We start from the raw sequence: 57,448 nt of genomic DNA, 5'->3' as shown, positions 1-57,448 counted from the left end.
AAATAACAGCTGTACAATATGCGAAAGATCATGGCTATTTTGAAGAGAAGGCAAATGTCATTTGTCATGAAATTGGAGATGGAAACTTAAATTACGTGTTCAAATTAGATGATGGAGAGAAATCCATTATAATAAAACAAGCACTGCCTTATGCTAAAGTAGTTGGTGAAAGCTGGCCATTGTCTATAAAAAGAGCAACGATTGAAAGCAAGGCACTGCAAATTTTTGCGCAGTATGTACCGGATTATGTTCCAGTAGTGTACAGTCATGATGAAGAGTTAGCGATAACGGTAGTAGAAGACTTATCAAGACTAACAATTACAAGAAAAGGATTAATAGACGGAGAAGAATATCCGCTTTTATCCCAGCATATTGGTCGTTTTCTAGCACATGTTTTATTTTACACTTCAGATTTTGGTTTACAGTCAGAAGAGAAGAGGGTACTAGAAGGTGCCTTTGTAAATCCGGACCTTTGTAAAATTACAGAGGATTTAGTGTTTACAGATCCATTTGGACATTATGATACAAATGATTATGAGCCAGATTTACAGCTCGTGGTTGATGAACTTTGGAGTGATAAAACTTTAAAACTAAAAGTAGCACAATATAAATATAAGTTCTTAACAAGAAAAGAAACTCTTATTCATGGTGATTTACATACTGGTAGTATTTTTTCGTCACCTTCTGAAACGAAAGTGATTGATCCAGAATTTGCGACATATGGCCCATTTGGATTTGACATAGGTCAATTTATTGCAAATCTATTATTAAATGCTTTATCTAGAGAAGAAGAAAAGAGAAGTGTACTATTTTTTCATATAGAAAAGACGTGGAGTTATTTTGTAGAGACTTTTACAAAGTTATGGATTGGGGAAGGTGTAGAAGCATATACGAAAGAAAAACAATGGTTACCAATTATTTTGCAAAATATCTTTACTGATGCTGTTGGATTTGCCGGATGTGAACTAATTCGTAGAACAATTGGTTTAGCTCATGTAGCAGATTTAGATGAAATAGAAAATAAAGAAACAAGAATTCAAGCTAAGAAACAAGCGCTATCCTTAGGAAAAGAACTAATAAAATATGAATCTAAAAGTGCTGATATTCAACTGTTTCGAACATTATTTCAACAGACAGTTTCAAGGGGTGTAAAAGCATGAGTACAATCGTTACTGTTCCGAGATCTGTAAGTTGGAAAGGTGATGCAATTGCGGTATTAAATCAAACGAAATTGCCACATAGCACAGAATACAAAACATTAACGACTATTGAAGAGGTTTGGAAAAGTATCATAATGTTAGAAGTACGCGGAGCGCCTGCAATTGGAATTGTAGCTGCATTTGGCTTGGCGCTTGCAGCGAAAAAATATAATACTTTACATATCGAAGAATTTCAAAAGAAGTTTAATAGAGACTGTAACTATTTACGGACATCACGCCCAACGGCAGTAAATTTATTTTGGGCAATTGATCGTATGAGAGAATCTATTCGAGAGATTACTACAATAAAAGAAGCACAAAAAATATTAGAAGAAGAAGCGCTTCGTATTCAACAGGAAGATGAAGAGGTGTGTCGAAATATTGGGGAATATGCGTTAACATGTTTTAAAGATGGCGATAATATTTTAACAATCTGTAACGCTGGAAGTATTGCAACTGCCAGATATGGAACTGCATTAGCTCCCTTTTATATTGGAAAAGAGAAAGGTGTGCGTTTACATGCATATGCGTGTGAAACGAGGCCAGTTTTACAAGGTGGTCGCTTAACGACGTGGGAATTGAAGCAAGCAAATATTGATGTGACCCTTATTACAGATAATACTGCAGCTCATGCTATTCAAACGAAAGAAATAAACGCGATTATTGTGGGAGCGGATCGAATTGTCGCAAATGGAGATACAGCCAATAAAATAGGGACAATGAATTTAGCTATTTTAGCAAAGCACTTTAATATCCCATTTTACGTTGCTGCTCCACTGTCAACATTTGATGTTACGAAAGAAACTGGAGCCGAAATTATTATTGAAGAAAGAGATGAAACAGAAGTTACAAAAATCTTTGGAAAACAAGTAGCACCAATTGGAACGGATGTTTATAATCCAGCATTTGACATAACGCCGAATGAATTAATTACAGGAATTATTACTGAGAAAGGTATTATACGCGGGGACTATAAACGAGAAATTGCATCATTATTTGAAAAACAAGCTAATACATAATAGCTTGTTTTTTTATGCCTAAATGCAGTGTTTTCTCTTACTTATATAATGAAAGGAGGGGAAGAGGATGGAAGAGTGGATCAAGATGATAGGTAATGTAGGGTTTCCGATTGTTGTAACATTATATTTACTCCACCGTATTGAAAGTAAATTAGAGGGGGTAATTGTTGCAATTGAGAAGCTCCCTCGGCAATTACTAAAGTACGAAGATCCTCGGGATAAAAAATAAAGTTTGCTCTTCTTGAGCAAACTTTATTTTTATTGAGCGGTATAACCCCCATCTATAACAACAGCTTGTCCCGTTATACCTTTAGCTTTTTCACTCGCTAAAAACATCGCATAATCAGCGATTTCTTGTACTTGTAATAAGCGCTTTTGTGGGACGAGTGGATAAATAACATCTTCTAAAACATTTTCAAGTGGTACATTTCGTGTAGTAGCTAAGTCTTGTAGTTGATTACGTACAAGAGGGGTATCGACATAACCAGGGCAAAGGGCATTAACAGTAATACCATGCGTAGCACCTTCTAAAGCAGCAACTTTTGTTAATCCAATTACGCCATGTTTTGCACTATTGTAGGCAGCTTTTCCAGCAAATCCGACAAGGCCGTTAATAGAAGCGACATTAATAATACGACCATATTTTTGTTGTTTCATAATCGGAAAGGCATGCTTAATTGCGATAAACGGAGCAATTTGCATAATTTGAATTAGTAGCTCGAACTTTTCAGTTGGAAAGTCTTCAATGGGTGAAACGTGTTGCATTCCTGCGTTGTTAATTAATATATGTAATGAACCGAAATGATCAACTGTTTGAGAAATTGCTGCTGTAATTTCCTCTTCAGATGTAACGTCACATTTTAAACCGATAGCTTGAAAACCTTCATTTTGTAATTGTTCAGCAGCTTCTTTTGCACGTTCTTCAAGCCGATCGGTAATCACAACTTTTGCACCTTCTTTTGCAAAAGCCTTTCCCATTTCATAACCAATGCCACTTGCAGCACCTGTTAAAAAGACAACTCGATTTGTAACCATGATGAAAAACATCCCTTCATAATAAAGTTTTCATAGTGCTCTATTTAGAGAAGCTATAATGAAATTCCTGCAAACATTTGGAAAAAATATCGTTAGCTATCTTGTTTTGCAAAATAGTCTTTGCTATACTATTTTGTAAAGCAAGATACTTACGCTTATCTATCTTGTAAAGCAAGATAGTAGGAGGATTTGAATTATGTCGACAAGTCAAATGCTGAAAGGGATTTTAGAAGGATGCTTACTTGCTATTATTTCTGAAGGCGAAATATACGGTTATGAAATGAGTGAAAAGCTAGCGAAGTATGGTTTTACAATGGCGAGTGAGGGGAGTATTTATCCGTTATTAATACGAATGCAAAAAGAAGGACTAATAACAAGCGTAATGAAGGAATCTCCATCTGGTCCAAAGCGAAAATATTATACATTAACAGAAAAAGGCGAGGAAGCACTTGATGAATTTATGGATCGCTGGGAAGCGATGCAAAGTAGTGTAGAGCGTCTACTGGTAGGGAAGGGGAGAAAAAAATAATGCTATCAAGAGAAGCACGAAAGTTTTTGTTAGATATGAGATTATTTTTGACGGCAAAGAGTGTAAAAGAAAGTGATATTGAAAACTTTTTAGAAGATGCAGAGTTGCATTTAATAGAAGGTGAGAGTGAGGGGAAGAGTGTAGAAGATATTTTCGGAAGCTCCCCGAAAGAATATGCGCATGAACTTGTAAAGGTAATGGAAAAGGATAGACGGGAAACGTGGAAGCAAATTGGTTTTACAGTAATGAATATCGTATCGTTTTGGATTATTGCTTCTATCTTAATAGTGAATAATGGAATGTTACAGATTTCACTTATTCAGTGTATCGGTTATAGTTTTTCATTTATTTTAGTTGTTATAGGTCCTAATTTTCTACTTCGCAAAATGACCTTCGTAACAAGCTTTACAAAAACATGGTTTTCTATGTGGTCTTTAGTTATGATTGCTCCAATGTTTTTATTAGGAGCTGTTACGATATTAGATGTGATATATCCGACAAAAATGCTCACATTCACCGAAGTGCAAAGTTATATAGTGTCTGGTGGGATTTTTATCATCACAGTAACTATAAATATATATTTTGAAGGATGGTTTAAAAATTTATATTTAATCATTCCACTTTCAATTATGTTAGTGTTTAAAACATTTACAACGGAAGATCTTATGCCAATGCTATTTCAAATTATATGTTTATACGGAAGTTTATTTATTTTAATTTTTGTTGAAATTATGATGAAGACGAATAGAAGAGAAATGGTTAAATAAGGGAGGAGTTATAATGAAGATTTCTAAAGAAGGTGAAAAGTTTTTAATTGATACGAAAGTATATTTAATAACAAAAGGGATTAAAGAAGAAGATGTGGACGCTTTTCTAGAAGATGCAGAGCTTCATTTAATAGAAGGTGAAAAAAAGGGAAAGACAGTAAGTGACATATTTGGTGACTCACCAAAAGAGTATGCGGAAGAATTAGCGAAAGAGATGGAGAAGGATAAAAGCGGGAGCATAAAAAGTATTTTAGGGATGATTATTGGTATTGGTGGATATTGGTTACTGACAAATATTTTATTTGGAAGCCCGATCAACAATTTACGTTAACAAATGTACAGTTAATTGGTTATCCTATCGTTTTAATCATTACGATTATTGGAACGATTGTTGCATTTAGAATGTCTTCTTTTAAAAGTAAATTAGTAGAATTTGGAATGATTTATGTAATAGTAATGGTTCCTATTTTATTATTGGTGTTATTGATGTTTATGAATAAATGGTATGGGACACCTGTATTGCAATTGGCGACAATGCAAACATATATATTAGCAGCAATTATCTTTTTATTACTTCTTATTGGTGAAGTATATGTTCTTGGCTGGATGGGTGTTTTTGTACTAATTGTTCCTCTTATGATTATGTTCTTATTTAAGGACTTAGAAGAAAGTAATGTATTTTGGGGAATTGCAAAGGTCTTACTTATGTATGGAAGTATATATGGATTAATGAAATGGTCTTTAAAAATTGAAGAAAGAAAAAGTATGAACTAGAAATTCAATAAAAAGCGGCTGCTCTGGATATACCAAAAATTATTTCCAAAGAAATATTATATAGGGATTTTTAGAGGGATTACATTTACATTTAGTTGTCTATTTTTATTTCTAGCAGCCGGGATTTGTTTTGTTGATTGGAATAAGTTTTTTTAAACAGTAACATGAGGGTTACTGTTTTTTTCTTTGTAATAAAGAGCTTTGTAAAGAGAGCGCTTTTTGTTCTGCTGTTAATAAGGAATGAATATGAACGTTTTCTGGACGAGGGACTATCGGATACATAAGATTTGTTGGAGAAGGGTGGTGCTCCGAGCCGGTTGGAGAATGAGGATCTGCATGAGTAAGTTTTCCGTGAACACGTCTTGTAAATAAAATATGACCGATTTCGTGAGCGAGCGTATATATATTTTTCATAGGAGCAGCCGAATTTGTTAAAACGATATAGCCAGTAAGTTGCTGTTGTTTTGCTAAAGAATAAGCGCAGGCAATTACTGCTGTTTCTTTGAAATAATCACTGCCAATATAACAAATATAAAGGTCGCATTCAGGAGCTTCATCTACACATGTTTGGAAAAAGGATGCCAGCTTTTCTTGACTTTGAATGGAATTTTTATAACTGATTTCACGGTCAAAAAAACGGAAAAGTTCATTTAATACAATTACTTCTTGAATTTGAAATGTAATGGGGTGCCAAATTGATTCTGCAACAGCTAAATCTTTTGCGATGCGGTCATCAGAAATATCGGCGCCGGGAGTAATACAAATACATATATTGACGTATGGATCCATAAGGAACACCTCAAATGAAAAAAAGTTCTTCCTATAATATATGTGGGAAAAAGATGTCATGTATGGATAAACGCCTTCTTTATTGAATATATAGATGACAAGTCGAAAAAATTTCATAGTTCTATAACATGGTGTGATCATCTTTTTGATATAGTAAAGAAAAGGGGGAGAATATATGTATACATTAAAAATCGTTTCAGACAGAGAAGCTCTTTATCAATTTGCAAGTTATGTAAGAGTTGTGCAAGGGGTTGAAGATGTATATGTAGAGGTGGGAGAACCTTTATATGAACATCCGTTGATGAAGTTTTATGTACATATTAAGCTGAAAGAAACATATGAGCAGCATAAAGCGTTACAAGAAATAGCAAGATTAGTAGAATTAGGGCGATTTACATACGTCCATTATCGTAATGATGAAATTGAAGAAGCTTTTGAAGCTGTAAAATATGAAAGTTTTAAGAAATAGAAATGGGAAAAAAGGAAGCGGAAACTTCCTTTTTTTTCTTGGAAATTACATCAACAAAAGGAGAAAAATTTTGTTATGATAAGGGAGGGTGAGGAAAGGAGAGTTTACATATTGGGGTATATTGAAGAGTTACGCAAAGTCGTTGGAACAAGGCCACTTATTCTCGTTGGGTCAGCAATTATTATATTAAATGATAATCAAGAAGTATTGCTTCAATATCGTTCAGATACATATGATTGGGGTGTACCTGGTGGGGCGATGGAACTGGGCGAAACGACAGAAGAAACTGCACGTAGAGAGTTATTTGAAGAAACGGGGTTAACTGCAAAAATAATGCAATTTCTTGGTGTTCTATCAGGAAAGGAAGTATATTTCCGTTATCCTAATGGAGATGAAATTTTTAATGTCATTCATCTGTATCAAGGGCATCATGTGAGTGGGGAATTAAAGCTCGATCATGAAGGATTGAAGCTTCAATATTTTCCGGTAGATAAGTTACCCAAATTGAATGAAACGACAGAGAAAATTTTACAAAAATTTTTATATGCATTGACAGAATAGAAGGTTAATTCCTTCTATTTTTATTATATTAAATATTTTGATTTTTTAGTATGTTTATAGTATGATAGTTATAGATATACATCTTATGGAATTTCACCTAAAAACTGACTAGGGTACATAAGAGAGGGGCAAGTGCAAAATGCATAATGTTGTTATTACAGCTGCAGTTCGTTCGCCAATTGGAACTTTTGGGGGAGCGCTAAAAAATGTAACGCCAGTAGAATTAGCTGTTCCTGTACTTCAGGAAGCTGTAAAACGAGGCGGGGTAGAACCACACGAAGTTGATGAAGTGATTTTAGGTCATTGTATTCAAAGAACTGATGAAGCAAATACGGCAAGAACAGCTGCATTAGCGGCAGGATTTCCTGACACAGTTACAGGGTATACAATCCAACGCCAATGTTCTTCAGGTATGCAAGCAATTATGTCAGCTGCAATGCAAATTCAATTAGGTGTAAGTGATGTTGTTATTGCAGGTGGAGTAGAAGCAATGAGTTCAAGCCCTTATGCATTGAAACAACACCGCTGGGGACAACGTCTACAGCACGGAGAAATTCGTGATACGGTGTGGGAAGTGTTAGAAGATCCGATTCATCATATTATGATGGGGGAAACAGCGGAAAATTTAGTTGAACAATATGAAATTACAAGAGAGGAACAAGATGAAGTTGCTCTTCGAAGTCATACATTGGCACTGAAGGCAATCGAGTCTGGATACTTTGACGATCAAATTGTTCCTATTAAAATAAAAGAACGTAGAAAAGAAGTAGTATTTTCAAAGGATGAACATCCACGTGCTGATATTACAGCAGAAAAATTAGCTGGATTAAAACCAGCTTTCCGTAAAGATGGTTCAGTAACTGCAGGTAATGCATCTGGCCTGAATGACGGAAGCGCGGTTCTAGTATTAATGAGCGAAGAAAAAGCGAAAGAAAAAGGCTTACAACCGTTAGCTAGAATTGTTGGATATTCAGTAGCTGGAGTAGATCCAAAAGTTATGGGTATTGGACCAGCACCAGCAATTCGTAAAGGTTTAGAAAAAGTAGATTGGTCATTGGAAGATGCAGATTTACTTGAAATTAATGAAGCTTTCGCGGCTCAATATTTGGCTGTAGAGAAAGAGTTAGGCTTAGACCGTGAAAAAGTGAACGTAAACGGTAGTGGCGTAGGACTTGGGCATCCAATTGGTTGTACAGGGGCTCGTATTACAGTAAGTTTAATTCACGAATTAAAAAGACGTGGGTTAGAAAAAGGAATTGCCTCTTTATGCGTCGGTGGCGGTATCGGGGTTGCCTTATTTATAGAAGCACTATAAAAAAGAAGCAGCTATTGCTGCTTCTTTTTTTACGATTCAAATAGATGATGAAATAATCGATCACGATTTTCAAAGAAAAGTTTCGTCGTTTGGTAATGCTCAGTTTCTTCTAATGTGGATTCGTGAATCCCTTCTTGTGTTAAAGAATATATAGTGGATTCAGGGTAGGCCATTAAAATAGGAGAATGCGTCGCAATAACAAATTGTGAACCTTGTTCCGCTAGCTCATGCATTCGAATGAGCATGGAAAGTTGTCTCATTGGTGATAAAGCTGCCTCAGGCTCATCTAAAATGTATAAACCTTGTCCTGAAAAACGGTTCATAAATAAGGAAAAGAATGATTCGCCGTGAGATTGTTCGTGTAGTGAAACGCCGCCGTAAGATTTTATAGCATCTATTTCATCAATATAAGAAGCAACGTTATAAAATGATTCAGCGCGAAGAAAGAAACCGTCGTTTGGTGTATTGAAACTTTTGGAAATTCGAAGGTATTCATGTAAAGATGAATGTGAATCGTTAGTGCTAAAGCGGAAATTCTTCGTTCCACCTTCTGCATTAAAGCCTAACGCAATTGCAATTCCTTCAAGTAATGTTGATTTACCTGTTCCGTTTTCTCCAATAATGAATGTTACATTTGGATGGAAAGCTAGTGATTGTAATGTTCGAATAGCGGGTAAGCAGTAAGGATATGCGGAAAAACTAGGGATATTTTCTTTTTTTAATGTGACATTTTGTAAAAAAGGTACGTCAATCAATATATAAACCTCAATTCATAAAGGATTTTGATTCTAAAAAGGCGGCAAATACAAGTGTTAATGACACCTGAATCCCTTCCTTATTTTCTGAATATTTTATGTGGATTATATCATTTAAACTATCATATTCCAATGTGAAAATAAATATTGCATGAAGATCCATTCTCTCGTTATGATATATGGTATTCTATTGAAAATGTGAGAAGGAGTTAAAGTATGCCGTTTACATTTGCACATCCAGCAGCAGTTCTTCCTTTTGCGAAAAAGCATTCTAAACATATTTCAGTAACGGCTCTTATATTAGGTAGTATGGCGCCTGACTTTGAATATTTTTTACACTTTAGACCGTATGGTGTAATTGGGCATACGTGGCTTGGATTCTTATATTTGAATTTACCACTTGTCTTCTTGTTAGCATACATATATCATTACATTTTAAAAAAGCCTTTTATAACGCATTTACCTAAACCGTTTGCTGGGTATTATACATATGTAGTAGACAAGCGGTGGGGGCTTCATACATGGAAGAATCTTTTTGTATTTTGTTATTCAGCATTATTCGGTATGTTAACGCATGTTGTTTGGGATGCATTCACTCATAAGACAGGCTATTTTGTTATGAAAATACCATTATTACAAAGAGAATGGTACGGTATCTCTGTTTATAAATATATGCAACATGGAAGTACATGTATTGGTGTTCTATTATTAGTATACGTTTTATGGAAGTATAGAAATGAAATGGGTAAAGATCTTATTTTAGCTTCGGAAAAAAGAAAGTATTGGGTTTCAGTAATTGTTGTAGCAACTATTATATTTATCATGCACGCGTTCCTAGATCCCTATTTTCATATTTTCCAAATTGGAGGTATAATAGTATCTGGACTGACAAGTTCATTTTGTGGACTTGTCATTGTTTCTATAGTTTACAAAGCCAGGGACTAATTTTATATTCATGAATGATAGCGTTAGGAGAAATGAAATGATGAAAGCATGGAAAAGTATTTTTGTTTTATGTAGTTTTCTTCTTATGTTAAGTGGTTGCTTCCATCAAGAAGAAAAGAAAGCTGAACCAAAGAAGAAAGAATCTATTCCTGAAACAAAAGAATATGGTGGGCGTGAGCTGAAAAAAGTAGGACAAAAAGTGAAAGAAACAGGATGGGGTACTTTCAAGTTAGAGCAGATGCATTCTGTGAATCAAACATTTGAAGTAGCGCCAATGAAAATTCACGTACAAGATGTGAAAGTAATTTCTTTATCACAGATGAGTGAAAAGGCAAAAAAAACATTGAAAGTATACACGGCACTAACTCCTGAAGAAGTAAAACGGAGATTAGGGGATAAAGTAAGCCAAGAAGATGCAGAATTATATGCATCGCTAAGTGGAACAGAGATTAGTAATACAATTCGTTACGTTGAGATTACATATAAAGTGGAGAATAGCGGAAATAAAAATATGCAATTTTTCTCTATGAATGATGTTATGATTAATGGTAAGCAACATTTTAAAGTAGCCACTCAAAACTTTTTATATGACGAAGATACGTTAGTTGGTACAAAAAATGTATCAAGAGAAGACTATAAGCCTGGTGAAACAAGAGATGGTATTATTGGTTTAATACTTGACGATGGAAAAGACAAGGTAAAGGATATTCAGTTTACAACTGATGATTTACTTGCAGGGGATTCAGAAACACAAGATGTTGTAAAAGAGCCACAAACGTTTAACATCTCACTAAAATAATGTAAGACAAAACAGTCAGCATTCAAATATTATGCTGACTGTTTTTTTATTTCTTTTATGTATGAATCTACATTTTGAAAAGGCACCTTAATTTTAAACGCATCTTTTTGTTCATTAAATTGCTTTTCATTGTAGGGACCGAAACGTTTATTGTGCTTTACGTCAATAATCCAATAATGTTCACTTTTTTTATTTGCAATTGCTGCGTCAGGGTTATTCGGATCTGATTTTTCCTCGGTTTGTTTTGCAATAATGTATTTATCATCCCAAGCAATGTCTGTAATTTTTGCAGGGATGTATTGTGTGGCATATACAGCATCTGGCGAGGGGAAAAGTTCAAATGCATTTCCAGAAGTACGTATGAGTTCGTATTCATCGTTAACCGTATAAGTTAAGTGACCTGTGTTTCCTGCACAACCAGTTAATAGGAAGGCGACGAATAGGATTATCCATTTTTTCAATATGGGAACCTCCTTTATAATGCTATTGTAACAAATTGTACAAGAAAAGTAAGAGAAACGCTAGTTTACAATGTTTTTTAGAAGTGGTACGATGAGACGGGTAAAGAAGGATATGAAGGAGTCGACATAAAATGAAGTTAAAGATGCATCGTCCAGCGCTTGTAATGAATCGCATAGGTGCTTCCCTAATTGACATGTTTTTAATCTCGGTTATGTATGGTGCAGTAGTAGCTGTTATGACCGGAAACTATAGTGCTATGTTTAAGCGCTTTAATATAAGCTTAGGTGATTTTAGATATGATTTCGCAGTAGTTTTTATATTAATGGCGATATATTTTATTGTGTTACCCTTTATTTGGAACGGTGTTACACTTGGAAAAAAGGTAACGAGAACAAAATTAATTTCATTGAAGAGTGAAAAGCTAACGTTGCAAACATTAATTATAAGATTTTTTGTAGTGTTATTACCGAACGTATTGCTATTAGGAATTCCATTAATATGTAATATATATATGATGTTGTTCCGCAAAGATAATTGTGGTTTTCAGGATTTAATTACAAAAACGAAAGTAATAAGTCTTGTATAATGAAAAAAAGACCTTTTTATACATAAAATAAGAAGGTCTTTTTTTGTTATACAAATACCATTTATGTAATAATATCATTTTTATTTTTAATAGATTGAAAATTTAGAAAATGTTATAATGATTAAAATAATATCTTTATATAATAAGGGGGAGATTAAAATGACTGGAGGTAGTGTAATCTTTTGGGGGATTTTAATTTTCATCGGTTTAGTTTTCGATCAGCGTAATAATAAGAAAAAAGAAGGATAAAAAGTAAACGTTTACAAATGAGATAGCAATTTTCTTGCTTGCAGATTAATCTTATAAAGGAGTATACTGAATGACGGTAAGACTTATAGAAGGGGTAATGAAAATGAAGCTTGCAGGAAAAGTTGCTATCGTAACTGGCGGTGGCATCGGTATTGGACGTAATACAGCTCTTTTGTTGGCTAAACAAGGCGCAAAAGTTATTGTGACGGACATTGATCAAGAGAGTGGACAAGCAACAGTGGAGGAAATTATGAATCTAGGCGGAGAGGCACTTTTTGTATCCTATGATATGGGAAAGCAAGGAGATTGGCAACGCGTTATTAGCATTACTTTGAATGCATTCAGTCGCATTGATATGCTTTTTCAAAATGCAGGTTTATATAAAATAGATTCTATTTTTTCTCGCCAACAAGAGAACGATTCCAATGTACTTTGTATTAATGACGTTTGGATAGAGATAAAACAATTAACGTCATCTTTTATGAAACAGCAAGAAGAAGTGGTGCTTAGTGATTTACCGATTTTCGGTATTATTAGCACGAAAGGACAATCATTTCATACAGTAGAAGCCCTAGTATAATAATGAAAACCGCCCTCAATATATGTGGACGGTTTTTTGTATGTGTATAGTAAAGATAAATTTTTTAGCGAATACGTTGTTCAGTTTGGTTATCAAAGAAATGCGCTTTATTCATATCAAATGCTAATTTAATTTGGTCACCAGGTGAAAACGTATGTCTTGCATCTACACGTGCCGCAAAATCTTGATTCCCAAGTTTCATATACAAAATGGATTCAGCACCTAATAACTCAGCGACTTCAATTTTTGTTGTGAAGGCAGTAGATTGTGAAGCTTCTAAAAATAGTAGTTCATCATGAATGTCCTCTGGACGAATACCTAAAACAATTTCCTTATTTACATAGCCATGTTCACGTAGCATCTTCATTTTTCCTTCGGATACTTTAATTTTTATAGTATTGTCTATAACGAAATCGGTTTCAGTCAATTTACCACGGAAGAAGTTCATAGCTGGTGAGCCGATAAATCCACCCACGAAAATGTTTTCTGGTGTTTCATATACTTCTTTTGGAGTTCCAATTTGTTGGATTTTTCCATCCTTCATAACGACAAGACGCGAAGCCATAGTCATTGCTTCTGTTTGATCATGTGTTACATAAATTGTTGTTGTTCCAAGGCGATGATGTAGCTTAGAAATTTCTGAGCGCATTGCAACACGGAGTTTAGCATCTAAGTTTGATAATGGTTCATCCATTAAGAAAACTTTTGCATCTCGAACGATTGCTCTACCTAAAGCAACACGTTGGCGCTGTCCACCTGATAATGCTTTCGGTTTTCTATCTAAATATTGTTCAAGTCCTAAAATTTTTGCTGCATCTTTCACACGACGATCGATTTCATCTTTTGGTATTTTTCGAAGTTTTAATCCAAATGCCATATTATCATATACACTCATATGTGGATAAAGAGCGTAGTTTTGGAATACCATAGCGATATCTCGATCTTTTGGAGGAACATCATTCATTAGTTTACCATCAATTGAAAACTCGCCTTTTGAAATATCTTCAAGTCCAGCTACCATTCGTAATGTTGTAGATTTTCCGCATCCAGAAGGACCGACAAATACAATAAATTCTTTATCTTGAATGTGTAAATTAAAATCAGTTACAGCTGTTACGTTATTATCATATATTTTATAAATGTTTTCTAATTTAAGTTCTGCCATGGTATTTCCCCCTAGAAATAATTATGCAAACGTTTTCTTTGAGTTCATTATAAACGAATAGATTCAAAAAATAAATAAAAAAATAAAACGTTTTCATTTATTGGAGATTTATTAGTGGTTTTCATATGTTTTCTTAGAAAAAGAACAATAAAAATTGTAAGCGCTATTTTAAATTGAGATAGAATCTGTTATCATTCATTAATGAAAACGTTTGCGCCTTAAAAAAGAGAAAAATGAATGATGAATGAAATGGGGTAGCATAATGGAAAAACAATGGTGGAAAGAAAGTGTAGTATATCAAATTTATCCTCGTAGCTTTATGGATAGTAATGGTGATGGTATAGGAGATCTTCAAGGGATTATTTCAAAGCTAGATTACTTAAAAGAGTTAGGGATTGATGTGATTTGGTTATCACCAGTCTATGAATCTCCAAATGATGATAATGGTTATGATATAAGCGATTATTGTAAAATTATGAACGAGTTCGGAACAATGGAAGATTGGGATGAGCTATTACATGAAATGCATGAACGTAATATGAAACTTATGATGGACTTAGTTGTTAATCATACTTCGGATGAACATAATTGGTTTATTGAATCACGTAAATCAAAAGATAATAAATATAGAGATTACTATATATGGCGCCCTGGAAAAGAAGGAAAAGAGCCGAATAACTGGGGAGCAGCGTTTAGTGGATCAGCATGGCAGTATGATGAAATGACAGATGAATATTATTTACATCTGTTTTCTAAAAAACAGCCAGATTTAAATTGGGATAATGAAAAGGTAAGACAAGATGTTTATGAAATGATGAAGTTTTGGTTAGAAAAAGGAATTGATGGCTTCCGTATGGATGTTATTAATTTTATTTCTAAAGAAGAGGGATTACCAGCTGTTGAAACAGAAGAAGAGGGGTATGTTTCAGGTCATAAGCATTTTATGAACGGTCCAAACATTCATAAATATTTACATGAAATGAATGAGGAAGTATTATCGCATTATGATATTATGACGGTTGGTGAAATGCCTGGTGTAACGACAGAAGAAGCGAAATTGTATACTGGAGAAGAACGAAAAGAGTTGCAAATGGTATTCCAATTTGAACATATGGATTTAGATTCAGGAGAAGGTGGAAAGTGGGATGTAAAACCATGCTCACTTCTTACTTTAAAAGAGAATTTAACAAAGTGGCAAAAAGCATTAGAGCATACCGGATGGAATAGCCTTTATTGGAATAATCATGATCAGCCTCGCGTTGTATCTCGTTTTGGTAATGATGGAATGTATCGCATTGAATCAGCAAAAATGTTAGCGACAGTTCTTCATATGATGAAAGGAACGCCATATATTTATCAAGGAGAGGAAATTGGAATGACGAACGTTCGATTCCAATCAATTGATGAATATCGAGATATTGAAACGTTAAATATGTATAAAGAAAAAGTGATAGACCATGGTGAAGATATAGAAAAAGTAATGGAATCTATTTATATAAAGGGTCGTGATAATGCTAGAACTCCGATGCAGTGGAATGATCAGAATCACGCTGGATTTACAAAAGGTGAACCTTGGATTACTGTAAATCCTAACTATAAAGAGATTAATGTGAAACAAGCAATCCAAGATGAAGGTTCAATTTTTTATTACTATAAGAAATTAATTGAACTACGCAAAAATAATGAAATAGTTGTGTATGGATCATATGATTTAATATTAGATAATGACCCTTCTATTTTTGCTTATGTAAGAACATATGGAGATGAAAAACTACTTGTCATTGCAAACTTTACTGCGGATGAAAGTGTATTTGAAATGCCTAAGGATATTAGTTATAGTGAATCAGAGTTATTTATACACAATTACGATGTAGAAATCGGATCAATAGATAACATTCCATTACGTCCGTATGAAGCGATAGTGTTCAAATTGAAATAAGAAAAAGCCTTATGCCATTTCAAACTTGGCATAAGGCTTTTTAGGATTACCATTTTAATATGGAGAATCCATATGGAGGAAGTGTAACTTGTAATACACTTGCTTCCGCTGAAAATTCTTCGTTTGTATAAATGTTAATTATTTTCTTACCAGTAACATGAAGAGGGAGTGAAACTGTAACTTCACTATTAGTAGGGTTTAAAACGAAAAAGATAGTTTCATCCTCATATGTTTTCGTATAAGAAATATAATTATGTTCATCATTTGCTTCGATGAATTGAAAAGTACCATGTCCTCCAAATGCTTTATGTTGTTTACGTAATAAAATCAATGTTTGTATATGGGTAAATAATGCATGATCTTGTTCCTTAGTATCCCAAATCATACATTTACGGCAATCAGGGTCCATGCCGCCATCCATACCAATTTCATCCCCGTAATAAATACAAGGAGAGCCGATGAAAGAAAGATGGAATACATAGAGCAATTTCAACTTATTTTTATCTCCGTTGCATGTTGTTAAAATTCTTGGAGTATCATGGCTGTCTAATAAATGAAATGCTGCTTCATTTACATTCATAGAGTAGGAATGTAGAGATTCTGTAATTTGCTTCATGAATTCACTTGCTTTAATGGAATCGTTAGCAAAGTAAGAAAGTAGAGCATTTGTAACAGGATAGCTCATGACAGCATCAAATTGATCGCCTTGTAGCCACGGAAGGGCATCGTGCCAAATTTCTCCCAAAATATATACTTCAGGATTTAGTGTCTTTATTTCAGTTCGGAATTCTCTCCAAAAGTTGTGATCGACTTCATTGGCGACATCAAGGCGCCAGCCATCTATATTGAATTCTCGTACCCAATAACGTCCTACTTCAAGTAAGTATTCTTTTACATCTGGATGAGCTGTATTTAATTTAGGCATATACGGTGTAAAGGCGAAAGTATCATAATTTGGAAGTGGTTCGGTTATAATCGGAAATTCATGAATGTGGAACCACTCTTTATATGCGGACTTCTCACCATTCTCTAGTACGTCTTGAAATTTCTCGAAAAAGTATCCACTATGATTAAACACAGCATCGAGCATTACTTTTATACCGTGCTTATGACATTCTTCAACGAGCTCTTTAAAAGTTTCTTTCGTCCCAAATTGTGGGTCAATTTCCATATAGTCAATTGTGTCATATTTATGGTTTGAATGAGCTTTGAAAATAGGTGTGAAATATATTCCGGAAATGCCAAGCTTAACAAGGTAATCAAGGTTTTGAATAACACCAGAAAAATCTCCGCCGAAAAAATTAGTTGGAGTTGGATTCGCACTTCCCCAAGGAAGGGTGTTTTCTGGATTCAGCGTACTATCGCCATTAGCGAATCGTTCAGGGAAAATCTGATACCAAATGGTGTCTTTAATCCAAGGTGGTGCTTTGAATACATCATCTGCATGAATAAATGGAAAACAGAAAAAGTTACCAACATCATCATTTGGAATGCTAGAAAAGAATCCTCGCTCTGCATAAATAAGAGTGTCTGTTTCAGATTTTAATTCAAACCCATAACGTAAGCGTTTAAATTTTGGTTCGATTGCAATGGACCAATAATCAAATAATGCAGTAGAACCCGTTTTTTTCATGGGTGTACTTGCTGATATCCATTTCCCGTCTTTCCATTCGTAAGGATCACCGTAAATAAGATCGGTGCTTTGAATATCATCTCTCTTAGTACGTACTCGGATGTGAATTGTTTGTTCATCATAAGCGTATGCATAATTATCTTTCGGCCTATGATAAATGGCTTCTTTAAACATATAGAAAATCCCCCTTCAATATCTCTATACATAGTATTCCCTTAAGTGTAATAATAAAGCCTGTATTGCAAACGATTGCCTTTCTCGTAGCTTTAATATTGCTTATAAGAGTAGTATTCATTTTATATAAAGTCAATGTATAAAGAGTATAATGACATAATTTTTAAATTAATATTTGCAAAATGAATAAAAGAATGTATAATGATAGACAAATAGCGCAAACGTTTTCATAGATTGAGATATTGTTTGCGCTTCAATTAAACTATTAAATGCAAACGTTTTCAGTTACTGAGGTACATAGACAATTTAGGGAGGTTTTTGGGATGAAGAAAGCATTATCATTATTAACGGTTTCAGCATTATCTATTGGTATGTTATCTGCATGTGGACCGAAAGATTCAGGGAAAAAAGAGGAAAGTAAAGCGAAAAAAGACTATGATCTTCTTGTTTGGGAAGATGATAAAAAAGGTGTTGGTTTAGAACCAGCAGTGAAAAGCTTTGAGGAAAAATATAAAGTAAAAGTAAAAGTTGTTGAAATGCAAATGACAGATCAAGTGAAGAAGTTACGCCTTGATGGGCCAGCGGGGACTGGACCAGATGTTGTAACATTGCCACACGATCAAATCGGAAATGCAGTAACAGAAGGTTTACTTTCTGAAGTGAAAGCAGATGATGCTGTAAAGAGTAAATTTACTAATTCATCAATAGAAGCACAGACATATAACGGAAAATTATATGGTTTACCAAAAGCAATTGAGACACCAGTCTTTATTTACAATAAAAAACTAATGCCAAAAGCGCCAGAAACGATGGACGAGCTGTTTAACTTCTCAAAAGAATTTACGAAAGATGGCAAGTACGGATTTTTAGCATTAGGAGATAACTTTTACTTTGCTAATGCATTCATGGCAGGTATGGGCGGTTATGTATTTGGTGAAAAAGATGGAAAGCCAAATGCAAGTGATGTTGGATTAAATAATAGCGGAGCAGTACAAGGTGCTGAATATCTTCAAAAATGGTACAAGGAAAAATTATTCCCAAAAGGTATTATCGGTGAATCAGGTGGGCCTGCTGCTGATGGACTATTCAATGAAGGAAAAGCAGCTTCTATCATGAATGGCCCATGGGCGTTCCAAGCAATGGAAAAGAACGGGATTGATTATGGCGTTGCTCCAATGCCGAAATTACCAAATGGTCAACCAATGAAAACGTTTGTTGGGGTTAAAGGATGGCATGTAACAAGTTTCTCTAAACAAAATGATTTAGCTACAAAATTCACTGAGTGGGTAACAAATGAAGAAAACGCAAAAATTCGATTTGAGAAAACAAAAGAAATTCCTCCAGTAAAATCAGTAATGGAAGATCCAATTATTAAAGATAACGAAGCTGCAAAAGCAGTTGCAACGCAATCTGAAAATGGAATTCCAATGCCAAACATTCCAGAAATGCAAGAAGTTTGGAAACCAGCTGGAGATGCGCTTCAATTAGTTGTTACAGATAAAGAGGCACCAAAAGCGGCGCTTGATAGTGCAGTGAAACAAATTAAAGGTAATATTGAGGCAAATCATAACAAGAAAAAATAAGGTGAAATTCGTGCCTCTAATATGAGAGGCACGAATTCTCTCCCTTCCATGTAGGAAGAAAAAAGGGGGAAGGAACATGCAAACATCTATGGAACCAGCAAATGGGTTAAACCATTCAAAGCATAGGAAAATGGCAACCATGTTATCAATCATTCCAGGCGTGGGCCAAATGTATAATAAACAATTTGTAAAAGGTCTTATTTTTCTAGTATTAACAGGTTCATTTATTGTAGCCTTTGCTGATTTATTAAATATGGGATTATGGGGTATTGTAACGCTTGGTACAGAAGTTCCACGTGACCATTCTGTCTTTCTATTAGTAGAAGGAATCTTGGCCCTTATCGTTATCGCTTTTGGGCTCGGCATATATGCATTTAACTTATATGATGCATACCAAAATGGAAAGAAACGTGATATTGGAACACCGTTAAATTCTGTAAAAGAGCAATACCGTAATTTGTTAGATCAAGGTTTTCCTTATTTAATGGTTTCACCAGGTTTTCTACTACTTATCTTTGTGGTCGTATTTCCAATCATCTTCGTAATTTTAATTGGATTTACAAACTATGATTTATATCATTCTCCTCCAGCTAAATTAGTAGATTGGGTGGGCTTTAAAAACTTTATTGATATTTTCACTTTACCGATGTGGAGAGAGACATTTGTAAGTGTATTCTCTTGGACTGTCATTTGGACATTCGTTGCAACAACATTACAAGTTGCACTTGGTATTTTCTTAGCGATTATCGTAAATCAGCCCGGTATTAAAGGAAAGGCGATTATTCGAACAATCTTCATTTTACCGTGGGCGGTTCCAGCATTCGTATCTATTCTTGTTTTCTCTGGTATGTTTAATGAAACATTCGGAGCGATTAACAATCAAGTATTAGCTTTATTCGGAATTGAAAAGATTGCTTGGATGACAGATCCATTTTGGGCGAAGATTGCTTTAATTATGATTCAAACGTGGCTTGGGTTCCCGTTTATCTTTGCGATGACAACAGGTATACTGCAATCGATTCCGGGAGAATTATATGAAGCGGCTACAGTAGATGGAGCGACAGCTTGGCAACAGTTTCGTAAAATTACATTGCCACTAGTGTTATACGCAACAGCGCCAATATTAATTACGCAATATACGTTTAACTTTAATAACTTTAGTATCATCTATCTATTCAACGGTGGAGGTCCTGCTGTAGCTGGACAAGACGCAGGTGGAACGGATATTTTAATTTCATGGATTTATAAGTTAACGATGACTTCAGCGCAGTACGGAAAAGCAGCAGCTCTTACAATGATATTATCGTTAATCGTTATTACAGTTGCGTTATGGCAATTTAAGAGAACAAAATCATTCCAAGAAGAGGATATGATGTAAATGAATATTAAAAGACAGAAGATGTTACGTCTCTCATTAAGTTATTTAGTTATTTTCGTAATGTGTGCCATCATTTTCTATCCGTTATTATGGATTATTGGCTCATCGTTTAATCCGGGTGATAGTTTATCTGGATCAAGTATTATTCCACAAAATGCAACGTTAGATCATTATCGTAAGTTATTAGATCTAGAGAATAGTAATTACTTACTATGGTATAAAAACACATTAAAAGTAAGTGTTTTAACGATGATTTTCTCAGTGTTAGCAATTAGTTTTACCGCTTATGCATTTTCGAGATATCGTTTTGTTGGAAGAAAAAATGGTTTATTAACATTTTTAATTCTGCAAATGATTCCAAACTTTGCAGCGTTAATTGCTCTATACGTATTAGCTCAATTAACAGGATTAATTGATACACACCTTGCATTAATTTTAATTTATGTAGGCGGGGCCATTCCGATGAATACATGGCTTATGAAAGGGTATTTTGATACGATTCCGAAAGAACTGGATGAATCAGCTCGTATGGATGGAGCAGGACATTTTCGTATTTTTTGGCAAATCATTATGCCACTTGCAAAGCCAATCGTAGCGGTTGTAGCGCTATTTACTTTCATTGGTCCATTTACAGATTTCATTTTAGCGAGTATTATTTTGCGAACACCAGAAAATTATACTTTAGCAGTTGGATTATATGAAATGGTTGCGAAGAAATTCGGTAATGAATTTACAACGTTTGCAGCGGGTTCTGTGTTAATTGCGATCCCAATTTCAATTTTATTCCTATCACTACAAAAATACTTTATTTCTGGTTTAACAGCTGGAGGTACAAAAGGATGAAAAATGGGACATTACGTCCCATTTTTCTTTTCATCTCCCTATAAATAAGTTTATAGGGAGATGAAAAGAGATTTGACATCACATGTGAAAAGAAGTGAAATAAATAGTATATTATAGTATAGGAAAAAATAGCTATATCCCTTACAATACATGAAGAGGGAGAATAGGATTAGTTTTGCAAGATATAAGAAATGAAAGTTTATGACTTGCAATGAGTGCGAGATAAAATATATGAAAAATGGCAGAGAAATGAGAGGAGGGGGATTTTTATGACAGTTACAATTAAAGATGTGGCGAAGCAAGCGAATGTTGCACCATCAACAGTTTCTCGTGTAATTGCTGATAATCCAAGTATAAGTGAAAAGACAAAGCGCCGTGTTAGGAAAGTGATGAGTGAATTAGGGTATCATCCTAATTTAAATGCGAGAAATCTTGCGAACCAAACGACGAAAACACTTGGTCTTGTTATGCCAAGTTCTGCAAGTAAAGCTTTTCAAAATCCATTTTTCCCAGAAGTTATAAGAGGGATTAGTTCATTTGCACACGTAGAAGGTTATGCGCTTTACATGTCGACAGGTGAAACGGAAGAAGAAATTTTTAATGGTGTCGTAAAGATGGTACAGGGACGCCAAATTGGTGGCATTATTCTTTTATATTCAAGGGAGAATGATCGGATTATTCAATATTTACATGAACAAAATTTCCCGTTTGTTTTAATAGGAAAACCATATGATCGAAAAGATGAAATTACATATGTAGATAATGACAATTATACAGCTGCAAGAGAAGTGGCAGAATATTTAATTTCATTAGGGCATAAGCAAATCGCGTTCATTGGTGGTGGATCAGATTTACTTGTAACGAGAGATCGTTTAGCTGGTATGAGTGATGCCTTGAAATTAGCAGACATTGTATTACCAAAAGAATATATTTTACATTTTGATTTTTCGAGGGAAAGTGGTCAACAAGCTGTTGAGGAATTAATGGGACTGCAGCAACCGCCGACGGCAATTATGGCAACGGATGACTTAATTGGACTTGGTGTGTTAAGTGCTCTTTCTAAAAAAGGATTCATTGTACCGAAAGATGTTTCTATTGTAAGCTTTAATAATGCTTTATTATCAGAAATTGCGAGCCCGCCACTTTCGACAGTTGATGTGAATATTTATCAGCTAGGATATGAGGCAGCAAAAGCTTTAGTTGATAAAGTAGAGAATGCAGAATCCACTGCAAAGTGTATCATTATTCCTCATAAATTACTAAAACGTCAAACTTGTGATCATTATGCATAAAAAAAGCTAAGAGTTTAACTCTTAGCTTTTTTTATTAGAAAGGCTTCTAATCGGTCGCAGCCTTCTTTTAAAGTTTCAATACTATATGCATAGGACAAGCGGAGGTAGCCTTCACCGTATTCAGAGAATGCTGTTCCAGGAACTACAGCTAGTCCAGCTTCTTTGACAAGATCAAGTGCAAAATCAAATGATGAAGATGTCAAATGACCAACATATGGGAATAAGTAAAATGCACCTGTTGGCTTTTCAACTGTTAATCCCATTTGAGTGAGTCTATTATATACGTAATCACGGCGTTTTTTATATTGGTGGCGCATCATTTTGGGTGCGTCTTTAGCCGCTGTTAATGCTTCAATTGCAGCGTATTGAGCGATTGAAGTAGCACACGTTACATTGTATTGATGAACTTTTAATATGTGTCCTGCTAAATAGCTTGGTGCAAATAAAAGTCCAACACGCCAGCCAGTCATAGAATGTGATTTAGATAAACCGTTAATGACAATTGTCTTTTCACGCATTTCTGGGAAATGAGCGATAGATGTATGCTTTTGTTCATACACAAGCTCGCTATAAATTTCATCTGAAAGGACGAAAATATTTTTATCTTTTAAAACATCTACAATATCTTTTAATTCTTCTGTGGATAAAGTTACACCAGTTGGGTTAGAAGGATATGGTAGTACGATACATCTTGTTTTTTCTGTAATAGCATTTTTTAGCGCGTCAGCTGTTAAACGGAATCCAGTTTCACGAACATCTACAAAAATGGGCGTTGCACCGCATAATCGAATAATAGGTTCGTAACCTGGATAAATAGGAGCAGGTAAAATTACTTCTGTTCCTGGCTCTAAAATCGTTCGGAATGCAACATCAATTGCTTCGCTAGCACCAATTGTAACGATGGTTTCGTTTTCAGGTGAGTAATGTAAATCGTAGTTATCTTTTACGAAGTTACAAGCTGCCTTACGTAATTCTAGTAAACCAGCGTTATGTGTATAGCTTGTATAGTTTTCTGTAATAGCCCGTTTTGCCGCTTCTTTTACGAGAGAAGGTGTAGGGAAATCGGGTTGTCCGATTGTTAAAGAAATCAAATTATCATAGTTTTGAATCATGTTAGAGAATTGACGGATTCCAGAAATTTGGATATCCTTCACTCTAGGGTTAATGAATTGTTCCATTGTATCTCCCTTTCTTCCGTTTGAAAATTAAGTTCATTTTATCATATTTTCTATGATTGCGCTTTGTATATGTAATTTAGAAAGAGAGAGAAAAGAGAAAAAAAGTCGCTATAAGCGACTTTTTAATATCCGTATTCCCAATCTATTTCATCTTCATTCCAGAGTACAGAGGATACCTTGCCAAGGTGAACAACTGATTCGTTCACAGCACATGTACAATCTTCATCTCCTGCTTTATGCTGTAACTCTTCATATACTGATTTTTCAACATTTTCTAGAACAACCAAATTTTCTTCTTTTAAAACAAGCGTAGTACCCGCCATATTTATCTTCCTCCTACTAAAGTAATGATCACTTATTTGTAAACATAGATAGTATGGATTATATGCTGTATTTTGCTATAGTTGTCCGTCTAAAAAAGTATTTTTATATTTTCTTTGTAATCCGTATTCATTGTATACTGCACGAGGGAAATTTGGTACAGGGTTTACAATCATTTCGAAAATCTGTAACAATTATTATGAGTTGTTAACAAAGAATTAACAAATATGTTAAGAAAAATCAAAATTTTAAAACAAATACACCTATAAAATGATATAATCATATCAAAATACATATAGGGGATGAGAGGTTATGGAGCTTATCCGTGATTTGTTGATTCAAATTGCCATCATAATTTTGCCACTATTTTTATATGAAGCGATTCGTTTAAATCGCTATCAAGAAATGCCTCCGAAGCCAAATCGTTACTTTATTATGTTTTTATCTAGCGTTACGCTCGTTCTCTCCATGACATATTCTATTTGTTTTGGCAATGTGTGCGGGTATAACTTTCACCCAATTCCAATAGTCAGTGGGTTTTTATATGGTGGGATTGTTGGTTTAATCCCAGCGGTTATTTTTGTTGCATATGAATGGTTACTAAAGGGAATGAGCTTTCTTCCGGTTGTAGAAGTAATATTTCTATTAATAGTTCCGCTATTTTTATCAAAGAAATGGTCTCTTTTTTCAAGGGATAAGAAATTAATTTTAGCATTTATGATTTCATCATTTTATGTGCTTGTTTCTTTAGTATTAGGCATGATTAATGTTCTTTTGGAAACAGGATTTACACCGTATATTTCGCAAATATATAGCGGATTTATATTTGCCTCGCTTATCATGGTCATGACAATGGTATTTCAGGTGTATTTAACTGAATATTTAAATGAAAATGCATTGCTACGTACAGAGATGCAAAAATCAGAAAAGCTTAATATTGTAAGTGAGTTAGCAGCAAGTGTGGCACATGAAGTTCGAAATCCACTAACTGTTGTTCGTGGGTTTATCCAATTACTAGAAAGTACGGAAGATGTGAAGAATAAGGATTATATGAGTCTCGTATTAGCTGAATTGGATCGGGCGGAACAAATTATTTCAGATTACTTAAATTTAGCAAGGCCGCAAATTGAGAAAAAAGAACACATTTGTTTATCAGCCCAATTAATAGAAATGACCACTCTCATGTCGTCATTTGCAGCGATGCAAGGTGTGTATTTACAAGTTGAAATTTCAGAAAGTCTTTATACGATTGGTGATAAGACAAAATTGAAGCAAGCTATTATGAATGTTGTTAAAAATGGTATTGAAGCAATTCAAGGAAATAAAGGATATTTAAAAGTAACAGCTATTCAAAAAGACGAAACAATCATAATAAGAGTTAAAGATAGTGGTGTTGGTATGACGAAAGAACAGTTAGCAAGGCTTGGGCAACCATATTATTCTTTAAAAGAAAAAGGGACAGGATTAGGGCTTATGGTAACATTTAGTATTTTACAAGCGCATAATGGTACATTGGAATATAAGAGTGAAAGTGGAAAAGGCACTGAAGCAATTATTATATTACCAGCTGTACAAAATAAGGAATAAAAGTTACCGATGGAAGGTAACTTTTTATTTTATATTGTTTATTCATTTGTTTTTTCTTGTTTTGCTCGGCTAAATAAACTTTTAAATGATTGAAAGAAGCTTTGCTCTTTTGAGGCAGCAACCATTCTTTTTGTTTCTTGAATTTCTCGAATAACTTGCATAAGCTGTGCATCACGGTTACTGTCCTTGTTATAAATTTGACTAACAAGTTTATTCATTTTTTCTTCCTGTTTGGATTCTCGTTTATACATATGATTCATTAATAAGTCCATCTTTTCTTTTTGCAGTGCATCTGTTTGAGCGGCGTGATCGACTAACTCTTGAAGCATTTTTTCTTGAGAGCCTTCTTTTACATAAACTTGTTGCATCAATTCGTCTAGTTTCTCATCCTTTAAACGATTTTGTGTAATTAGAGTAGAATTTTGATGAATAATTGCTTCATTTAATTGAGCTAGCATTTCAAGTTTTAACATGAACTCCTCAAAGTTACGCCCATCTTCTTTTTCTTTCGTTTGTATCTCTTGCTTATCTTGTATAACTGGTACAGGCGGGGCCTCTTTTTCTTTTAAAATAATCGGTATCGTTTCTGAAATATCTTCTTGTAATGTAGCAGCTCTTTCGTGTATAGATTTCAATAGTTTTAAATCATCAAGTTTATAAATACGAGCATCAGCTGTTTTGGAAATCATATAACCATGTTCCTCTAACAGCTGACTATATTTGCGAACTATATGTTTTGGGATGCCTGTTTTATTCGTGACATCTTTCGTTTTATAGGTAGCTTCCATCATATTTCCTCCCCAAAAAGTATCGTATATATCATTTCAATCTTTTATGAGGACTTCCTTTGAAAAAGAATGTCGGAAGGCTATTAGTTTTCTACAGCATTAGTGAAAAAATGAAAATTTTTGGCGGAATGGCAAGGAATAACTAAAATAATGTCTGAAAACATATACAGGAGAAGTTTGTTATAATAACGGAGGAAAAGAAACTGGTAGAAACATGGAGGTATACATGAAGCAATTAAAAGGTATTATCATTTCAATTATCGCAATTCTGTCTATTTTAGTGGCAGTTTATGAAGTACTTGTGCCAGAGGAAACAAGTGTAAAGAAAACAAATACGTATGATCAAGTGTTAGAATTTCCGAAAGAACGTTATCCAGAGACCGGAAAACATATTACGGATGCTATAAAAGAAGGGCATTCAGAAGTTTGTACAATCGATCGTGGTGGTGCTGCAGATAGAAGGAAATTGTCGTTAGCACCATATCCATCAAAAAAAGGGTATGATCGTGATGAATGGCCAATGGCGATGTGCAAGGAAGGCGGAAAAGGAGCACATATTGAATATATAAGTCCGGCGGATAACCGCGGAGCAGGCTCTTGGGTAGGGAATAAGTTAGATAAATATCCAGATGGTACGCGAGTAAAATTTGAAGTGAAGTAGTAGTTGTACATTTCATAATGAAGGAGAAGGGGAACTATGGAGTTAACGATTTCTTATTCGCAATTAATGTTGATGAACTATGACGGTGAGCAGCCTTATGTAGACTGGACTGATGAAGATTTTGAAAGAGGTTATGCTAAGGCAGATGGAACTGTTATTTTTGAAGCACTTTCAGATTATACTTGTGAAGTGAAAGTGACCCCAGGGAAACATATTGAAAAAGAAGAAGTAGTTAGAACGATTACGGTTCCTTTTACAGTTGAAAATGAAAGTATCGTTATAACGAGTATTCTTTCTAATAAATTTCAAATACCTATTCCAAATGGTGAGTATACAGTTGTCTTACAAGCAATTCCTCTTGAAGAGCCAACGGATGATGAATTATATAAAATACAATACGAATTCTTTTTTGAAAGTAAAGAATAAAAAATGGGTTATCCTGAGAAAAGGATAACCCATTTTTGTTATGCGTTTGTTTTTAAAAGGGAACGAGCATCTTTCGCTGCTTGCACCATATGTTCTAAAGCTGGAATAACTTCTTCTGTTCTTCTCGTTTTTAAACCACAATCAGGATTAATCCAGAAATATTTAGGATCACATACTTCTAAAGATTGTTCTACGATTTTATACATTTCATCTTTACTCGGTACACGTGGGCTATGAATATCATATACACCTAGGCCGATGCCTTTTTCATATGTTGTATGTTTTAAAGTATCAATAAATTCTCCGTGACTTCTTGATGTTTCGATAGAAATTACATCTGCATCTAATGCGCGAATCGCGTCAACAATATCTTCGAAGTTACTGTAACACATATGAGTATGAATTTGTGTTTCATTTGCTACAGAAGAAGTTGCTAAAAGGAAGGATTGTACTGCCCATGTAATATAAGCATCCCAATCTTTTTCTTTTAGTGGCATTCCTTCACGAAGTGCGGGCTCATCGACTTGGATTACTCTAATTCCGGAAGATTCAAGTAGTTCAATTTCGTGACGAAGAGCTAGTGCAATTTGATACGAAACTTCTTTTCTTGGAATATCATTTCGAACGAAGGACCAATTTAAAATTGTAACAGGTCCGGTTAACATTCCTTTTACAACTTTCTCTGTTAAGCTTTGTGCATAAACTGTTTCCTTAATAGTCATGCCGTTAATAAAGGCTACATCACCATAAATAACAGGTGGTTTTACGCAGCGGGAACCGTAAGATTGTACCCAACCGTTTTTAGTGAATGAGAAACCAGCAAGGCGCTCACCAAAATATTCGACCATGTCAGTTCTTTCAAATTCACCATGTACAAGTACATCAAGCCCAATTTCTTCTTGGTAACGAATCCACTTTTCTGTCTCTTTTTCAATAAATTGTTCGTATTGTTCATTTGAAATAACACCGTTACGCCATTCTTTTCGCGTTTGACGAACTTCAGTTGTTTGCGGGAAGCTACCAATGGTCGTTGTTGGTAATAGCGGTAACTCCAGGGCAACTTGTTGTAATTCGTATCGTTTTTCAAATGGAAGAGGGCGTGAAAAATCTTCTTCTTTTAGTGCTGTTCGTGCTGCTTTGACATCTTCTCGGTTACGAGCAGCAGATGACCGAATTGTATGATGTACGTTTCGATATGTTTCCAGCTCATTATTAATGCTTTCTGTACCTTGAGTGAGAGCGGAATGAATAAGAACTAGCTCTTCTAATTTTTGATTTGCAAATGCTAACGCATCAAACAGCTCAGTCGATAAGTGAGTTTCTTCTGTTTTATCGATTGGTGTATGCAATAAGCTACAAGAAGGTTGAACGATGATATCTTTCGTTTGGACTTGTTTTTGTAACGTTGTAAATAACGCAAGTACTTCATCAAGGTCAGCTCTCCAAATGTTACGGCCGTCTATACAACCGACAGCTAAAGTTTTATCAGCTGGGAATCCATATTTTGAAATAGCATTTAAATTACCTTCTTTACCATGAATGAAATCTAATCCAATACCGGATACCGGGAATGTAATAATTTCTTCATAGTTTTCTTCTACGCTATCAAAATATGTTTGTAAAAGAAGAGTCGCATTTGGAACTTCTTTACGAATAGCTTCATAAATTTCTTTTGCTTGTTGAACTTCTTCTTTCGTTAAAGAAGCGAAAATCGGTTCATCAACTTGAATGGCTTGTGCCCCAGCTGCATGTAGTTCTGAAAGCAGTTGTACGTAAGGTGCAACTAACTGTTTTAAAATGGTGGGAAATTGTTGTTGTGTATAGCCTTTAGCTAATTTTAAGAAAGTATATGGTCCTAAAATAACAGGCTTTCCATCTACTCCTAATTCTTGTTTTGCCTCTTCGTATAAGCGAAGTGGACGATTATCTTTTAAAGAGATTTGTAATCCCTCTTCATATTCAGGAACGATATAGTGATAGTTTGTGTTAAACCATTTTGTCATTTCGGAAGCTACGTGATCTTTAGAGCCACGCGCCATTGCGAAATATACATCAAGGTAAGATGTAAACTCAGAAAAGCGTGATGGAATAAATCCTAGCATATAGGCAGTATCCAAAACGTGATCATAATATGTAAAGTCGCCAATTGGAATGAGTTCAATCCCTTTTTCTTGCTGTACTTTTACGTGTTGAAGGCGAATTTCTTTCATTGTTGTTAAAAATTGTTCTTCATCGATTTTATTGGACCAAAATGCTTCCAATGTTTTTTTCCACTCTCGTTGTAGTCCGATACGTGGATAACCTAAGTTACTTGTTTGAATTGCCATTTTAAATTCCTCCCTAATTGAAAGTAAGCATTTCCGTTTACTAGGAAATACCTATAACAAAAAGTACAAAGACATAGAAAATAAGCCTTCCTTTTTGTTTTAACACCTCATCATCATCCGTGAATCTATCAGTGTTGTTAAAACAGGCAGGTCTCCTGACTTATGCTTCATATAATTTCTTTCACCTTCCCGTTTTCACAGTGGTACTAAAAAGAAATCTCAGCATTTACAGTGGCGGGACCGTGTTGGAGTTTCACCAAGCTTCCCTTTTAAACACGAAACGAAACTTTCGTGTACCTATTTTCCTTTTGAAAGGAATTTAACAAGCGATATGATATTGAAACAAATTCTAACACAATTTTTGGAATTTTGTCTACTGTTTTGAAATAAGAAAATTCTAAAGTTTTTTATTTCTTATTATTCTGAATTTTTATTCTGAAGTAATTAATAATAGTACAGTATAAAAAGAGAAATTGAGCTATGAAAGAAGTAGGGATGTCTTCTTTCATAGCTCAATTTTCATCTATAGCAACTTCTGAAAGTCGGCCTGCTATAGCATCTTTAAGGAGAGTGTTTAGCCATTGTAATTCAACTGTAATATGCTCAATTACACTTTGCAAAATATATAGTTGTGCACGTGGAACCTTTCCTTTATTACAATCATATATCGTTTGCATAGTATGTAAATATTGAAGAGTATCGTTTTTCTTTTTTTCTAAAATAGGAACTAATTCGTGATCATTGCTAAAGTGAGCGAAAGATAAGGCTGAATAAATAGGTTTATATATTTGGTTTTTGGCTTCGAATTGTTTTAATAGTAAAGTGTGGAATAGTTTTTTGCCTTCTTCTGTTATATGAAAAATCGTTTTGTCAGGTCGATTTGTGTCTCTAATTACATTTGTAATATGAATTGCGCCTTGCTTTTCTAATTGCTCGAAGGCGTAATAAAGTGATCCTTTAGCATATTTAATGTAACAATCCATTTGTCGTTCTTTCATAATATGCTGCACTTCATATGGATGTTTATCTCCTTCGAGTAGCAAGCCGAGAATGACTAATTTCATGCTCATGCTGTCTCAACTCCTGTATATAAAAACTTTATCCAGTAAGATCCCCACCCAAAAATTCAGCGGAAGCAAAGAAGTTAGGTGGGGATTAACTGCCCGTAAAAGCCCGATTGGTGAGGGCTAATAATCAGTGGGGGATGAACACCCCTCACTGATTAAAGTTTCACTTTATACATATTATAAACGGCATATCCTTTTTCATAAAGGAATATGCCGCTTCTTTTTTATATTAACTAACTTGCTTTTGTTTTTCTTTCTTTTTAGGGCCTGTAAAGAGGCGTTCATTTCCCATAAGTAAAATACAAATAATACTTAGTACAGCCGGGATGAGTGCCCAGAAGAATGTATTCGCAATAGATGTAGCGAGAGCTTCTTTAATACCCGCTAATACTTCAGCAGGAATTTTTGCGGTAGCGCCTGGTGATAATAAGAAACTTGTGTCTCCGCCTTTTGGAGCTAACTTTGCTAGTTCAGGTGGGAATACAGAGTTTAGTTTATCTGTAAAAATATGATTTTGAATTGTACCGAAAATCGTTACACCAAGAGTCATACCGAGTGATCGGAAGAATGAGTTTGTTGATGTCGCCGAACCACGGTCCCGCATTTCCAACTTGTGAATAGAGGACATACTTAATACTGAGAATGAGAAGCCAACACCAAGCCCAGCGAGAATCATAAATAGTGTTACGAGTAAACGAGGTGTGTCCATTGTTAAAGTACTTAATAAATAAATACCAAGAACGAAGAAGACACCAGATACCATCATAATGTTACGATAGCTTGTTCGAGAAGCTAATTGTCCTCCTGTTTGACTTCCAATTACAGAACCAACCATCATTGGTGTTAAAATTAATCCAGCATTAGAGGCGGAACCTCCAAGAACGCCTTGAATGAAGATTGGAATATAAACTGTACAGATAATAAAAGCGGCACCATAGAAAAAGGCAACTCCTTGGCTAGCTGCGAATAAAGGTTTTTTAAATAGATGGAACGAAATAATAGGCTCGGTTGCTTTTCGTTCTACAAAGAAGAAAATAATAAGTGTAATAAATACTGTTGTAAATAAGCCAATAATTACAGTGGAATTCCAGGCATATTCTTTACCACCAAGTTCTAATGCGAACATTAAGCAAACGATACTTATGACAAGTGTAATAGCACCAGCCCAATCAATTTTTTGTTTTCTAAATTCTAGAGACTCACTGTAGTATTTAGTAATGAAGAAAAAGGAGATAAGTCCTAATGGAATATTAATATAGAAGACCCAATGCCAACTTATGTAGTCAGTAATATAAGCACCTAATAAAGGACCGAATACACTAGATGTCCCGAAAACAGCACCAAATAGCCCTGTCATCTTCCCGCGTTTTTCTGGTGGGAAGATATCATACATAATTGTGAAGGCGATAGGCATAAGGGCACCACCACCGATACCTTGAATAGCTCTATAAATACTTAATTGCTCAATACTTGAAGCTGTTCCGCAAAGAGCAGAACCGAATAAGAAAAGAATGAGGCCCCCAATATAAAAACGTTTCCGCCCGTACATATCAGAAAGTTTCCCGAAGATAGGCATCCCTGCCATTGTTGCTACCATATAAGCTGATGTGACCCAAACAAACTTATCAAATCCTCCTAGGTCTCCAACGATTGTTGCCATTGCGGTTGCAACGATTGTATTATCCATTGCGGCCATTAATATACCAAGCAGTAAACCAGCAACAACAAATTTTGTCTTGTTGGCGTCTTTTTTTAATGGTTGAGTTTCCAAATATAACCCTCCTTTAGAAATAAGTAAACTATATTAAGTTTTGAGTGCAGTGGATAAAAAATTTTAATGTATAGTTGATTTTAATTTCTTTTCCATAAGTGCACTGATATGCCATAAAGAATATTATAGTCAAATTTGACTATAAGGCAAACTTTTTCTTCCGTCAAAATATTCTTTCGTATGAGTAGAGAACGAGTGAGCCATACTGAATATTGCTATAAAGGAAATGAAGTAAATTGTAAAAAAATTTCATAAAGAACACCTTCTGTTAATAGATGAAAAATGGTTTTTTCTTCATATTGTCGAATAGGATAAAAGGAAGAGAAATATTAAAGGTTGCTTGTAGCAAGCTTTAGTAATTTGGGGAATTCATTGTGTGTATGTTACATCTGAAATGAGGTGAATATATATTATGAAAATATGGGGACGAATTTCGGATACAGGAAAGTATTCAATACCGCTACAACCAGTATTGTGGATTGACGGATCTAAAAAGGAAAACGAATTTCCTCAAGTAGCCGTTACATTACAAATTGGTAGTATGTATACAGAACAATTTTCGTATGAATTGACCTACGATGTAAACGACATACTTATTATGCGAATTGAAGTGGAAAATAAAGGGGTAGAAATGATTTCGAGAGTCGTTGTAAGTCATATGATTCGAGATTACTTTGCTTATATTCCTAATTCTTTAAAAGTTGATAGGGGGATAAGTGAGTTTTTATTCCAGCTTGTTAGATGGCGAATTGATGAATTGTTACCGAATGAGAAGGTGGAACTACGTTGTAAAATAAAGGCTAATAAAGATAAAGCTCTTAAACAAACATTCTTTCAGGCTACATATACATTTCAAGATAAAGAGATATCATATGGCCCACTGCAAACAAATGAAGTTGTTGTGCGTCAATGATAAAAAGGAACCTGTACAAAAGGTTCCTTTTTTAGTGAAGGTTGTGTTTTTTGAGTATTTTTTTTTGCTCCATTCCTTTTTTTCCTACATAGTTATTTTTGTAGCCAAAGTATAGAATAAATAAAAATGAAACAACATTAACAATAGCGTCGATTTGATCGTTTGTAATAAAGTGTATGCCGAAAGAGGTAAATAATAATTTTAATGATAATAGAAAACCAGCTAGTAAACGCATAGCATCTGATAGATTCTCTTTTTGTAGCATATAGATTACTCCTTTCTATAAAAGTTATATATTATATATATGAAATAGAGTAGAAAAGGTATACAAGCTTAAGCAGAAATGTACATTGCATATGTACATTTTTTATTTTGTAGAAAAACATTATTGATATAGAAACATATATTGGTATAAAAGGGGGAAAAGTATGAAACATAAAGGGAAAATTAGTGGATTATTGCTTGGCAATACTGTGGCAGTTACAGAATGGATTGCACTTCAGGATGTAATTGCAAAACTGGATTCACGATCATTTTATACCGTCTTTATTATTTATATATTGCAAATGATACTAAGTTATTATTTTGGACATTGGTACGATAAAAGAGCGAATGAGCGTATGGGTATGGAAGTAGGAGGAATGGCAAGCAATGATTTTGTTGTTGATTTTTTTGGGAAAGTAGCTGCTTTATCTGAAAGAGATTCTCGTAATATTACAGTGTACATTCTTTCTGTAAAAGAATGGGAAGGATTAAAAGACACGTTGCAAGAAAAAAAGTTGGGAGTGTTAGTACAAAAATTAGAGAGTACAATTGTAAAGACAATTCGGAAGGGCGATGTTGTTACAAAGTGGGATGAAAATAAGTACGTTATTGTAGCAATTGATAATGGTCATGAAACATCAACAATAACAAAACGATTAATGAAAAATATTGAAAGTGAAATAGAAGGTGATTTACTCAGTGTCACTCTTTTATTTGGAGCAGCTAGCTATCCAGTAGAAGGAAAAACGTTTGAAGAACTGTTGAGAAAGTCGCAAAATCAATTGTACCAGTATAGAAATTTGCAAGAAAATGAGTGAAGCTTTGATTTGAAGATATATGATAGGAAGATGTTTTATTTGTAACATTTTTTTGACTTTTATTACAAAAAAACGCCACGTTTGTAATAAAAGTCTTTAAAAATATATGAAATAAGCATATAATTATGATGGTAGTGTCAATGCAATTTGCACAGTGTGTTTTATTTTAAAAGTGTAGAGGAAAGCAAGCTCTACACTTTTCCTTTTTAGGAAATGAAAAGAATATTTGTAAGTTGTTGCGAGATATCGATTGTACTGTGTAAAATGAACAAAGAGATTAATTGATAGAAAGCTGGAAAGGGAATGATAGACGTGAGAGCGGAGCGATCACCTTTTATCAGGTGAACTATTATAGTCTTATTAAGACTGAGGTGAAATTCCGTGGACATTAAAGTAATACATAGTGTGAACAGGCCTTAAAAAACACGAAGTAGTATACTTAAAGATGGATATGGAATTGCTAAATAATTCAAAAAGAATAATGTAATATCAAGTAATAATTTGTACAAACAATATTAATGATCTTCGTAAAAAAGATGCGAGTGTATAGAACAATTACATATTTTATAACTTTTTTATATTACACGATGGTCGTTTATAAGTAGGAGGAAGAGATGTTGAAATATAGTAAATTAGCAATTGTAACTGCATTATCAATGATTTTATTAGCCGGTTGTTTCGGTCCGAAACCAGAAGAAGAATTATATGTAGCGTTTGAAAACGCTGCTAAACAAGAAAAAACAATGTTTGAAGATGCAAAAAAACTTGAGACTTTAGAGAAAGAAGGACAAGAATTATATAACCAGATTGTTCAAGAAGGAAAAGATAATAATCAAACTGTTAAAGAAAAACTGAATCAAGCAGTGAAAAATACAACTGAACGAGAAAAAGTGCTTGCAAAAGAAAAAGAAGTTTTAAATAAAGCGCAAGAAGAAGTGAAGTCAGCTGATAAGTATGTGAAGAAAATTGAAGATAAGAAATTGAAAGATCAAGCTGATAAAGTGAAAAGCACGTATGAGAAACGACACGATTCATTTAATAAAATGTATGACAGCTATGACAAATCTTTAAAACAAGAAAAAGAGTTATATACAATGTTACAAGATAAAGGTACTAAATTAAAAGATATTAGTGAAAAAGTAAAAGTAGTAAATCAATCTTATAAGGATATTGAGTCAGAAAAAGATAAATTTAATGAATTCACAAAGTCTTATAATACAGAAAAAGTAGCTTTTTATAAACAAGCAAATATTAAAATTAAAGAAGAGAAAAAATAAAACAGTTTGGCCTACACTTGGCCAAACTGTTTTATTTTTTTGTATAAGTACGACTATACCATGGAACAGGTTCACTTAATTTTTTTTCTTGTTTTAATGCTTCAGGACCAATATAATCTTGAATTGTTTTTTTTGCCACTGTTAAAGATAAGGTTGTTTTCGGATTTCGATAGGAGGATTCAAGATGACCAAGATGCGGTAGAATTCGAAAATCTTCTTTCGTAGGAGGGATGTGGAAAAAATAATCGCCTAAACGTATAAGGACATCAGATTGTTGTTGGCTAAAACGTGGGTTTCTAGAAAAATGTAATCCTTCTTTAATTGCTTTTTTTTCAGCAATCAAACGTTCTAAAGCTGTCTTTTTTAACCAGTATAAATATTTAGGATTAGTAGCTGCTTTAGCATGACGATTCACAACGAAAATAGATTGAGCTAGTCGATTAATAGAATGTTGGTTTTGTAATTGAGATTGTGGTTGTGAAGGTTTCATATTGAATCTCCTTTCAATTTTTCATTATTATACCATAAATAAAATAGGTATTTATTATACGCAAAAAGTGATTGTATATATTTTCAATATTAAAGCAATATTGTTACAAAAAACAACTATTTTGTATAATAGTAATAGAATATGTTTTTGAAATTTGATAATGAAAGAGTGAGAAGTTTGAAAGAAATATTAAAACAACAGTATGCCATTATAGATATTGGATCTAATACAATGCGTTTAGTTATTTATGAAAAGCAAAATGGAGGTTTTTATAAAGAGATTGAAAATACGAAAGTTGTTGCTAGGTTAAGGAATTACTTAATTGATGGTGTGTTGAATGAAGAGGGAATAGAAGTATTATTACAGACATTATTTCAATTTCAAGAAAGTACAAGATTCCATCAGTTGCATCATGTACTTTGTGTTGCAACAGCAACAATTAGACAGTCGGAGAATCAAGAGGAAATTAAAAAGCTTGTTGAAGGACAAACGGACTTTACGCTTAGAGTATTATCAGAGTATGAGGAAGCGCGTTACGGATACTTGGCGGTTATGAATTCTACATCGTTTTCAGAAGGAATAACGGTAGATATTGGTGGGGGAAGTACGGAAGTTACATACTTTAGAAATAGAGAGATTTTAGAGTACCATAGTTTTCCTTTTGGGGCACTTTCTTTAAAGCAACAATTTATTAAAGGTGATATTCCTACTAAAGATGAGTTAGAGGGAATGCAACAGTATTTAGAGTTTCAACTTCGAACGTTACCATGGTTAATCAATAAGAAATTGCCTCTTATTGCAATTGGTGGTAGTGCTAGGAACTTAGTAAAAATCCATCAAAATTTAATATGTTATCCTATAGCAGGATTACATTTATACAAGATGAAAGAAGAAGATATTGAAAGTGTAAAAGATGAATTGGAAAGATTGTCGTTCATAGAACTTCAGAAATTGGAAGGATTGGCAAAAGATCGAGCAGATACGATTATTCCAGCGGTTGAAGTATTTCATACACTTGTTAATGTTATAGAGGCACCGGCATTTGTATTAAGTAGAAAAGGGTTAAGAGAAGGTGTTTTCTATGAAGAGTTGACAAAAGATTTGGGGATTTCATATTATCCGAACGTAGTTGAAGAAAGTCTGCATTTACTATCACATGAATACGAAATGGACATGGAATTTGTTATTCAACTTATTAAACATGGAAGACTAATTTGCAAACAACTTGAGGAAATAGGGCTTATTTCTATGTCAGTAAAAGACTGGGAAGTGTTCCATCAAGCAGCGAAAGTGTTTAATATAGGCAAATATATAGACGAAGAAGCGAGCCGTTTACATACGTTTTATTTATTAGCGAATAAGACAATTGATGGCATGATGCATAAAGATCGAGTAAGGCTAGCGCTTATTGCATCGTATAAATCAAAAATGTTATTTAAACAACATTTATCTCCATTTGAAGGTTGGTTTGATAAAAGCGAACAAAAAAAAATCCGCCTGTTAGGAGCTGTTTTACAATTTTCAGCTACTTTAAATGCAAGGCAACGATCGCTTATTGATACCATATCTATAACAGAAAGCGAAGAAGGATTAACGTTTAAAGCTTTATGTGAACAATCGGCATTAGCGGAAAAAGTGCAAGCTGAAAAACAAAAAAAACAGTTAGAAAGAGTATTAAAAACGAATATTAACTTGTCATTTGAACTAAAATATTAGGTTGTACGGATGTCTTTACAAAAAAATTACACTTTATAATATTGTAATTTGCTAAAATAAAAGTAAGTAAATTATAGTAAAAAAGTTTCAAGGGGAAGTGTGAAGAGAATGGAATTATTGAAGGGGAATGCAGTAAATTTAAATGATACAGCTTATTACAATAATCGAGAGTTAAGTTGGTTAGCATTTAATGAACGTGTCTTACAAGAAGCGCAAGATGCAAATAATCCACTTTTGGAAAGATTGAAATTTATTAGTATTTTTAGTTCGAATTTAGATGAATTTTTTATGGTACGTGTAGCGGGATTAAAGGATCAAGTGAGTGCTGGATTTAATCAGCCAGAAAATAAAGCTGGCTTAACACCAAAAAAGCAATTAAATAAAATTGCGATAAAAGCCCATGCACTAATGACAGTACAATATGATACATTTAAAAATTATGTATTACCAGCACTTGAGTTAGAGGGAATTGAACGTTTAACATTCAATGATTTGACGAAAGAGCAGCGAGAATTTATAGAAGAGTATTTTGATGAGCAAATTTTTCCGGTGTTAACTCCTGTAGCTATTGATGCATATCGCCCATTTCCAATGTTATTAAACAAAAGTTTGAATTTGGCTACTCTTTTATATGATGAGAAGCAAGCGGAAGAAGAAAACAGGACGAAGTTAGGAATTGTGCAAGTTCCTTCATTACTTGAGCGCTTCATAATTTTACCGAGCGAAGGGCAAAAGCATAAATTTATTTTATTAGAAGACGTAATTAGTAGCTTTACTCATAAATTATTTACGGGATATACAGTATCATCTGTTACTCGTTTCCGTATTACACGCAATGCAGATTTAACGATTCATGAAGAAGGTGCGAGAGATTTATTAAAGGTAATTGAAAAAGAATTAAAAAAGCGTAAGTGGGGGGCTGCTGTTCGTTTAGAAGTTGGGAAAGAACACATTGATGAAAGAGTATTAGCGTTATTATATGAGGTTCTGGAAGTAAAAGATGAAGATGTATATATAATGGATGGTCCATTAGATTTAACATGTTTGTTTTCTTTATATAAAAAACTAGCTCCTTTATATGAACATCTTGTATATCCGGCTCTTATTCCGCAACCACCTCAAGATTTAGGTGATGAAGAAGATGTATTTGAAAAAGCAATTGAGCATGATATTTTATTACATCATCCTTTTGAATCATTTCAGCCGGTAGTTGATTTTGTCCGTGATGCGGCGGACGATCCGAATGTACTTGCGATTAAACAAACGTTATATCGTGTAAGTGGTGATTCACCGATTATTCAGGCGTTAAAGATAGCGGCTGAAAAGGGAAAACAAGTGACAGTATTAGTTGAATTAAAGGCAAGATTTGATGAAGAAAACAATGTTCATTGGGCTAAAGAATTGGAACAGGCAGGCTGTCATGTTATTTACGGTGTAAGTCACTTGAAAACACATAGTAAAATTACGTTAGTTGTAAGAAGAAAAAACGGAAAAATCGAAAGGTTCGTACATCTCGGAACTGGAAACTATAATGATGCAACAGCGAAGTTATATACTGATTTTGGATATATTACATCAAGAAAAGACTTTGGGGTTGATGCAACCAATTTCTTTAATTATTTAAGTGGTTATACAACAAAGCCACATTTTCATCATTTATCGGTTGCTCCATTTGATATAAGAGAGCAATTTATAGATTTAATAGATGAAGAAATCCGTTATCATAGGCAATATGGAAATGGATATATTATCGCTAAGATGAATTCATTAACAGATAAACCATTAATTAAAAAAATGTACGAAGCATCACAAGCTGGAGTAAAGGTAGAGCTCATTGTTCGAGGGACATGTTGCCTACGACCTGGCATTCCAAATGTAAGTGAAAATATTCGTGTAGTTAGTGTTGTTGGAAGATATTTAGAACATAGCCGTATTTATTATTTCCATCATAATGGGGAGGAGAAAATATATTTATCTTCAGCTGATTTGATGACGCGAAATATGGAGAAGCGAGTGGAAATATCTTTCCCAATATTAGATATTGAAATGAAGGCACGAATTAAGGCGATTTTACAGCTTACATTAGCTGATAATGTGAAAACACGTGAACAAAATAAAGATGGTGATTACTATTATGTTATTAATAGTAGTACAGAAGAAATTGATAGCCAAGTGAAGTTGTTTAAGATGGCATATCAAAATACAGACGCTGAATAATGAAAAAAGTAAAAACCTCTTATGTCAATAAGAGGTTTTTACTTTTTTCTACTCATATGCTCCAAAAATGGAAGGATGAGTAGAAACAATAGTTTTATTATAAGCGTGTAATGAGATGGCTCGTTGAGAGAATAATATTTGAAAGAATCGTTATTTTAACTTAGTAATAGTATGGTTGCTGACATGGTCCACCGTAACAAGGATAAGGTGCTGGCGGCGGGAAAGGTGTTGGATAAGGTGGATAAAATGGTCGAGGGCCGAAAGCTAATGCTCCGCCGAGCAATCCACCAGCAATTCCAGCTAGAAAGGGAACGCCAAAAAACGGGAAGAAGCGTGAGTCGCCTACTGGACCAATAGGTGCTGAACGGACTGGAATTGGTTGATAATATGGATACATGAACATACCTCCTTTATTGGACTCACTTTTATCATATGGTAAACAAAACGTGGATGAGCGCGTACAAGAAAGGATATGTAAGAAAATAGGCGAATTATTACGAATGTTGGAGTGTGAAAATTGTGATTTCAGGTTTTGACATAAAACGAAATGGGACACGTGTTCTTCCCAGGCCTCGATTGACATAGAGAGTTAAATCCTGAATTGTATAGAAGCCTTCAATATAGTCTTTGGCGAGTGAAGGTGTAATAATAGCTCCTAAAAAAGGAATTTGTACTTGTCCGCCGTGACTATGACCAGAAAGTTGCAAGTTGATTGGATATCTAGAAACTTGGGGCGCGATATCTGGTTCGTGAACAAGAACAATGTTATAAGTACTTTGCCGTGCATGCTCTAATGTTTTCTCTATTTTTGGTTTGCCTAGTAGTATATCATCGAGACCGAAAATAGAAATTTCGCTATTATCCATTAGACGAATTCTTTTTTCACTATTGAGCAATAGCTCAAATCCTGATTCACGCATGATGTGCTCATAGTATTCAGTTCCATATCCACCGTGATCATGGTTACCATAAATAGCGAATTTACCAAAGGGGGCTTGTATATTTTTTAAAATGGATGCAACGAAAGGAGTGTCAGTATACGTTTGATAATTATCAATGAGATCTCCGGTAAAAAGGACAATATCTGGATTTACAGTATTAATTTTAGAAACAACTTTAGATAAATGTTGAAGCGAGAAATAGTATCCGAGATGTAAATCGCTGAATTGAAGAATTTTCATACCATGAAAACTTTTTGGGATGAGTTGTGATTTTAATGTGTGCTGTGTAAAAGAAATGAAATGGGGCTCTATATATTTAGCATAGTAGTATCCGATGCTACTGGTTATAAATGAATAGAGACAAGTACGCATACCAATTTTTAAAAAATTTCTTCTTGTAATGTGCTTCATAAAAATATGAGTATACCTCAATGTTTTCATTCCATTTATAGGCTACTCAAATCTCCTTTCAGTTTATTTAAAATATACTTTACATAATAAAAAGTAGTATAGATTACGAAAAAAAATGAATAAAAAGAAAGTTCTTTACGCTAAAATATCAGAAAAGTTTAAAAATATAAAGATTTCTATTAAATAAAGTGATAAAATGAATGTGTATTCATTTTTTGGAGGGGATGTATGTGAAAGAAAAGGTAGTTATTATAACAGGTGGATCGAGTGGAATGGGAAAAGGAATGGCGACTCGTTTTGCAAAAGAAGGGGCACGAGTTGTTATTACAGGACGTACAAAGGAAAAACTAGAGGAAACAAAGTTGGAAATTGAACAATTTCCAGGGCAAGTATTACCTGTACAAATGGATGTAAGAAATACGGATGACATTCAGAAAATGATTGAACAGATTGATGAGAAGTTTGGTAGAATTGATGTTTTAATAAATAATGCAGCTGGAAACTTTATTTGTCCAGCAGAAGATTTATCTGTGAATGGCTGGAATTCAGTCATTAATATTGTATTAAACGGTACGTTTTACTGTAGTCATGCTGTCGGAAAATATTGGATTGAAAAAGGTATAAAAGGGAATATCATTAACATGGTAGCAACATATGCATGGGATGCAGGTCCAGGAGTGATTCATTCGGCTGCAGCGAAGGCAGGAGTATTAGCAATGACGAAGACGCTCGCTGTTGAGTGGGGACGTAAATATGGAATACGAGTTAACGCTATCGCGCCAGGACCAATTGAACGTACGGGCGGTGCTGATAAATTATGGATTTCAGAAGAAATGGCTAAACGTACGATACAAAGTGTTCCGCTTGGAAGGTTGGGTACGCCAGAAGAAATCGCTGGCCTAGCTTATTATTTATGTTCAGATGAAGCTGCGTACATAAATGGAACTTGCATGACAATGGATGGAGGACAACATTTACATCAATATCCATTTTAAAAGGGATAAAAAAATGAATGTTTGATTCATTTTTCTACGGTTAAATGTGACGGAATTGTGACATATGAAAGAAAAGTGTTTACAAGAGGTCATATATACGTTATATTTAAGACCTCTTTTTTCTTCATAGTAGAATTGCTAATTCCCCTTAGCATTTTACCCCTCTAATCCCTTCAGGAAAACTGAAGGGATTTTTTATTATTTTTCCGTAAATATCATGTTATAATTTTTGAAAAGTAAAGGGAGGGAAGCACGTTGATAGATGCATTAGATGTAATGAGTAACTTGGATAAAGTCCTTCCTTATTATCAAGCTATTTTTAGTGCTGATGAGCATACTGTAATTGGATACGAAGTAGTAGGACGTATTCAAACAGAAGAGGGCATACAAAGTTTAGCTTCTTTCTTTCACGATGATTCGATTCCAAGTGAATTTCAACTGGAAGCGGATAATATTATAGTAGAAAAAGCTTTAAATCGTTATTTAGAAAGCGATCAAAAATTATTATTATTTATACATCGGAATGCTAATGTATTAATGAATGATAATGATGAAAGCTTGCTTCAACTTTTATTGAGGTATGAAGAACAAGGTTTAAATTTAAAACAAATTGTTTTAGAGATTACAGAGCATGAATGTAAAGAAGATATAGAGCAATTTAATCATTTGCTTATGTATTATCGTACATATGGTATTCAAATTTCCATTAATAAAGTCGGAACGGGCACAAGTAATTTAGAGCGTATTAGCGTGTTAGCACCTGATATTTTAAAAGTAGATTTAACGAACTTAAGGCAAACAGCACTTTTACAATCTTATCAAGATATTTTATATTCTTTATCATTACTTGCTAGAAGAATTGGTGCAACTTTGTTATATGAAGAAATAGATGCTTTTTATCAACTGCAATATGCTTGGAAGAACGGTGGAAGATATTATCAAGGTAATTATTTGAAAGAATGTTTACCTGATTTTATTGAAACGAATGTTTTGAAAGAGCGACTGGGTAATGAATGTCATCAGTTTATTCAGCATGAAAAGAAGAAGTTACAAAAAATTTATAATTTAACAGAGATGTTACGCGATCGCATTGGCGATGTTTTATCAAAACAAAAAAAGAATGAAGATATAAATGATTGGTTATTACAATTTAGTCAAAGTGTATCACAGTGTAGTTTTCGTATATTTATTTGTAATGAAGATGGTTTCCAACAATCAGGAAATGTTATGAAAAAAGATGGAGAATGGATTGTGATGCCGGATTATTATATGAAGAACTGGAGTTGGCGCCCGTATTTTCTCGAGAATATCATGAAAATGCGTTTTGAGAATAAGGCGAGGCTTTCAGATTTATATGCAGATATTGAAACGGGAGAAATGGTACGAACATTTTCTTTCCCGATTGATGATGACAACTTTTTATTTATAGATTTATCTTATGAATATTTATATGAAGAAGATGTTTTATTTTAATGCACGAAGGAATTCGTGCATTTTTTGTTTGTTTTTATCATAAATTGGTAATAGTGAAAATGGTGATGAAAATGCTGTCTATCGTTGTAAAGATTTTACGAACGAAATCTGTCCTTTCTTTGCATAATCATTGTTACAATGAATACTACAAAGACAAGTTCTTTTAAAAGGAAGGTGAAAAAATGAGGAAATATGGAATATGGCTTGTTCTATTTGTATGTGTTGCCTTTCTAGTTGGTTATAGTGTTACGACTGTTTTAGGAAAAGAGGAAGTGGAAGTCGATCGGAAAGAAGTATTTACAACGATACAAAAAGGCTATGAAACACAGTTTTCAATTCGTGGGAAGCATTTGCCGATGAATAAGATGATAGAGACGTTATCACCGTATTTTACAGATAATTTCCTTCAAGTATTTACAGATGAAAATAGCAGAAGTGATAAACAAAGTGGTGAATATTTACTTCCGGCAAAAGAAGCACCGTTTTCTTTTAATTCAGAAACGAAAATGTCGTATGATGAAGAACATAAAAATTTATATGTATATGAGCGGACAAAAAGTGGACAGTATCAAATTGTAACATTGAAAAGGGATCAAGATAAATGGAAATTAGCAGGATATCATGAAAGTCAGGAACTTTTAACTGAAATAAAAAGGTTGCAACAATTATAAAGTGAAATTTTTAATCAGTGAGAGGGATTACTCTTCCATCTAACTTCTTTGCTGTAGCTAAATTTTGGGTGGGAGTTTTACTACCTACAAATAGCGGGATAAGAATAGGAATAGGTATTTACCTATTCCTATTCTATATTGAGTAGTTGTTGTAACTTTTCAATTTGAAACCCTGCAACTACTTCGCCATCAATTACGACTGTTGGAGTTGAATAAGAATCATAGTCGTATAAAAGACGATTGCGAGCAGCAGCGTCTTTTTTTACGTCAAATTCTTCATATGCAACGTTATTATGCTTCAAAAATTCTTTCACAATAACACATGGCGGACAATCGGGTTGTGTATAAACCTCAATTTTTTTCATTGTTATTCCTCCTTTTTTCTGTTTTTTATTATATTCTTCCAGTATAAAAACCGCAATAAAGAAGGGGAAATATGTTCTTTCTGTTTTTTCCTTCGCATTTCGACAAATTTTTAGTTGAGTTTCTGGCCAATAACCTTTATCCTAGAGTGTGGAACATTTTTTCTGTTATGACGGATAGAATGAGTATAGCTGTAAAACCTATTGGTAGGAAGATTAGAGAAAGGAGAGATTTCATGTCTCTACTCCAAGGAATTTTAACTCGACTTGTTAGTCTACAAGAACAAGCTGAAAGCGGTGAAGTAGCACAACGCTATTTTGAAGTGAACGGTGAGCGCAAATGTAGCGTGAAATTTTTCGATAAAAGTGAAATGTATGAGTTAGAAGTGTATCAACAAGGTGAAAAACCTCAAGTGTATCAATTCGATAATATCGACATGGTTGCAATTGAGATTTACGATATCATTTCTTGATACATATAAAAAAGGTACTGCCATGTGGCAGTACCTTTTTTAGTTCTATTACTTTCTAGCGGAATGTATAGAAGTTTTTTATTTTTCCTACAATGGTATTAAAATGAAATTTTAATCCGTGCAAGTTTGCTTATCCATGTGGAAAATTAGTCCCGTCAACTGGGTGAATATGTGAAGCTAAACTTCTCACAATCGCTGGGTTCTGCAAATAGCCGGGAGAAATATGACTAGGAGGTTATCGTATGGAACGTTTACCAGTTGTGATTTGTCCTAATTGTCAAAGTTCTGCTGAGATTATTCATGTATTAACGGCTCAATCTAATCAAAATGTAATTTATACGTGCCAAGTTTGTCACTTTGTAATTCGAAATATTGAAACGAATAAAGGATAGGAAGTTATAATTTTAGTTTTTGTCCCATACAATGAGAATACGAAAAGTCTGTCTAATTGAAAGGACGTGACTCTGTGGACGGTGCACATAAATTTTACAATGTTTCAGAGAGACATTTAAATTTTGATACGGTCTTTAACCGTATTTGTAGTTTCATTGAAAAGGATCCGCGAAATTTATATCGATTATCCATTGGGACAGACTCGCAAGCGCATCAAAAGGATACGAGGTTTATTACAGCAATCCATATTCATCGTGTTGGAAAAGGTGCCTGGGGCTGTTTACACCACAGATCAGTAAAAGATAAGCCGGCAACCTTACGTGAGAAAATATATTTAGAAACGCAGTTTAGTCAAGAAATCGCATGTCTATTTACGCCTACTCATATACAAACAATATGGGAGTTATTGCATCCTTATGCTCAAGATGGGGCTGGATTCATAATGGAAATTCATTTAGACATTGGGAATGATGGTTTAACAAAAGAATTTATTTTAGATATGACAGAAAAAATTCGAGCAATGGGATTAACTGCAAAAATTAAGCCGGATGCTTATGCGGCGTTTAGCTATGCAAATCGATATACGAAATGATTTTTTTGTATGTGTACGATTGCTACATATCTTTTAATAAAAACTGAATATTACATCTATTAAATAGGTTGAATTTTTTATATAATAAGAGTAACGATGCGAGTGTAAGGAGAGGGGTATATGCAAAGGGAAGTTGTTTTAACAAAGGAAGAAGAAAGTTTATTACTAGATATTTTATTTCAGCAAAATTATGCAAGTGAAATTTTAGCTGTGGAACTTACAGATATTGAGAATGGTTTGAAACAGACAGATGTGATGCAATATAAAAAAATCACAAGGTTATTTTACAGATTAAAAAATAAAGGGTATTAAGCGCTACCGGAATGGTAGTCTTTTTTTTGTGCTGTATGCTAAAATAGCTGTGTGATTGTATTTTTATTGAAATAAATTTAGGACAAAATAATAATATGAAAACGCTGTCATAAAATGTGAATAGAGTTGTGAACATAAGCAGGAAAAAAGGAAAATGGGGGATGTAATATGATTAGTATTCCGAAAGACGAATTTCAACAAATTCTTGTGAAGGATTTAATGATTTCATCGGAAAAAGTAGCTCATGTCCAAATTGGAAATAGTTTAGAACATGCTTTACTCGTTCTTGTGAAATCTGGATATTCGGCGATACCTGTCTTAGATCCAATGTATAAACTACATGGTTTGATTAGTACTGCCATGATATTAGATGGTATGTTAGGATTAGAGCGTATTGAGTTTGAAAGACTCGATGATATGAAAGTAGAGCAGGTGATGAAGGAAGATATACCTGTTCTTAAATTAGACGATTCATTTGCAAAAGCTTTAGAAATGACAATTGATCATCCTTTTATTTGCGCTGTTAATGAAGAAGGCTATTTTGAGGGGATTTTAACACGTCGGGCTATTTTAAAATTGTTGAATAAGAAAGTAAGGCAATATAATCGATAACGTGAGAAAAGTGACTTCATAGAAACGAAGAAGTCACTTTTTTTCGTGCATATCACTTGTGTATGTATTATATTTAAAAAGACATAAAACATAAGGAAAGTTTGCGCTGGACAATTGTATTTTCTGAATGAAAGCATTCGGCTAAATTAAGGATGAAAAGCTTATTAAAATAAGGTGTATGGAAGCTAAGGAAAGAGGGAGAAAGTTGCAAATTGATGATTTTCAAATGATGGTTGTGTTAGCTCAGGAATCAAATATGAGAAAAGCGGCGGAACGTTTATTTGTTTCCCAACCTGCGCTGAGTCAACGATTACAATCTATGGAGAAACAATGGGGAATGAAGTTTTTTATTCGCTCACAAAAAGGATTGACAATTACACCTGAAGGGGAAAAAGTAGCAAATTATGCTAAAGAAATGTTGCAAAGGGAAGAAGATATAAAAAGTGAGCTAGCTGTTTTTAGAACGGAAACTCATGGAACGTTAAAAATAGCTGTTGCGTCAGTTATTGGTCAATATTGGCTCCCTCCTGTTTTGAAAAAGTTTGTGCATAAATATCCTTCTGTAAAGATATCGCTGTTTACTGGATGGAGTAGTGAAGTGCAAAAGCAGTTTTATGAAGGAGACGTTCATGTTGCTATACTGAGGGGCACACAAGAATATAAAGGTCAGAAACAACAATTATTTGAAGATGAACTGTATTTAGTTGATAAAGAAATAAAAGATATTTCGATGTTAAAAGAAACAAATAGGCCGTTCATTCAATTTAAAAGTGACTCTACTTATTATGGACAAATACAAAATTGGTGGTATGGTTTATTTTCTAATCCGCCTAAGCGAACAATTGTAGTTGACCAAATTGAAACATGTAAACAACTTGTTTTAAATGGTATAGGTTATGCCCTTTTACCTTCTACTGTTTTAAAGGAAGTACAGGAAAATATGTATAAAACACCTGTTCAACTGACGAGAGAAACATGGTTGTTAACAAGTGACTCGGCAAGGCAGTTGAAGCAAGTGCAAGCATTTTTAGAAATTATAGAAGAAATTCAAAGGGAAAAATAAGATTATTATCTTGCTACTCGCTCTTTCGTTTGGTAGAGTAACATTATAAATGGATTTAGGAGGCAACAAGAATGAAAATGATGGATGCTAACGAAATTATTTCGTTTATTCAAAAAAGTGAAAAGAAAACTCCTGTAAAGGTATACATAAAAGGGGATTTAAAAGAAGTAACATTCCCTGAAACAGTACAAGCATTTGTGAATAAAAAATCAGGTGTATTATTCGGAGAATGGTCTGAAATTAAGACAATTCTTGATGAGAATAATAAGCACATCGTTGACTACGTTGTAGAAAACGATCGTCGTAATTCTGCAATCCCAATGCTTGATTTAAAAGGTATTAAAGCTCGCATCGAGCCAGGTGCTATTATTCGTGACCATGTTGAAATTGGTGACAACGCTGTAATTATGATGAATGCAACAATTAACATTGGTGCTGTAATTGGTGAAGGTTCTATGATCGACATGAATGCAGTACTTGGTGGACGTGCAACAGTCGGTAAAAACTGTCACGTAGGTGCAGGTGCTGTACTTGCAGGTGTTATTGAGCCACCTTCTGCAAAACCAGTTATCGTTGAAGATGATGTAGTAATCGGTGCAAACGTAGTTGTTTTAGAGGGTGTTACAGTAGGTAAAGGTGCAGTTGTAGCAGCGGGAGCTGTTGTAACAGAAGATGTGCCTCCATACACAGTTGTTGCAGGTACTCCAGCACGTGTAATTAAAGAAATTGATGAGAAGACAAAAGCAAAAACAGAAATTAAACAAGAGCTTCGTCAATTAAACCCAGAGAAATAAAAAGTAAAAAAAGCGTAAGAGCGTAAAAGGGCTCTTACGCTTTTTATAGATAGAGGTGCAAAAATGACAGTAAGCAAATTTGTCCAAATTCGTAGAGATCTACATAGAATTCCAGAAATCGGATTTAAGGAATGGAAAACACAACAGTATATTTTAGATTATATAGGAACACTTTCTCATGAATTTGTGGAAGTGAAGACATGGAAAACGGGTGTAATCGTTAAAGTAAATGGAAAAAATCCCGAAAAAATAATAGGTTATCGTGCAGATATAGACGGTTTACCAATTACAGAGGAAACTGGATACGAGTTTGCTTCTATTCATGAGGGGATGATGCATGCATGTGGCCATGATGTACATACAACAATCGGTTTAGGCCTTCTAACGAAAGTTGTGAGCGAAAGAATAGATGATGACCTTGTATTTCTATTCCAGCCAGCAGAAGAAGGACCAGGCGGTGCTCTTCCTATGTTAGAAAGTGAAGAGTTAAAAGAATGGAAACCAAATATAATTCTTGGTCTTCATATTGCACCAGAATACGCTGTAGGTACAATTGCAACGAAAGAAGGACTGTTATTTGCCAATACTTCAGAATTATATATTGATTTAAAAGGGAAAGGTGGCCATGCTGCCTATCCGCATACTGCAAATGACATGATTGTTGCAGCGAGTCACCTTGTTACACAGCTTCAATCCGTTATTAGTCGCAATGTAAATCCTCTTGATAGTGCAGTAATTACAATCGGGAAAATTACAGGTGGTACGGTCCAAAATATTATTGCAGAAAAATCTCGTTTAGAAGGAACGATTCGAACATTATCAGTGGAATCAATGAAGCGTGTGAAAAGCAGAATTGAGGCAATTGTTGCAGGTATCGAAGCTTCTTTCCAGTGTGAGTCGATTATAGATTACGGAGCAATGTATCATCAAGTATATAACCATGAAGAGTTAACGAGAGAGTTTATGCAATTTGTACATAAACAAACTGATATGAATGTTATTACATGTACTGAGGCAATGACAGGTGAAGATTTTGGTTATATGCTTCGAGAAATCCCTGGATTTATGTTTTGGCTTGGAGTAAATTCAGAATATGGTTTACATCATGCAAAATTAAAACCAGACGAAGAAGTGATTGAAAAGGCAATTACATTTTTAAGCCAATATGTAAAGTGGAAAGGGAATAGAAAATAAAACTTCCGCTTTCTTGAAGGTTCCAAAAAACTTTTTGTTCTGAGGTGTAAGTAACGCTCGTATAGATTGATTTTAGACATTTACATACAAATGGAAGAATTAAAGTTAATTGTACTGTTTTAATAATGAGCAGGGGGTTTAGCCACTGCTCATTATTAATTATTTGACTAACTTATATATATTTACTTTTAGTATGAAAAGTGTGTAAAATCAATGTGAAACATAGAAAAAAGGGTGGGGAATTACGTGCAAATTAGCAGTGCGATTTTATGTTTCGTCTTATATGCGTATGTTATTATTGCGGCGGTTTATTTTGGGATAAGTTTTTATGCCTATCGTCTAGTAGATAATAATGAATATGACGAAACATACAAATGGGTGAAGAGATATTTATCACCTGTACTAGAAATTATGAATGGGTTTGTGCTCTTTTTATTTATTGGATTAATTGCTTTCTCAACGAGTTTAGTAGGGAATAAAACTACGTTATTTGTATTGGGTATCATTATTTTTATGTTGTTAGGAATAAGGATTGGTAATACGGTCTTTTGGAATGAAAGAAAAGTAGATGGTTGGACGGGAATGTTAATTCCGTGCATGTTAGCTGCAATCGTGACAAATATAGAGCATGAATATTATCAATTACATTTTTGGCTTATTATCGTTTTAACAATTCTTTCTGTTTTGTATATAAGCACAGTAGTACTAACATATATTGCACATGAAAAAGGAGATGTTAAAGGTACTCGTTTCTTTAGAGGACGGGCATTATTTTGGAGTGTGCCGACGATGGCAGTTATCGCGCTTATTGCGATATTAGTAAATGGATATCAATTTTCTAATTGGCAACTATTTTTAGAAAATTGGTGGATCTTTATCGTTTCGTTTATTGCTTTTTTAGGTGCAACGCATTATTTATTCCATCAACATCATTACATATGGGCGTTGTTATTTGCATTCACACAGCTTCTATTTGCCTTTTTTGGTCAAGAAACATTATTATTCGTTTTTGAAACATTTAGTTCTTTTGGAAATATATTTGTATTTGCTATGCTACTTGTTGGTATCGCTTTTTACTTGCAACAATATTTTTATATACAAAAACAAAAATAAGAGCTAATTACAGTTTTTGTGACGCATATAAAGTGTGTTACACTGAAAATAAATAGTACTTGAAGTTATTGGAGGAATTCTTGTGGGTGAGAAAGAAAAAGAATTTGCTGTCATTGGACTTGGTCGCTTTGGTGGAAGTATTTGCCGAGAACTAGCTCAATTAGGTATGGAAGTAATGGCAATCGATTCAGATGAGGATAAAATTAATGAATTTGCAAATATAGCTTCGCATGCTGTAATTGCAGATTCAACAGATGAGATGGTATTAAAAAGCCTTGGTATTCGAAATTTTGATCACGTAGTCGTTGCTATTGGAGATAATTTAAATTCAAGTATTTTAACGACTTTGATTTTGAAAGAGTTGGGTGTAAAAAATATTACTGTAAAAGCTCAAAATGATTATCATGAAAAAGTGTTAAGTAAAATAGGTGCAGATCATATTGTGCATCCAGAACGTGATATGGGAAAAAGGATTGCTAATAATATTGCATCAAGCAATGTGCTAGACTACCTTGAGCTTTCAGATGAGCATAGTATTGTAGAGATTATTGCGAATAAAAAAATTGATGGGCACTCTTTAATTGAATTAGATATTCGTGCGAAGTTTGGATTGAATATTGTAGCAATTAAACGAGGCAAAGAAGTTATCGTATCCCCTCGAGCTACGGAGAATATTCAAGCAGGAGATATATTAATTGTCATTGGTCATGACGATGAAGTGGATCGATTTAAACACTTTTTAAGATAAGAGAAAAGGACAATGCCTTCATGGCATTGTCCTTTTTCTTATATTTCCATAATGATTGGTAAAATCATTGGACGACGTTTCGTTTTTTCATATAGGAATGGGGCTAATGTGTCTGTAATTTCATTTTTAATTTCAGACCATTGTGTTGTTTTACGCTCCATTACTTTTTCTAAATGAGTTGTAATTAATGTTTGTGCATCATTGATTAAATCGCTGCTTTCACGCATGTAAACGAAACCGCGTGAGATGATATCAGGTCCTGCTGCAACTTTAAATTCTTTCATATCAATGCTTACAACTACAATTACAAGTCCTTCTTCAGAAAGGATACGACGATCGCGTAATACGATATTGCCAATATCTCCAATACCGTTTCCATCAATGTAGACCGAACCAGATGGGATTTTTCCAGCTACGCTAGCTTCATCCGAACGTAAAGCAAGAACATCGCCATTATCCATAATGAAGCAATTTTCTTCAGGGATGCCACAATCATTTGCTATGTTCATGTGCATACGCTGCATACGATATTCACCATGAATTGGCATGAAGTACTTCGGTTTAATTAGACGTAACATTAACTTTTGTTCTTCTTGTCCACCGTGTCCACTTGTATGGATATTTGAAAGTTTCCCGTGAATTACATCAGCGCCAGCGCGGTACAACATGTTAATTGTACGACTTACGCTAATTGTATTTCCTGGAATTGGTGAAGAAGAGAAAACAACTGTATCTCCAGGAATAATTTGAATTTGGCGGTGTGTACCGTTTGCAATACGTGAAAGTGCTGCCATCGGTTCACCTTGACTACCTGTACATAAAATAACAACTTTATTAGCTGGTAATCGGTTTAGTTGAGATGCATCTATGAACGTATCTTTCGGGCAACGAATATAACCAAGGTTTTGTCCGATTTCAATCGCTGCTTCCATACTTCGACCAAACACAGCTACTTTACGGTTGTTTTCAACAGCAGCTTCAACAACTTGTTGTAAGCGGTGGATATTTGATGCAAAGGTTGCGAATATAATCCGTCCTTCTACTTTACGGAAAATGTCTTGAATGCTATCACCAACGCGACGCTCAGACATAGTAAAGTTTGGAACTTCACTGTTCGTACTATCAGATAATAGACATAGTACGCCATCTTTACCGATTTCAGCCATTTTTGTTAAATCAGCTGGTTCACCAACTGGTGTGAAGTCAAATTTGAAGTCACCTGTATGAACAACTTGACCTTGAGGTGTTTTCACAACAACGCCGTACGAATCTGGAATACTGTGAGTTGTACGGAAGAAGGATACAGACGTTTTTTTGAATTTAATAACGTCATCTTCTTGAATCTCGTAAAGTTTTGCTTTACGAAGTAAGCCGTGTTCTTCTAATTTGTTTTTGATGAGTGCAATTGCTAATTTTCCGCCGTAAATCGGAATGTTCACTTGACGTAATAGGTAAGGGATTCCGCCGATATGATCTTCGTGACCATGTGTAATGAATAACCCTTTAATTTTATCTTCGTTTCGCACAAAATAAGTGTAGTCTGGTATTACATAATCGATTCCGAGAAGTTCGTCCTCTGGAAACTTAATTCCAGCATCAATTATAATAATTTCATCTTGAAATTGAACAGCGTATGTATTTTTACCGATTTCACCAAGCCCACCGAGAGCAAATACAGCAACTTGGTCGTTTTTTAGAAATTTCATATCGCTATACGATTTCCGCTAATGTTAAATCAGCGTTTTCTTTTTCATATTCAAGATGAGCGCCAGTAACAGACTGAACAAACTCGATATTATATGCGAACTTATTTAATTTTGTACGAACATCCTTTTCAGACGTAGCCTCTAAATATAAAACTTTTGTATTTTCACGTACTGGAACCTCAGTTAATTTTTCTTGATAAAATACTTTAAAAATCATTTGGAAAACCTCTCCTTGTCTATGTTTTGCATTATCTGTTACTTATTATAAAGCAAACAGTCACGATTTTCATGTTTTTTCGAATGAGAATGAAGAAAAAGCCCGAAATGGGCACAATTTAAGCGATTGTCTTTTTACGGACTAGACCGTTTAAATAACGCTTGAGCTTTTTCTTCAGCTTCTTCAGCATGATTACTCCTTCCTTTCCTTATTTTAAACATGCCTATTACTAGTGAAAACTCTATCTCTGATATAAGAGATAGGACAAAAGTGAAGGGTGAATCTTGTCCTTTCCCATACAGTGAAAGTTATTCTATAGTAACGATTAGTAGCCGTTAGTTATAGGTATAGTATGAGGAAGAATGGAAAAGAAAATTCATCCGAACAAGTATCCACATGTTTTACTAATATATATATGCAAAGTTTATAAATAAGGTCAGAAAGGGAACGCTTTCTTCACAGATGTTTAATATGTTATACTTTTTTTTAGAATTTGAAAAGTGATATTCAAAATAGGAATATAGAGTGCCAGAAAGGATTTTGACAAATGAATGATAAAATTGTCTTTTTTGATATTGATGGAACATTATTAGATCATGATAAAAAAATTCCGCAATCTACACGAGATGCAGTAAAACAGTTACAAGAAAAAGGTGTACATGTAGCAATTGCGACAGGCCGCGCGCCATTTATGTTCGAAGATATTCGTAAGGAACTTGATATACATAATTATGTTAGTTTTAATGGGCAATATGTTGTCTTTGAAGATGAGGTAATATTTAATAATCCGTTACATCCAGATGCTTTACATAGGTTTACTCAGTTTGCAAAACAAGAAGGATATCCACTTGTATATCTTGACCATCAAGATATGAGAGCATCAGTGGAATATCATGATTATGTGAAAGAAGGCTTTGGAAGCTTAAACTTTGAGCATCCAACATATGAGCCTAATTTTTATGAGGAACGTAATATTTATCAAACACTACTTTTTTGTGAAGTAAATGAAGAGGAAAAGTTTATTAATCATTATCCAGATTTTCATTTTATTCGTTGGCATGCATATTCAATGGATATCATTCCGAATGGTGGTTCTAAGGCAAAAGGAATTGAGAAATACATTGAAAAGTTAGGTTTTAATCGTGACCAAGTGTATGCATTTGGAGATGGCTTAAATGATTTAGAAATGATCGAAGCCGTTGGCACAGGTATTGTGATGGGAAATGGCCATGAAGACTTGAAAAAACTTGCAAATCATGTGACAAAGGATGTTAATGAAGACGGTATATATCATGGACTAAAGTGGGCTGGATTGTTATAAGTGAATATGGAACCCATTTAATAATAAAGAGGCGGAAGATTAACTTCCGCCTCTTTATTATTATCGCTCTAGAGGTTTGGAATCATCAGGAGCGGCAAAAGGATTTTCTTTATTGATATGGTCATAGAACATAACGCCATTTAAATGGTCAATCTCGTGCTGGAATACGATTGCTGGTAAACCTTTTAAACGTAATTTTACTTCTTCTCCGTTAATAGAAGTTGCTTTTACTGTAATTCTTGTATAACGAGGAACATAACCAGGTACTTCGCGGTCTACAGATAGACAGCCTTCACCACCCTGTAAATATGTACGTTCAACAGAATGGCTAATGATTTTTGGATTGAATAATGCATGGCTATATAATGTACCATCCGCATCGGTTACATGAACTGCAATCATTTTTTTTGAAACACCGATTTGCGGAGCCGCTAATCCGATTCCAGGGCGTAAACTATATTTTTCAGCCATTTCAGGATCTTGGCTATTTATTACGAATTCAATCATTTCTTTTAAGGTAGTTGTATCTTCTTCGCTTGCCGGTAATGACACCTCTTCTGCAACGTTGCGCAAAATAGGATCTCCTTCGCGAATAACATCTTTCATTGTAAGCATATGTAATCTCTCCTTTCCTCTTTAGTCTACCAAAGGAGATGGAAAAAGTCATCGGCAAGAAAGGGAAGGCATTTTGGAAATCGTTCTATTATAGAGTAGGTTATGTATGTGATAAACAGAAAAAGACGGCAAAGCCGTCTTTTTCTTTCCATAGTTGTTTCGTTTTACATTAGCGAATGCAAGCAGCACCAACGATAATTAAAAGAATAAACAACACAACGATTAAGGCGAAGCCGCGTCCAGACCCGCCACAAGAACCGCCATAACCGTAGGAAGGATATGAACAAGTTGGATAGCAATATGAGTATCCGTACATGAGATGACCTCCTTTATTATTTCCCGCTAATACTGCGGTTACTATAATGTATGGAAGAGAGGGTAGAAATGTATAGGTATTTACCTAAAAAAGGAAGAGTAGTTTGTATATTTTTGTTACGAAGAGAGAAAAACTAAAGAGAATTAAATCGTTTACATATTATTCTAAGAGAAAAAATAAGTGAAAAAGGGAATAATATAACAGTAGGTCAATGCTTACTAATACAGATGTAAAAAATAAAAACACGTTTGTGTAGTAGAAACCTGCATATTATTTATAAAAAAACGTATTCAAAGTAATTGACATCGTAATTAGAATAGTTGTAAACTAAAAAACGTGATCAAGATTGTATTAATATGTTTCTGAAAAAACATTAGTACAGATTGTTAGGTACACAAAATTATTCTCAACCGACATACAAACATGTTGGTTTACATCGTTGCGCTTTTTAAACTGGAAAATAGC

At 34.2% G+C, this 57,448-nt stretch carries 61 protein-coding genes, 2 pseudogenes and 1 riboswitch (1 of these 64 running past the window's edge); of the genes and pseudogenes, 42 read left to right on the top strand and 21 right to left on the bottom strand.

Annotated features, from left to right (window positions below):
* The 3 genes from mtnK to MHB52_RS20945 form a co-directional block, all read left to right on the top strand.
* A protein-coding gene (gene mtnK, locus MHB52_RS20955; protein WP_061663483.1) for an S-methyl-5-thioribose kinase crosses the window boundary here: on the top strand, positions 1–1,160 show its 3' portion. The gene continues 22 nt to the left of window position 1, outside the view; only the last 1,160 of its 1,182 coding nucleotides appear in the window; its start codon lies beyond the left edge, outside the window; its stop codon occupies positions 1,158–1,160.
* Positions 1,157–2,218 (top strand): S-methyl-5-thioribose-1-phosphate isomerase, encoded by a 1,062-nt coding sequence (gene mtnA / locus MHB52_RS20950; protein ID WP_061663484.1) that lies wholly within the window; start codon positions 1,157–1,159, stop codon positions 2,216–2,218. The genes mtnK and mtnA overlap by 4 nt, the downstream gene beginning before the upstream one ends.
* A gap of 67 nt (positions 2,219–2,285) precedes the next feature.
* Positions 2,286–2,447, top strand: coding sequence for a YvrJ family protein (locus tag MHB52_RS20945; protein ID WP_000393336.1), 162 nt, complete (start codon positions 2,286–2,288; stop codon positions 2,445–2,447).
* 29 nt (positions 2,448–2,476) lie between these two features.
* Here the strand turns inward: MHB52_RS20945 and MHB52_RS20940 are convergent, their stop codons facing one another.
* Positions 2,477–3,253 (bottom strand): 3-hydroxybutyrate dehydrogenase, encoded by a 777-nt coding sequence (locus tag MHB52_RS20940; RefSeq protein ID WP_000258428.1) that lies wholly within the window; start codon positions 3,251–3,253, stop codon positions 2,477–2,479.
* A 196-nt stretch (positions 3,254–3,449) separates the two neighbouring features.
* Here MHB52_RS20940 and MHB52_RS20935 point away from each other — a divergent pair, with 196 nt between their 5' ends.
* From MHB52_RS20935 to MHB52_RS20920, 4 genes and pseudogenes are all read left to right on the top strand, one after another.
* Positions 3,450–3,782: a PadR family transcriptional regulator gene (locus MHB52_RS20935; protein WP_000107978.1), complete on the top strand. Its 333-nt coding sequence runs from the start codon at positions 3,450–3,452 to the stop codon at positions 3,780–3,782.
* A complete protein-coding gene (locus tag MHB52_RS20930; RefSeq protein WP_000952329.1) occupies positions 3,782–4,549 on the top strand; it encodes a DUF1129 domain-containing protein in 768 nt (255 codons plus the stop codon). The genes MHB52_RS20935 and MHB52_RS20930 overlap by 1 nt, the downstream gene beginning before the upstream one ends.
* 13 nt (positions 4,550–4,562) lie before the next feature.
* A pseudogene (locus tag MHB52_RS20925) lies at positions 4,563–5,323 on the top strand (DUF1129 domain-containing protein).
* Between the two features lie 12 nt (positions 5,324–5,335).
* Positions 5,336–5,479: pseudogene (locus tag MHB52_RS20920) on the top strand (DNA-binding protein); the annotation flags it as partial.
* Between the two features lie 15 nt (positions 5,480–5,494).
* Here MHB52_RS20920 and MHB52_RS20915 read toward each other — a convergent pair.
* A complete protein-coding gene (locus MHB52_RS20915) occupies positions 5,495–6,112 on the bottom strand; it encodes an ImmA/IrrE family metallo-endopeptidase (protein WP_016118574.1) in 618 nt (205 codons plus the stop codon).
* A gap of 175 nt (positions 6,113–6,287) precedes the next feature.
* Between MHB52_RS20915 and MHB52_RS20910 the strand changes: the two genes are divergently transcribed.
* From MHB52_RS20910 to MHB52_RS20900, 3 genes are all read left to right on the top strand, one after another.
* A complete protein-coding gene (locus MHB52_RS20910; RefSeq protein ID WP_000288330.1) occupies positions 6,288–6,581 on the top strand; it encodes a DUF3928 family protein in 294 nt (97 codons plus the stop codon).
* 111 nt (positions 6,582–6,692) lie between these two features.
* Positions 6,693–7,142 (top strand): NUDIX hydrolase, encoded by a 450-nt coding sequence (locus MHB52_RS20905; protein WP_061663485.1) that lies wholly within the window; start codon positions 6,693–6,695, stop codon positions 7,140–7,142.
* Positions 7,143–7,281: 139 nt separating this feature from the next.
* Positions 7,282–8,457 carry an acetyl-CoA C-acetyltransferase gene (locus tag MHB52_RS20900; RefSeq protein WP_000552070.1) on the top strand — a complete coding sequence of 392 codons (1,176 nt, stop codon included), beginning with the start codon at positions 7,282–7,284 and terminating at the stop codon, positions 8,455–8,457.
* A gap of 29 nt (positions 8,458–8,486) precedes the next feature.
* On the opposite strand, the gene MHB52_RS20895 is transcribed toward MHB52_RS20900, so the two are convergent.
* Positions 8,487–9,212, bottom strand: a complete 726-nt coding sequence (locus MHB52_RS20895; RefSeq protein ID WP_000568001.1) for an AAA family ATPase — start codon at positions 9,210–9,212, stop codon at positions 8,487–8,489.
* A gap of 216 nt (positions 9,213–9,428) precedes the next feature.
* Between MHB52_RS20895 and MHB52_RS20890 the strand changes: the two genes are divergently transcribed.
* Positions 9,429–10,157 (top strand): DUF4184 family protein, encoded by a 729-nt coding sequence (locus MHB52_RS20890; protein WP_044795968.1) that lies wholly within the window; start codon positions 9,429–9,431, stop codon positions 10,155–10,157.
* Positions 10,158–10,194: 37 nt separating this feature from the next.
* A complete protein-coding gene (locus MHB52_RS20885; protein WP_000973894.1) occupies positions 10,195–10,956 on the top strand; it encodes a hypothetical protein in 762 nt (253 codons plus the stop codon).
* A gap of 29 nt (positions 10,957–10,985) precedes the next feature.
* Here MHB52_RS20885 and MHB52_RS20880 read toward each other — a convergent pair whose 3' ends face one another.
* Positions 10,986–11,417 (bottom strand): DUF3997 domain-containing protein, encoded by a 432-nt coding sequence (locus tag MHB52_RS20880; RefSeq protein WP_044795969.1) that lies wholly within the window; start codon positions 11,415–11,417, stop codon positions 10,986–10,988.
* A 131-nt stretch (positions 11,418–11,548) separates the two neighbouring features.
* On the opposite strand from MHB52_RS20880, the gene MHB52_RS20875 reads away from it, so the two are divergent.
* The 3 genes from MHB52_RS20875 to MHB52_RS20865 all read left to right on the top strand — a co-directional run bounded on the left by MHB52_RS20875 (position 11,549) and on the right by MHB52_RS20865 (position 12,833).
* Positions 11,549–12,004: an RDD family protein gene (locus MHB52_RS20875; RefSeq protein WP_061663486.1), complete on the top strand. Its 456-nt coding sequence runs from the start codon at positions 11,549–11,551 to the stop codon at positions 12,002–12,004.
* 159 nt (positions 12,005–12,163) lie between these two features.
* A complete protein-coding gene (locus MHB52_RS20870; protein WP_000145650.1) occupies positions 12,164–12,253 on the top strand; it encodes a hypothetical protein in 90 nt (29 codons plus the stop codon).
* Between the two features lie 70 nt (positions 12,254–12,323).
* The gene (locus MHB52_RS20865; RefSeq protein ID WP_000218410.1) at positions 12,324–12,833 is read left to right on the top strand and encodes an SDR family NAD(P)-dependent oxidoreductase; all 510 of its coding nucleotides are present in this window, start codon (positions 12,324–12,326) and stop codon (positions 12,831–12,833) included.
* Between the two features lie 64 nt (positions 12,834–12,897).
* Here the strand turns inward: MHB52_RS20865 and MHB52_RS20860 are convergent, their stop codons facing one another.
* Positions 12,898–13,998, bottom strand: a complete 1,101-nt coding sequence (locus tag MHB52_RS20860) for an ABC transporter ATP-binding protein (RefSeq protein ID WP_061663487.1) — start codon at positions 13,996–13,998, stop codon at positions 12,898–12,900.
* 262 nt (positions 13,999–14,260) lie between these two features.
* Between MHB52_RS20860 and malL the strand changes: the two genes are divergently transcribed.
* A complete protein-coding gene (malL, locus tag MHB52_RS20855) occupies positions 14,261–15,937 on the top strand; it encodes an oligo-1,6-glucosidase (protein ID WP_000415178.1) in 1,677 nt (558 codons plus the stop codon).
* Between the two features lie 46 nt (positions 15,938–15,983).
* Here malL and MHB52_RS20850 read toward each other — a convergent pair whose 3' ends face one another.
* Positions 15,984–17,744: an alpha-glycosidase gene (locus tag MHB52_RS20850; protein WP_000471788.1), complete on the bottom strand. Its 1,761-nt coding sequence runs from the start codon at positions 17,742–17,744 to the stop codon at positions 15,984–15,986.
* Positions 17,745–18,067: 323 nt separating this feature from the next.
* On the opposite strand from MHB52_RS20850, the gene MHB52_RS20845 reads away from it, so the two are divergent.
* The 4 genes from MHB52_RS20845 (at position 18,068) to malR (ending at position 22,840) form a co-directional block, all read left to right on the top strand.
* Positions 18,068–19,327 (top strand): extracellular solute-binding protein, encoded by a 1,260-nt coding sequence (locus MHB52_RS20845; RefSeq protein ID WP_000709923.1) that lies wholly within the window; start codon positions 18,068–18,070, stop codon positions 19,325–19,327.
* A 76-nt stretch (positions 19,328–19,403) separates the two neighbouring features.
* Positions 19,404–20,705, top strand: a complete 1,302-nt coding sequence (malC, locus tag MHB52_RS20840) for a maltosaccharide ABC transporter permease MalC (RefSeq protein ID WP_001194993.1) — start codon at positions 19,404–19,406, stop codon at positions 20,703–20,705.
* Positions 20,706–21,548 carry a maltosaccharide ABC transporter permease MalD gene (gene malD, locus MHB52_RS20835; protein WP_001022608.1) on the top strand — a complete coding sequence of 281 codons (843 nt, stop codon included), beginning with the start codon at positions 20,706–20,708 and terminating at the stop codon, positions 21,546–21,548.
* Between the two features lie 269 nt (positions 21,549–21,817).
* A complete protein-coding gene (malR, locus tag MHB52_RS20830; RefSeq protein ID WP_000219051.1) occupies positions 21,818–22,840 on the top strand; it encodes a maltose operon transcriptional repressor MalR in 1,023 nt (340 codons plus the stop codon).
* A gap of 14 nt (positions 22,841–22,854) precedes the next feature.
* Here the strand turns inward: malR and MHB52_RS20825 are convergent, their stop codons facing one another.
* Positions 22,855–24,018 carry an aminotransferase A gene (locus MHB52_RS20825; protein WP_000434574.1) on the bottom strand — a complete coding sequence of 388 codons (1,164 nt, stop codon included), beginning with the start codon at positions 24,016–24,018 and terminating at the stop codon, positions 22,855–22,857.
* Positions 24,019–24,140: 122 nt separating this feature from the next.
* Entirely contained in the window at positions 24,141–24,341 is a 201-nt protein-coding gene (locus MHB52_RS20820; RefSeq protein ID WP_000929276.1) for a hypothetical protein, read from the bottom strand.
* Between the two features lie 310 nt (positions 24,342–24,651).
* On the opposite strand from MHB52_RS20820, the gene kinB reads away from it, so the two are divergent.
* The gene (gene kinB, locus MHB52_RS20815) at positions 24,652–25,926 is read left to right on the top strand and encodes a sporulation sensor histidine kinase KinB (RefSeq protein ID WP_016118571.1); all 1,275 of its coding nucleotides are present in this window, start codon (positions 24,652–24,654) and stop codon (positions 25,924–25,926) included.
* A gap of 38 nt (positions 25,927–25,964) precedes the next feature.
* Here the strand turns inward: kinB and MHB52_RS20810 are convergent, their stop codons facing one another.
* Positions 25,965–26,714: a DUF3967 domain-containing protein gene (locus MHB52_RS20810; RefSeq protein WP_000388471.1), complete on the bottom strand. Its 750-nt coding sequence runs from the start codon at positions 26,712–26,714 to the stop codon at positions 25,965–25,967.
* Between the two features lie 226 nt (positions 26,715–26,940).
* On the opposite strand from MHB52_RS20810, the gene nucA reads away from it, so the two are divergent.
* Positions 26,941–27,375 (top strand): DNA-entry nuclease, encoded by a 435-nt coding sequence (gene nucA / locus MHB52_RS20805; RefSeq protein ID WP_000811494.1) that lies wholly within the window; start codon positions 26,941–26,943, stop codon positions 27,373–27,375.
* 36 nt (positions 27,376–27,411) lie between these two features.
* Positions 27,412–27,801: a competence protein ComJ gene (gene comJ / locus MHB52_RS20800; RefSeq protein WP_000424030.1), complete on the top strand. Its 390-nt coding sequence runs from the start codon at positions 27,412–27,414 to the stop codon at positions 27,799–27,801.
* A 38-nt stretch (positions 27,802–27,839) separates the two neighbouring features.
* Here comJ and metE read toward each other — a convergent pair whose 3' ends face one another.
* The 3 genes from metE to MHB52_RS20785 all read right to left on the bottom strand — a co-directional run bounded on the left by metE (position 27,840) and on the right by MHB52_RS20785 (position 32,966).
* Entirely contained in the window at positions 27,840–30,128 is a 2,289-nt protein-coding gene (gene metE, locus MHB52_RS20795; protein WP_001007614.1) for a 5-methyltetrahydropteroyltriglutamate--homocysteine S-methyltransferase, read from the bottom strand.
* 128 nt (positions 30,129–30,256) lie between these two features.
* Positions 30,257–30,444: riboswitch (cobalamin riboswitch) on the bottom strand.
* 196 nt (positions 30,445–30,640) lie between these two features.
* Positions 30,641–31,198: a PadR family transcriptional regulator gene (locus MHB52_RS20790; RefSeq protein ID WP_000062063.1), complete on the bottom strand. Its 558-nt coding sequence runs from the start codon at positions 31,196–31,198 to the stop codon at positions 30,641–30,643.
* A gap of 226 nt (positions 31,199–31,424) precedes the next feature.
* Positions 31,425–32,966: an MDR family MFS transporter gene (locus MHB52_RS20785; RefSeq protein WP_000449899.1), complete on the bottom strand. Its 1,542-nt coding sequence runs from the start codon at positions 32,964–32,966 to the stop codon at positions 31,425–31,427.
* A 412-nt stretch (positions 32,967–33,378) separates the two neighbouring features.
* Between MHB52_RS20785 and MHB52_RS20780 the strand changes: the two genes are divergently transcribed.
* Positions 33,379–33,879, top strand: a complete 501-nt coding sequence (locus MHB52_RS20780; RefSeq protein ID WP_000708122.1) for a hypothetical protein — start codon at positions 33,379–33,381, stop codon at positions 33,877–33,879.
* A 31-nt stretch (positions 33,880–33,910) separates the two neighbouring features.
* Here the strand turns inward: MHB52_RS20780 and MHB52_RS20775 are convergent, their stop codons facing one another.
* On the bottom strand, positions 33,911–34,144 hold the full coding sequence (locus tag MHB52_RS20775; protein ID WP_000939448.1) for an SPP1 phage holin family protein: 234 nt from the start codon (positions 34,142–34,144) through the stop codon (positions 33,911–33,913).
* Between the two features lie 163 nt (positions 34,145–34,307).
* On the opposite strand from MHB52_RS20775, the gene MHB52_RS20770 reads away from it, so the two are divergent.
* Positions 34,308–34,961: a diguanylate cyclase domain-containing protein gene (locus tag MHB52_RS20770; RefSeq protein WP_000680811.1), complete on the top strand. Its 654-nt coding sequence runs from the start codon at positions 34,308–34,310 to the stop codon at positions 34,959–34,961.
* 614 nt (positions 34,962–35,575) lie between these two features.
* Positions 35,576–36,238: a YkyA family protein gene (locus MHB52_RS20765; RefSeq protein ID WP_000922482.1), complete on the top strand. Its 663-nt coding sequence runs from the start codon at positions 35,576–35,578 to the stop codon at positions 36,236–36,238.
* A 31-nt stretch (positions 36,239–36,269) separates the two neighbouring features.
* Here the strand turns inward: MHB52_RS20765 and MHB52_RS20760 are convergent, their stop codons facing one another.
* Complete coding sequence (locus tag MHB52_RS20760) at positions 36,270–36,728, bottom strand: YkyB family protein (protein WP_000804862.1); 459 nt, start codon at positions 36,726–36,728, stop codon at positions 36,270–36,272.
* A gap of 141 nt (positions 36,729–36,869) precedes the next feature.
* Here MHB52_RS20760 and MHB52_RS20755 point away from each other — a divergent pair, with 141 nt between their 5' ends.
* The gene (locus MHB52_RS20755; protein WP_002000750.1) at positions 36,870–38,444 is read left to right on the top strand and encodes a Ppx/GppA family phosphatase; all 1,575 of its coding nucleotides are present in this window, start codon (positions 36,870–36,872) and stop codon (positions 38,442–38,444) included.
* Between the two features lie 108 nt (positions 38,445–38,552).
* Positions 38,553–40,661, top strand: coding sequence for a polyphosphate kinase (locus tag MHB52_RS20750; protein WP_000421677.1), 2,109 nt, complete (start codon positions 38,553–38,555; stop codon positions 40,659–40,661).
* A 160-nt stretch (positions 40,662–40,821) separates the two neighbouring features.
* Here the strand turns inward: MHB52_RS20750 and MHB52_RS20745 are convergent, their stop codons facing one another.
* Positions 40,822–41,058: a hypothetical protein gene (locus MHB52_RS20745; RefSeq protein ID WP_000283741.1), complete on the bottom strand. Its 237-nt coding sequence runs from the start codon at positions 41,056–41,058 to the stop codon at positions 40,822–40,824.
* Between the two features lie 97 nt (positions 41,059–41,155).
* Positions 41,156–42,013, bottom strand: a complete 858-nt coding sequence (locus MHB52_RS20740; RefSeq protein WP_061663497.1) for a metallophosphoesterase — start codon at positions 42,011–42,013, stop codon at positions 41,156–41,158.
* A gap of 230 nt (positions 42,014–42,243) precedes the next feature.
* Here MHB52_RS20740 and fadH point away from each other — a divergent pair, with 230 nt between their 5' ends.
* From fadH to MHB52_RS20725, 3 genes are all read left to right on the top strand, one after another.
* Positions 42,244–43,008 (top strand): 2,4-dienoyl-CoA reductase, encoded by a 765-nt coding sequence (gene fadH / locus MHB52_RS20735; RefSeq protein ID WP_000660913.1) that lies wholly within the window; start codon positions 42,244–42,246, stop codon positions 43,006–43,008.
* 255 nt (positions 43,009–43,263) lie between these two features.
* Entirely contained in the window at positions 43,264–44,481 is a 1,218-nt protein-coding gene (locus MHB52_RS20730) for an EAL domain-containing protein (protein WP_000564310.1), read from the top strand.
* 182 nt (positions 44,482–44,663) lie between these two features.
* Positions 44,664–45,152 (top strand): DUF3993 domain-containing protein, encoded by a 489-nt coding sequence (locus MHB52_RS20725; protein WP_001233804.1) that lies wholly within the window; start codon positions 44,664–44,666, stop codon positions 45,150–45,152.
* A gap of 128 nt (positions 45,153–45,280) precedes the next feature.
* On the opposite strand, the gene MHB52_RS20720 is transcribed toward MHB52_RS20725, so the two are convergent.
* Entirely contained in the window at positions 45,281–45,517 is a 237-nt protein-coding gene (locus tag MHB52_RS20720) for a glutaredoxin family protein (RefSeq protein ID WP_000717875.1), read from the bottom strand.
* Positions 45,518–45,750: 233 nt separating this feature from the next.
* On the opposite strand from MHB52_RS20720, the gene MHB52_RS20715 reads away from it, so the two are divergent.
* From MHB52_RS20715 to MHB52_RS20670, 10 genes are all read left to right on the top strand, one after another.
* Entirely contained in the window at positions 45,751–45,987 is a 237-nt protein-coding gene (locus tag MHB52_RS20715; protein WP_000055151.1) for a YkuJ family protein, read from the top strand.
* Positions 45,988–46,229: 242 nt separating this feature from the next.
* Positions 46,230–46,379 carry a hypothetical protein gene (locus MHB52_RS20710; protein WP_000440540.1) on the top strand — a complete coding sequence of 50 codons (150 nt, stop codon included), beginning with the start codon at positions 46,230–46,232 and terminating at the stop codon, positions 46,377–46,379.
* Positions 46,380–46,453: 74 nt separating this feature from the next.
* Positions 46,454–46,972 carry a ribonuclease H-like YkuK family protein gene (locus MHB52_RS20705; protein WP_016118569.1) on the top strand — a complete coding sequence of 173 codons (519 nt, stop codon included), beginning with the start codon at positions 46,454–46,456 and terminating at the stop codon, positions 46,970–46,972.
* Positions 46,973–47,092: 120 nt separating this feature from the next.
* Positions 47,093–47,284 carry an antirepressor AbbA gene (gene abbA, locus MHB52_RS20700; RefSeq protein ID WP_001188692.1) on the top strand — a complete coding sequence of 64 codons (192 nt, stop codon included), beginning with the start codon at positions 47,093–47,095 and terminating at the stop codon, positions 47,282–47,284.
* A 168-nt stretch (positions 47,285–47,452) separates the two neighbouring features.
* Positions 47,453–47,896: a cyclic-di-AMP-binding protein CbpB gene (gene cbpB / locus MHB52_RS20695; protein ID WP_000623580.1), complete on the top strand. Its 444-nt coding sequence runs from the start codon at positions 47,453–47,455 to the stop codon at positions 47,894–47,896.
* A gap of 178 nt (positions 47,897–48,074) precedes the next feature.
* The gene (locus MHB52_RS20690) at positions 48,075–48,959 is read left to right on the top strand and encodes a LysR family transcriptional regulator (protein ID WP_001987174.1); all 885 of its coding nucleotides are present in this window, start codon (positions 48,075–48,077) and stop codon (positions 48,957–48,959) included.
* Between the two features lie 71 nt (positions 48,960–49,030).
* Positions 49,031–49,753, top strand: coding sequence for a 2,3,4,5-tetrahydropyridine-2,6-dicarboxylate N-acetyltransferase (gene dapD / locus MHB52_RS20685; RefSeq protein ID WP_000783241.1), 723 nt, complete (start codon positions 49,031–49,033; stop codon positions 49,751–49,753).
* Between the two features lie 63 nt (positions 49,754–49,816).
* The gene (locus MHB52_RS20680) at positions 49,817–50,947 is read left to right on the top strand and encodes an N-acetyldiaminopimelate deacetylase (RefSeq protein ID WP_000218675.1); all 1,131 of its coding nucleotides are present in this window, start codon (positions 49,817–49,819) and stop codon (positions 50,945–50,947) included.
* Positions 50,948–51,193: 246 nt separating this feature from the next.
* Positions 51,194–52,060, top strand: a complete 867-nt coding sequence (locus MHB52_RS20675) for a cytochrome d ubiquinol oxidase subunit II (protein WP_016118568.1) — start codon at positions 51,194–51,196, stop codon at positions 52,058–52,060.
* Between the two features lie 82 nt (positions 52,061–52,142).
* Positions 52,143–52,808 (top strand): potassium channel family protein, encoded by a 666-nt coding sequence (locus tag MHB52_RS20670; RefSeq protein ID WP_000504032.1) that lies wholly within the window; start codon positions 52,143–52,145, stop codon positions 52,806–52,808.
* Between the two features lie 38 nt (positions 52,809–52,846).
* On the opposite strand, the gene rnjA is transcribed toward MHB52_RS20670, so the two are convergent.
* Together rnjA and MHB52_RS20660 are read right to left on the bottom strand one after the other, a co-directional pair.
* The gene (rnjA, locus tag MHB52_RS20665; RefSeq protein ID WP_000670377.1) at positions 52,847–54,514 is read right to left on the bottom strand and encodes a ribonuclease J1; all 1,668 of its coding nucleotides are present in this window, start codon (positions 54,512–54,514) and stop codon (positions 52,847–52,849) included.
* 4 nt (positions 54,515–54,518) lie between these two features.
* Positions 54,519–54,731: a DNA-dependent RNA polymerase subunit epsilon gene (locus MHB52_RS20660; RefSeq protein WP_000576435.1), complete on the bottom strand. Its 213-nt coding sequence runs from the start codon at positions 54,729–54,731 to the stop codon at positions 54,519–54,521.
* Positions 54,732–55,278: 547 nt separating this feature from the next.
* Here MHB52_RS20660 and MHB52_RS20655 point away from each other — a divergent pair.
* Positions 55,279–56,052, top strand: coding sequence for a Cof-type HAD-IIB family hydrolase (locus MHB52_RS20655; protein ID WP_044795980.1), 774 nt, complete (start codon positions 55,279–55,281; stop codon positions 56,050–56,052).
* Between the two features lie 60 nt (positions 56,053–56,112).
* Here MHB52_RS20655 and def read toward each other — a convergent pair whose 3' ends face one another.
* Both def and MHB52_RS20645 read right to left on the bottom strand, forming a co-directional pair.
* On the bottom strand, positions 56,113–56,667 hold the full coding sequence (gene def, locus MHB52_RS20650) for a peptide deformylase (protein ID WP_000957048.1): 555 nt from the start codon (positions 56,665–56,667) through the stop codon (positions 56,113–56,115).
* 169 nt (positions 56,668–56,836) lie between these two features.
* On the bottom strand, positions 56,837–56,983 hold the full coding sequence (locus MHB52_RS20645) for a YjcZ family sporulation protein (RefSeq protein ID WP_000274562.1): 147 nt from the start codon (positions 56,981–56,983) through the stop codon (positions 56,837–56,839).
* Positions 56,984–57,448 lie beyond the last annotated feature (465 nt).

It is taken from the genome of Bacillus sp. FSL K6-0073 (genome assembly GCF_038006085.1).
GTDB lineage: Bacteria > Bacillota > Bacilli > Bacillales > Bacillaceae_G > Bacillus_A > Bacillus_A cereus.
This window is presented reverse-complemented; position numbering and strand designations above follow the sequence as displayed.

What these genes read in the sequence shown, in the direction of transcription:
- MHB52_RS20780 (WP_000708122.1), top strand. Translation starts at nt 33,379, where the DNA reads ATGAAAATATGGGGACGAATTTCGGATACAGGAAAGTATTCAATACCG.
- MHB52_RS20760 (WP_000804862.1), bottom strand. Translation starts at nt 36,728, where the DNA reads ATGAAACCTTCACAACCACAATCTCAATTACAAAACCAACATTCTATT.
- MHB52_RS20875 (WP_061663486.1), top strand. Translation starts at nt 11,549, where the DNA reads ATGAAGTTAAAGATGCATCGTCCAGCGCTTGTAATGAATCGCATAGGT.
- rnjA (WP_000670377.1), bottom strand. Translation starts at nt 54,514, where the DNA reads ATGAAATTTCTAAAAAACGACCAAGTTGCTGTATTTGCTCTCGGTGGG.
- MHB52_RS20765 (WP_000922482.1), top strand. Translation starts at nt 35,576, where the DNA reads ATGTTGAAATATAGTAAATTAGCAATTGTAACTGCATTATCAATGATT.
- MHB52_RS20945 (WP_000393336.1), top strand. Translation starts at nt 2,286, where the DNA reads ATGGAAGAGTGGATCAAGATGATAGGTAATGTAGGGTTTCCGATTGTT.
- MHB52_RS20865 (WP_000218410.1), top strand. Translation starts at nt 12,324, where the DNA reads ATGACGGTAAGACTTATAGAAGGGGTAATGAAAATGAAGCTTGCAGGA.
- MHB52_RS20940 (WP_000258428.1), bottom strand. Translation starts at nt 3,253, where the DNA reads ATGGTTACAAATCGAGTTGTCTTTTTAACAGGTGCTGCAAGTGGCATT.
- def (WP_000957048.1), bottom strand. Translation starts at nt 56,667, where the DNA reads ATGCTTACAATGAAAGATGTTATTCGCGAAGGAGATCCTATTTTGCGC.
- MHB52_RS20645 (WP_000274562.1), bottom strand. Translation starts at nt 56,983, where the DNA reads ATGTACGGATACTCATATTGCTATCCAACTTGTTCATATCCTTCCTAC.
- mtnA (WP_061663484.1), top strand. Translation starts at nt 1,157, where the DNA reads ATGAGTACAATCGTTACTGTTCCGAGATCTGTAAGTTGGAAAGGTGAT.
- MHB52_RS20885 (WP_000973894.1), top strand. Translation starts at nt 10,195, where the DNA reads ATGATGAAAGCATGGAAAAGTATTTTTGTTTTATGTAGTTTTCTTCTT.
- MHB52_RS20690 (WP_001987174.1), top strand. Translation starts at nt 48,075, where the DNA reads ATGGAAGCTAAGGAAAGAGGGAGAAAGTTGCAAATTGATGATTTTCAA.
- MHB52_RS20845 (WP_000709923.1), top strand. Translation starts at nt 18,068, where the DNA reads ATGAAGAAAGCATTATCATTATTAACGGTTTCAGCATTATCTATTGGT.
- MHB52_RS20680 (WP_000218675.1), top strand. Translation starts at nt 49,817, where the DNA reads ATGACAGTAAGCAAATTTGTCCAAATTCGTAGAGATCTACATAGAATT.
- MHB52_RS20775 (WP_000939448.1), bottom strand. Translation starts at nt 34,144, where the DNA reads ATGCTACAAAAAGAGAATCTATCAGATGCTATGCGTTTACTAGCTGGT.
- MHB52_RS20825 (WP_000434574.1), bottom strand. Translation starts at nt 24,018, where the DNA reads ATGGAACAATTCATTAACCCTAGAGTGAAGGATATCCAAATTTCTGGA.
- kinB (WP_016118571.1), top strand. Translation starts at nt 24,652, where the DNA reads ATGGAGCTTATCCGTGATTTGTTGATTCAAATTGCCATCATAATTTTG.
- MHB52_RS20770 (WP_000680811.1), top strand. Translation starts at nt 34,308, where the DNA reads ATGAAACATAAAGGGAAAATTAGTGGATTATTGCTTGGCAATACTGTG.
- nucA (WP_000811494.1), top strand. Translation starts at nt 26,941, where the DNA reads ATGAAGCAATTAAAAGGTATTATCATTTCAATTATCGCAATTCTGTCT.
- malD (WP_001022608.1), top strand. Translation starts at nt 20,706, where the DNA reads ATGAATATTAAAAGACAGAAGATGTTACGTCTCTCATTAAGTTATTTA.
- MHB52_RS20750 (WP_000421677.1), top strand. Translation starts at nt 38,553, where the DNA reads ATGGAATTATTGAAGGGGAATGCAGTAAATTTAAATGATACAGCTTAT.
- MHB52_RS20820 (WP_000929276.1), bottom strand. Translation starts at nt 24,341, where the DNA reads ATGGCGGGTACTACGCTTGTTTTAAAAGAAGAAAATTTGGTTGTTCTA.
- MHB52_RS20930 (WP_000952329.1), top strand. Translation starts at nt 3,782, where the DNA reads ATGCTATCAAGAGAAGCACGAAAGTTTTTGTTAGATATGAGATTATTT.
- abbA (WP_001188692.1), top strand. Translation starts at nt 47,093, where the DNA reads ATGCAAAGGGAAGTTGTTTTAACAAAGGAAGAAGAAAGTTTATTACTA.
- comJ (WP_000424030.1), top strand. Translation starts at nt 27,412, where the DNA reads ATGGAGTTAACGATTTCTTATTCGCAATTAATGTTGATGAACTATGAC.
- MHB52_RS20860 (WP_061663487.1), bottom strand. Translation starts at nt 13,998, where the DNA reads ATGGCAGAACTTAAATTAGAAAACATTTATAAAATATATGATAATAAC.
- MHB52_RS20745 (WP_000283741.1), bottom strand. Translation starts at nt 41,058, where the DNA reads ATGTATCCATATTATCAACCAATTCCAGTCCGTTCAGCACCTATTGGT.
- MHB52_RS20720 (WP_000717875.1), bottom strand. Translation starts at nt 45,517, where the DNA reads ATGAAAAAAATTGAGGTTTATACACAACCCGATTGTCCGCCATGTGTT.
- MHB52_RS20740 (WP_061663497.1), bottom strand. Translation starts at nt 42,013, where the DNA reads ATGAAGCACATTACAAGAAGAAATTTTTTAAAAATTGGTATGCGTACT.
- metE (WP_001007614.1), bottom strand. Translation starts at nt 30,128, where the DNA reads ATGGCAATTCAAACAAGTAACTTAGGTTATCCACGTATCGGACTACAA.
- MHB52_RS20715 (WP_000055151.1), top strand. Translation starts at nt 45,751, where the DNA reads ATGTCTCTACTCCAAGGAATTTTAACTCGACTTGTTAGTCTACAAGAA.
- MHB52_RS20900 (WP_000552070.1), top strand. Translation starts at nt 7,282, where the DNA reads ATGCATAATGTTGTTATTACAGCTGCAGTTCGTTCGCCAATTGGAACT.
- MHB52_RS20935 (WP_000107978.1), top strand. Translation starts at nt 3,450, where the DNA reads ATGTCGACAAGTCAAATGCTGAAAGGGATTTTAGAAGGATGCTTACTT.
- MHB52_RS20850 (WP_000471788.1), bottom strand. Translation starts at nt 17,744, where the DNA reads ATGTTTAAAGAAGCCATTTATCATAGGCCGAAAGATAATTATGCATAC.
- malR (WP_000219051.1), top strand. Translation starts at nt 21,818, where the DNA reads ATGACAGTTACAATTAAAGATGTGGCGAAGCAAGCGAATGTTGCACCA.
- MHB52_RS20660 (WP_000576435.1), bottom strand. Translation starts at nt 54,731, where the DNA reads ATGATTTTTAAAGTATTTTATCAAGAAAAATTAACTGAGGTTCCAGTA.
- MHB52_RS20755 (WP_002000750.1), top strand. Translation starts at nt 36,870, where the DNA reads ATGTTTTTGAAATTTGATAATGAAAGAGTGAGAAGTTTGAAAGAAATA.
- malL (WP_000415178.1), top strand. Translation starts at nt 14,261, where the DNA reads ATGGAAAAACAATGGTGGAAAGAAAGTGTAGTATATCAAATTTATCCT.
- cbpB (WP_000623580.1), top strand. Translation starts at nt 47,453, where the DNA reads ATGATTAGTATTCCGAAAGACGAATTTCAACAAATTCTTGTGAAGGAT.
- MHB52_RS20790 (WP_000062063.1), bottom strand. Translation starts at nt 31,198, where the DNA reads ATGAGCATGAAATTAGTCATTCTCGGCTTGCTACTCGAAGGAGATAAA.
- MHB52_RS20725 (WP_001233804.1), top strand. Translation starts at nt 44,664, where the DNA reads ATGAGGAAATATGGAATATGGCTTGTTCTATTTGTATGTGTTGCCTTT.
- MHB52_RS20870 (WP_000145650.1), top strand. Translation starts at nt 12,164, where the DNA reads ATGACTGGAGGTAGTGTAATCTTTTGGGGGATTTTAATTTTCATCGGT.
- MHB52_RS20915 (WP_016118574.1), bottom strand. Translation starts at nt 6,112, where the DNA reads ATGGATCCATACGTCAATATATGTATTTGTATTACTCCCGGCGCCGAT.
- MHB52_RS20910 (WP_000288330.1), top strand. Translation starts at nt 6,288, where the DNA reads ATGTATACATTAAAAATCGTTTCAGACAGAGAAGCTCTTTATCAATTT.
- malC (WP_001194993.1), top strand. Translation starts at nt 19,404, where the DNA reads ATGCAAACATCTATGGAACCAGCAAATGGGTTAAACCATTCAAAGCAT.
- dapD (WP_000783241.1), top strand. Translation starts at nt 49,031, where the DNA reads ATGAAAATGATGGATGCTAACGAAATTATTTCGTTTATTCAAAAAAGT.
- MHB52_RS20710 (WP_000440540.1), top strand. Translation starts at nt 46,230, where the DNA reads ATGGAACGTTTACCAGTTGTGATTTGTCCTAATTGTCAAAGTTCTGCT.
- MHB52_RS20655 (WP_044795980.1), top strand. Translation starts at nt 55,279, where the DNA reads ATGAATGATAAAATTGTCTTTTTTGATATTGATGGAACATTATTAGAT.
- MHB52_RS20810 (WP_000388471.1), bottom strand. Translation starts at nt 26,714, where the DNA reads ATGGAAGCTACCTATAAAACGAAAGATGTCACGAATAAAACAGGCATC.
- MHB52_RS20890 (WP_044795968.1), top strand. Translation starts at nt 9,429, where the DNA reads ATGCCGTTTACATTTGCACATCCAGCAGCAGTTCTTCCTTTTGCGAAA.